At 50.3% G+C, this 57,671-nt stretch carries 48 protein-coding genes (2 of these 48 cut by a window edge); 16 read left to right on the forward strand and 32 right to left on the reverse strand.

The features are described 5' to 3' along the window. Together hemH and QCB44_RS00510 are read right to left on the reverse strand one after the other, a co-directional pair. On the reverse strand, window positions 1-201 hold the 5' end (the start) of the coding sequence (gene hemH, locus QCB44_RS00505) for a ferrochelatase (protein WP_279407257.1). 918 nt of this gene lie to the left of the window's left edge; only the first 201 of its 1,119 coding nucleotides appear in the window; it begins with the start codon at window positions 199-201; its stop codon lies off the left edge, out of view. A 196-nt stretch (window positions 202-397) separates the two neighbouring features. Continuing rightward, complete coding sequence (locus QCB44_RS00510) at window positions 398-1,756, reverse strand: Y-family DNA polymerase (RefSeq protein WP_279407258.1); 1,359 nt, start codon at window positions 1,754-1,756, stop codon at window positions 398-400. A 95-nt stretch (window positions 1,757-1,851) separates the two neighbouring features. Here QCB44_RS00510 and umuD point away from each other — a divergent pair, with 95 nt between their 5' ends. After that, window positions 1,852-2,508, forward strand: a complete 657-nt coding sequence (umuD, locus tag QCB44_RS00515) for a translesion error-prone DNA polymerase V autoproteolytic subunit (protein WP_279407259.1) — start codon at window positions 1,852-1,854, stop codon at window positions 2,506-2,508. A 139-nt stretch (window positions 2,509-2,647) separates the two neighbouring features. Next, a complete protein-coding gene (locus tag QCB44_RS00520; protein ID WP_279407260.1) occupies window positions 2,648-4,489 on the forward strand; it encodes a diguanylate cyclase in 1,842 nt (613 codons plus the stop codon). Between the two features lie 104 nt (window positions 4,490-4,593). On the opposite strand, the gene QCB44_RS00525 is transcribed toward QCB44_RS00520, so the two are convergent. Beyond that, window positions 4,594-6,972, reverse strand: a complete 2,379-nt coding sequence (locus QCB44_RS00525; RefSeq protein WP_279407261.1) for an EAL domain-containing protein — start codon at window positions 6,970-6,972, stop codon at window positions 4,594-4,596. Window positions 6,973-7,210: 238 nt separating this feature from the next. Between QCB44_RS00525 and gcvH the strand changes: the two genes are divergently transcribed. The 5 genes from gcvH (at window position 7,211) to QCB44_RS00550 (ending at window position 13,456) form a co-directional block, all read left to right on the forward strand. Then, window positions 7,211-7,600: a glycine cleavage system protein GcvH gene (gene gcvH / locus QCB44_RS00530; protein WP_279407262.1), complete on the forward strand. Its 390-nt coding sequence runs from the start codon at window positions 7,211-7,213 to the stop codon at window positions 7,598-7,600. A 106-nt stretch (window positions 7,601-7,706) separates the two neighbouring features. Beyond that, on the forward strand, window positions 7,707-8,900 hold the full coding sequence (locus QCB44_RS00535) for a class I SAM-dependent rRNA methyltransferase (protein WP_279407263.1): 1,194 nt from the start codon (window positions 7,707-7,709) through the stop codon (window positions 8,898-8,900). A 15-nt stretch (window positions 8,901-8,915) separates the two neighbouring features. Next, window positions 8,916-11,207, forward strand: coding sequence for a PAS domain-containing hybrid sensor histidine kinase/response regulator (locus QCB44_RS00540; protein ID WP_279407264.1), 2,292 nt, complete (start codon window positions 8,916-8,918; stop codon window positions 11,205-11,207). A 10-nt stretch (window positions 11,208-11,217) separates the two neighbouring features. Further along, window positions 11,218-12,285, forward strand: coding sequence for an HD domain-containing phosphohydrolase (locus QCB44_RS00545; RefSeq protein ID WP_279407265.1), 1,068 nt, complete (start codon window positions 11,218-11,220; stop codon window positions 12,283-12,285). Continuing rightward, window positions 12,275-13,456 (forward strand): hypothetical protein, encoded by a 1,182-nt coding sequence (locus QCB44_RS00550; protein ID WP_279407266.1) that lies wholly within the window; start codon window positions 12,275-12,277, stop codon window positions 13,454-13,456. Before QCB44_RS00545 ends, QCB44_RS00550 begins: the two co-directional genes overlap by 11 nt. Window positions 13,457-13,899: 443 nt before the next feature. Here the strand turns inward: QCB44_RS00550 and lysA are convergent, their stop codons facing one another. Both lysA and QCB44_RS00560 read right to left on the reverse strand, forming a co-directional pair. Continuing rightward, a complete protein-coding gene (gene lysA / locus QCB44_RS00555; protein WP_279407267.1) occupies window positions 13,900-15,162 on the reverse strand; it encodes a diaminopimelate decarboxylase in 1,263 nt (420 codons plus the stop codon). Next, window positions 15,159-15,386 (reverse strand): lipoprotein, encoded by a 228-nt coding sequence (locus QCB44_RS00560; protein WP_279407268.1) that lies wholly within the window; start codon window positions 15,384-15,386, stop codon window positions 15,159-15,161. The genes lysA and QCB44_RS00560 overlap by 4 nt, the downstream gene beginning before the upstream one ends. Before the next feature lie 158 nt (window positions 15,387-15,544). On the opposite strand from QCB44_RS00560, the gene QCB44_RS00565 reads away from it, so the two are divergent. Beyond that, window positions 15,545-16,216, forward strand: a complete 672-nt coding sequence (locus QCB44_RS00565) for an alpha/beta hydrolase fold domain-containing protein (RefSeq protein ID WP_279407269.1) — start codon at window positions 15,545-15,547, stop codon at window positions 16,214-16,216. 30 nt (window positions 16,217-16,246) lie between these two features. Continuing rightward, window positions 16,247-16,753 carry a pyridoxamine 5'-phosphate oxidase family protein gene (locus QCB44_RS00570; RefSeq protein ID WP_279407270.1) on the forward strand — a complete coding sequence of 169 codons (507 nt, stop codon included), beginning with the start codon at window positions 16,247-16,249 and terminating at the stop codon, window positions 16,751-16,753. A 17-nt stretch (window positions 16,754-16,770) separates the two neighbouring features. On the opposite strand, the gene QCB44_RS00575 is transcribed toward QCB44_RS00570, so the two are convergent. The 9 genes from QCB44_RS00575 to QCB44_RS00615 all read right to left on the reverse strand — a co-directional run bounded on the left by QCB44_RS00575 (window position 16,771) and on the right by QCB44_RS00615 (window position 26,804). Then, window positions 16,771-17,187, reverse strand: a complete 417-nt coding sequence (locus QCB44_RS00575) for a hypothetical protein (RefSeq protein WP_279407271.1) — start codon at window positions 17,185-17,187, stop codon at window positions 16,771-16,773. A gap of 65 nt (window positions 17,188-17,252) precedes the next feature. Continuing rightward, the gene (locus QCB44_RS00580) at window positions 17,253-18,143 is read right to left on the reverse strand and encodes a PilZ domain-containing protein (RefSeq protein ID WP_279407272.1); all 891 of its coding nucleotides are present in this window, start codon (window positions 18,141-18,143) and stop codon (window positions 17,253-17,255) included. A gap of 218 nt (window positions 18,144-18,361) precedes the next feature. Beyond that, window positions 18,362-20,704, reverse strand: a complete 2,343-nt coding sequence (feoB, locus tag QCB44_RS00585; protein ID WP_279407273.1) for a Fe(2+) transporter permease subunit FeoB — start codon at window positions 20,702-20,704, stop codon at window positions 18,362-18,364. Continuing rightward, window positions 20,701-20,940 carry a FeoA family protein gene (locus QCB44_RS00590; protein ID WP_279407274.1) on the reverse strand — a complete coding sequence of 80 codons (240 nt, stop codon included), beginning with the start codon at window positions 20,938-20,940 and terminating at the stop codon, window positions 20,701-20,703. Before QCB44_RS00590 ends, feoB begins: the two co-directional genes overlap by 4 nt. Window positions 20,941-21,157: 217 nt before the next feature. Continuing rightward, entirely contained in the window at window positions 21,158-21,760 is a 603-nt protein-coding gene (gene metW, locus QCB44_RS00595) for a methionine biosynthesis protein MetW (protein WP_347710089.1), read from the reverse strand. 23 nt (window positions 21,761-21,783) lie between these two features. Beyond that, complete coding sequence (locus QCB44_RS00600; protein WP_279407277.1) at window positions 21,784-22,956, reverse strand: homoserine O-acetyltransferase; 1,173 nt, start codon at window positions 22,954-22,956, stop codon at window positions 21,784-21,786. 15 nt (window positions 22,957-22,971) lie between these two features. Continuing rightward, window positions 22,972-23,559 (reverse strand): YggT family protein, encoded by a 588-nt coding sequence (locus QCB44_RS00605; RefSeq protein ID WP_279407279.1) that lies wholly within the window; start codon window positions 23,557-23,559, stop codon window positions 22,972-22,974. Continuing rightward, a complete protein-coding gene (gene proC, locus QCB44_RS00610) occupies window positions 23,559-24,398 on the reverse strand; it encodes a pyrroline-5-carboxylate reductase (RefSeq protein ID WP_279407280.1) in 840 nt (279 codons plus the stop codon). Before proC ends, QCB44_RS00605 begins: the two co-directional genes overlap by 1 nt. 195 nt (window positions 24,399-24,593) lie before the next feature. Further along, window positions 24,594-26,804, reverse strand: a complete 2,211-nt coding sequence (locus QCB44_RS00615) for a Calx-beta domain-containing protein (RefSeq protein ID WP_279407281.1) — start codon at window positions 26,802-26,804, stop codon at window positions 24,594-24,596. A 263-nt stretch (window positions 26,805-27,067) separates the two neighbouring features. Here QCB44_RS00615 and QCB44_RS00620 point away from each other — a divergent pair, with 263 nt between their 5' ends. Beyond that, window positions 27,068-27,991, forward strand: coding sequence for a hypothetical protein (locus QCB44_RS00620; protein ID WP_279407282.1), 924 nt, complete (start codon window positions 27,068-27,070; stop codon window positions 27,989-27,991). A 222-nt stretch (window positions 27,992-28,213) separates the two neighbouring features. Here QCB44_RS00620 and QCB44_RS00625 read toward each other — a convergent pair whose 3' ends face one another. Both QCB44_RS00625 and QCB44_RS00630 read right to left on the reverse strand, forming a co-directional pair. Further along, window positions 28,214-30,511, reverse strand: coding sequence for an EAL domain-containing protein (locus QCB44_RS00625; RefSeq protein WP_279407284.1), 2,298 nt, complete (start codon window positions 30,509-30,511; stop codon window positions 28,214-28,216). Further along, window positions 30,508-31,200: a YggS family pyridoxal phosphate-dependent enzyme gene (locus QCB44_RS00630; RefSeq protein ID WP_279407286.1), complete on the reverse strand. Its 693-nt coding sequence runs from the start codon at window positions 31,198-31,200 to the stop codon at window positions 30,508-30,510. Before QCB44_RS00630 ends, QCB44_RS00625 begins: the two co-directional genes overlap by 4 nt. A gap of 260 nt (window positions 31,201-31,460) precedes the next feature. Between QCB44_RS00630 and ppk2 the strand changes: the two genes are divergently transcribed. After that, window positions 31,461-32,255, forward strand: coding sequence for a polyphosphate kinase 2 (ppk2, locus tag QCB44_RS00635; protein ID WP_279407288.1), 795 nt, complete (start codon window positions 31,461-31,463; stop codon window positions 32,253-32,255). 34 nt (window positions 32,256-32,289) lie between these two features. Next, complete coding sequence (locus tag QCB44_RS00640; protein WP_279407290.1) at window positions 32,290-32,526, forward strand: hypothetical protein; 237 nt, start codon at window positions 32,290-32,292, stop codon at window positions 32,524-32,526. Window positions 32,527-32,538: 12 nt separating this feature from the next. Here the strand turns inward: QCB44_RS00640 and QCB44_RS00645 are convergent, their stop codons facing one another. From QCB44_RS00645 to QCB44_RS00675, 7 genes are all read right to left on the reverse strand, one after another. Then, a complete protein-coding gene (locus QCB44_RS00645; protein ID WP_279407292.1) occupies window positions 32,539-33,198 on the reverse strand; it encodes a hypothetical protein in 660 nt (219 codons plus the stop codon). A 40-nt stretch (window positions 33,199-33,238) separates the two neighbouring features. Continuing rightward, window positions 33,239-34,528, reverse strand: coding sequence for a dihydroorotase (locus QCB44_RS00650; RefSeq protein ID WP_279407294.1), 1,290 nt, complete (start codon window positions 34,526-34,528; stop codon window positions 33,239-33,241). Further along, window positions 34,525-35,580, reverse strand: a complete 1,056-nt coding sequence (locus QCB44_RS00655) for an aspartate carbamoyltransferase catalytic subunit (RefSeq protein WP_279407296.1) — start codon at window positions 35,578-35,580, stop codon at window positions 34,525-34,527. The genes QCB44_RS00650 and QCB44_RS00655 overlap by 4 nt, the downstream gene beginning before the upstream one ends. After that, complete coding sequence (gene pyrR, locus QCB44_RS00660) at window positions 35,577-36,089, reverse strand: bifunctional pyr operon transcriptional regulator/uracil phosphoribosyltransferase PyrR (RefSeq protein WP_279407298.1); 513 nt, start codon at window positions 36,087-36,089, stop codon at window positions 35,577-35,579. The genes QCB44_RS00655 and pyrR overlap by 4 nt, the downstream gene beginning before the upstream one ends. Window positions 36,090-36,193: 104 nt before the next feature. Then, on the reverse strand, window positions 36,194-36,604 hold the full coding sequence (gene ruvX / locus QCB44_RS00665) for a Holliday junction resolvase RuvX (protein WP_279407300.1): 411 nt from the start codon (window positions 36,602-36,604) through the stop codon (window positions 36,194-36,196). Next, window positions 36,597-37,154: a YqgE/AlgH family protein gene (locus tag QCB44_RS00670; protein WP_279407302.1), complete on the reverse strand. Its 558-nt coding sequence runs from the start codon at window positions 37,152-37,154 to the stop codon at window positions 36,597-36,599. The genes ruvX and QCB44_RS00670 overlap by 8 nt, the downstream gene beginning before the upstream one ends. An 18-nt stretch (window positions 37,155-37,172) precedes the next feature. Then, complete coding sequence (locus tag QCB44_RS00675) at window positions 37,173-38,228, reverse strand: FAD:protein FMN transferase (protein WP_279407304.1); 1,056 nt, start codon at window positions 38,226-38,228, stop codon at window positions 37,173-37,175. A 249-nt stretch (window positions 38,229-38,477) separates the two neighbouring features. On the opposite strand from QCB44_RS00675, the gene QCB44_RS00680 reads away from it, so the two are divergent. Then, a complete protein-coding gene (locus tag QCB44_RS00680; RefSeq protein ID WP_279407305.1) occupies window positions 38,478-41,090 on the forward strand; it encodes a methyl-accepting chemotaxis protein in 2,613 nt (870 codons plus the stop codon). A gap of 86 nt (window positions 41,091-41,176) precedes the next feature. On the opposite strand, the gene gshB is transcribed toward QCB44_RS00680, so the two are convergent. The 6 genes from gshB to metK all read right to left on the reverse strand — a co-directional run bounded on the left by gshB (window position 41,177) and on the right by metK (window position 49,005). Further along, a complete protein-coding gene (gshB, locus tag QCB44_RS00685; RefSeq protein WP_279407306.1) occupies window positions 41,177-42,127 on the reverse strand; it encodes a glutathione synthase in 951 nt (316 codons plus the stop codon). Between the two features lie 11 nt (window positions 42,128-42,138). Continuing rightward, window positions 42,139-43,431: a glutamate--cysteine ligase gene (gene gshA, locus QCB44_RS00690; RefSeq protein WP_279407308.1), complete on the reverse strand. Its 1,293-nt coding sequence runs from the start codon at window positions 43,429-43,431 to the stop codon at window positions 42,139-42,141. 135 nt (window positions 43,432-43,566) lie between these two features. Further along, on the reverse strand, window positions 43,567-45,981 hold the full coding sequence (locus QCB44_RS00695) for a diguanylate cyclase (protein WP_279407310.1): 2,415 nt from the start codon (window positions 45,979-45,981) through the stop codon (window positions 43,567-43,569). 157 nt (window positions 45,982-46,138) lie between these two features. Then, window positions 46,139-46,879, reverse strand: coding sequence for a 16S rRNA (uracil(1498)-N(3))-methyltransferase (locus tag QCB44_RS00700; RefSeq protein WP_279407312.1), 741 nt, complete (start codon window positions 46,877-46,879; stop codon window positions 46,139-46,141). Between the two features lie 29 nt (window positions 46,880-46,908). Further along, the gene (gene metF / locus QCB44_RS00705; RefSeq protein WP_279407314.1) at window positions 46,909-47,763 is read right to left on the reverse strand and encodes a methylenetetrahydrofolate reductase [NAD(P)H]; all 855 of its coding nucleotides are present in this window, start codon (window positions 47,761-47,763) and stop codon (window positions 46,909-46,911) included. A gap of 81 nt (window positions 47,764-47,844) precedes the next feature. Next, a complete protein-coding gene (gene metK / locus QCB44_RS00710) occupies window positions 47,845-49,005 on the reverse strand; it encodes a methionine adenosyltransferase (protein WP_279407316.1) in 1,161 nt (386 codons plus the stop codon). Between the two features lie 351 nt (window positions 49,006-49,356). Between metK and QCB44_RS00715 the strand changes: the two genes are divergently transcribed. Continuing rightward, window positions 49,357-51,162: a GGDEF domain-containing protein gene (locus QCB44_RS00715; RefSeq protein ID WP_279407318.1), complete on the forward strand. Its 1,806-nt coding sequence runs from the start codon at window positions 49,357-49,359 to the stop codon at window positions 51,160-51,162. A 44-nt stretch (window positions 51,163-51,206) separates the two neighbouring features. Here the strand turns inward: QCB44_RS00715 and QCB44_RS00720 are convergent, their stop codons facing one another. Together QCB44_RS00720 and QCB44_RS00725 are read right to left on the reverse strand one after the other, a co-directional pair. Further along, entirely contained in the window at window positions 51,207-53,624 is a 2,418-nt protein-coding gene (locus QCB44_RS00720; protein ID WP_279407320.1) for an EAL domain-containing protein, read from the reverse strand. A gap of 69 nt (window positions 53,625-53,693) precedes the next feature. Further along, window positions 53,694-54,608 (reverse strand): phosphate/phosphite/phosphonate ABC transporter substrate-binding protein, encoded by a 915-nt coding sequence (locus tag QCB44_RS00725; protein ID WP_279407322.1) that lies wholly within the window; start codon window positions 54,606-54,608, stop codon window positions 53,694-53,696. Between the two features lie 259 nt (window positions 54,609-54,867). Here QCB44_RS00725 and purE point away from each other — a divergent pair, with 259 nt between their 5' ends. Together purE and QCB44_RS00735 are read left to right on the forward strand one after the other, a co-directional pair. Continuing rightward, window positions 54,868-55,380, forward strand: coding sequence for a 5-(carboxyamino)imidazole ribonucleotide mutase (purE, locus tag QCB44_RS00730; RefSeq protein WP_279407324.1), 513 nt, complete (start codon window positions 54,868-54,870; stop codon window positions 55,378-55,380). 112 nt (window positions 55,381-55,492) lie between these two features. Beyond that, window positions 55,493-56,599, forward strand: coding sequence for a 5-(carboxyamino)imidazole ribonucleotide synthase (locus QCB44_RS00735; RefSeq protein ID WP_279407326.1), 1,107 nt, complete (start codon window positions 55,493-55,495; stop codon window positions 56,597-56,599). 21 nt (window positions 56,600-56,620) lie between these two features. Here the strand turns inward: QCB44_RS00735 and QCB44_RS00740 are convergent, their stop codons facing one another. Further along, on the reverse strand, window positions 56,621-57,671 hold the 3' portion of the coding sequence (locus tag QCB44_RS00740; protein ID WP_279407328.1) for an NAD(P)H-hydrate dehydratase. Its footprint extends 440 nt past the window's final position; only the last 1,051 of its 1,491 coding nucleotides appear in the window; the start codon falls outside the window, past its right edge — the gene reads right to left on this strand; its stop codon occupies window positions 56,621-56,623.

Raw genomic sequence — 57,671 nt, forward strand, 5'->3', positions numbered from 1 at the left:
GAGAATGATGCCGTTGAGGATCAGTTTCCAGATCCAGCGTGCCGGCGGGGGCTCTACCACGCGTGGGTCTTCCAAAAACTCTTTCAGGTAGGGTTTGAGCGCCTCTTTGGTGGGCGCGTCCGGCGTGCCCAGGTTGGTAATTAAAATACCGGTTGCACTTTCGGAACCGTGTTGGTAGTTGCTGATGCCTTGATAAAGCAAAGTCGTACTCCCGTTTCAAAACTATAGAGGCCTTGATGGCGCTGGGTCTGCATAATCATACTTAATCTTGTACAAGAAGTGTATAAAAATAGTGGCCAGTGGAGAAGGGGTGTCCCAAGTTTGCGCCCACACTTCCATCCAGCGGCCTGCTGTCGGACGGCGGCCAAATTATCCAAGCATAGCAGGATTTATCCGATTAGTGAACTGCACGCACGCTTAAAAGCTCATTCCAGCGCGTGGTGCAACGCGGTGACATGTGATCGCGTTTCATTTTCCAGTTGGCTTGTCTTTGCAGGCCGCAATTAGCGAGTCGCAATGTATTTTTTCCCATGCGGTGATTGAGTTGATCCATGACCTGGATAAGTGCGTCGCTCTTGATGGAGGCGTTTGCTTGAGGGGTAAAGAGATCTTCCTGAACGACCCCTTTAGGTCGAATGGTCGAGAGGATTACTGCGGCCTTCTGGTAGCGAAATTCCGGACGCCAAATCTGTTGCAGAGCCTGAATGGCGACTTTGCTCAGTAAAGCGCTGTTATCGCTGGGCGTAATCAGGGGGATTTGGTAAACATTGCGGTATTGCAGCTCCTGGGTTTGGAAGCGTGGAGTGGTGATCATGACACTGACGCGCCCACAGACGCACTGTTGCTGGCGCAGCTTTTCCGCTGCGGTGGCGGTGTAGGTTGCGACCGCCTGTTTTAAGCTGTCCAAGTCGCTGACCAGTCGGCCAAAAGAGCGTGATGAGACAATGTTCTGTTTATCGGCGTGCGTTTCGTTCAATGCCAGGCAGGCCTGTCCATTGAGCTCGGCGACGATGCGTTCCACTTGTACGGAAAAGGTCCGGCGAATCGATTTGGGAGAGGCCTGGTGCAGGTCGTAAGCGGTGCGGATGTTTTGCGCTTCGAGTTTCTGGCTTAATTTTTTGCCGATTCCCCAGACTTTACCGACCTTGACCTGTTTTAACAGCAGTATACGCGTTGATTCAGAGAGTGAGGTCCAATCCAGCACGCCCTCCATTTTGGCGTGCTGTTTGGCGAGGTGGTTGGCCAGTTTGGCCAAGGTTTTGGTGGGAGCGATACCGACGGCCACCGGAATGCCGATCCATTTCCAGACACGCCGTTTCAATTCGCGTGCATAATGGGTGAAATCCTCGATCGGCAGGGTGCTTAATTCCAAAAAACTCTCGTCAATCGAGTAGATCTCCTGATGGGGGGAGAACTGGCCGATAATCCGGTGCATGCGCTGGCTCATGTCGGCATAGAGTTCGTAGTTGGAGCTGAACACGGCGGTATTGTGCTGTTGCAAGAGGTTGGCTACTTTGAAATAGGGTTGATACATCATGCTTTGCGGGGTGGCGGCATAATAGCCTCCCGAACCCAAAGAACGTCCCTGGGCGCCGATCAGTTGCTGATCCAGTGCTTTTGCCTTGGCGTTGGCGGCGACAATGCAGCCGTCGTTGTTGGAGAGGACGACGACAGGCCGCTCCCTTACTGAGGGGTTAAAGGCCATCTCGCAGGAGGCGTAAAATGAGTTGCCGTCAATCAGTGCGAAAACCGCCATAATGGTTACCTGTTAAATGTGAAATACATGGAGCCGATGCGGCTTTTTTGTTATATTATGAAAAATGTAACAAAAATCAAGTTGGGTGAGGGGTGATGCCAGATAATTCGACAGACCAACGATCCGAACACAAACAGCATGGCGGTGCCCGCACGGGGGCTGGACGTAAAAAAGGCAGCGGACGTTTTGGAGAGCCGACTAAGGTTATGCGAATACCGGCGTCGAAAGTGGCGCAGGTTAAACAGTGGTTGGCTCAGGATCAGGCGGCCAATTGCGCGCCGGAGGTGAACGCTCAAAAATGGACAGGCCTGCTGAAAACCCAGGGAGTCTCCCTTTTCCAGTCGGTGGCGCCTGCGAATGAAGCGCCGGTGTCCTTGCCACTGTTTTCGCATAAGGTGGTGGCGGGGTTCCCGAGTCCGGCGGATGACTACATTGAAAACCGCTTGGATCTTAACGAGCACTTGATCCGTAATCAGGAGGCGACTTTCTTATTGGTGGTAGAAGGCGATTCGATGCAGAAGGCCGGGATCAAGGACGGCGATATTCTGGTGGTGGATCGCAGTATCGAGCCGAGCGACGGTAAGATCGTGATTGCCGCTCTGGACGGTGAGCTGACGGTAAAGAGGCTGTCGATCAAATCCACCGGAACCTGGTTGGTGCCGGAAAATGATGACTATCCTCCGATTCCGGTCAGGGAAGAGGCCGACATGGTCATCTGGGGCGTGGTGACGGCGACCATTTCGCGTTTTTGACGGTTGTTATACCTGGGAACCTCTGATTTAATCAGACAGAGGTTCCCAGGTATTTGGGGTCATTTTCTGTAGCAGACTTGCAAGCCTGGATGGAACAGCGCAGAATATTCCTTGATGACTATATGGAATTCAGAGTGTTGTGAAGGTTAAAAAGCTTGCTGCCTTTTTGTTGATGATTTTAGTCGTGACACTGGGCGTTGTTTGGACTCTTTATGATTATGCCGCGCAGAAGCTGGAGCACGAATCTATCTTGGTGCAGCAGCAACAGACCGGAGAGAAAATCCAATCGCTAATGGAGCGTCAGAAGCACGCCTCCATGACCTTGGCCTTGAGTTTGGGTAATAATCCGATGATTGAAACCCTATTGCAGGGCTCGGATGTGAGGTTGGAGCAAGATCTTTCAAAGTTAATCCGGCGCATCAACCTTCAGGACGGGTTTCAGGGAGCGTGGGTGCAATTGATTGATCGTCAAGGCGTCAGCCGATACCGCAGCTGGACTCAGAAAGTGGGCGATAACCTTGCTAATATTCGTTCGGAAGTGGCCGAGTTGTTGGCGCAGCCGCAAACCCGGCAAACGATCAGTGTTGGACGTTTTACCCTCTCATTCAAGTCGATTATTCCTGTCATGGATCAGCAACATCAGCTGTTAGGGCTGGTAGAAGTCATTTCCCAGTTCACGCCTTTGACCATGGATTTGCTGTCCGAGTCAGGTATCGATTCTTTGTTGTTAACCGATAAGCGCTTTCGTAATCAGCTTACCCGTTCGGTGACCAAACAATTTATGGATGGTTACTATGTGACCAATGAGGATGTGAAGCCAGGCATTCTTCAATTGGTGAAACGGCTGGGTGTTGAGAATTTAATCGCAGCCAAAGATTATGTCAGTGCGCCGCCCTACATTGTCAGCCATTTCGACGTTTATGATGAGCAGGGTCAGGTATTGGCGCATTGGTTGACGTTTACACATCGCAAAAACATTGATTTTGCGGCCGCCACTTGGGTGTTGCAGAAATACTTGATCATCAGTGTCGGTGCGATGTTACTGGTGCTGCTGCTGTTTACGATTCTTGCCGGCAAAATTGATTCTGACCGTAAAAAACGTTATTACCGACAGATTATCGATTCGGTTTCCGACATTATCTATATTTCCAACCGAGATCGTATTGTGGATGTCAATGTCCACTTTTTTAGGTTTTTCGACGAGTTCAGTAATCTTAAAGGCTTTTTGCAGAAATACAGCTGTGTGTGCGATACCTTTGTCGAAGAGGAGGGGTATTTAGCTCCGCGCATGGATGGGGTGTTTTGGTTGGATTATGTCTTGCAACACCCTGAAAAACGTCATAAAGCGAAAATTGTGCGTCATAGCAAAACGCATGTGTTTCTGTTTAAGGTGCGCAGCATGCAAGGGTTAAGAGAGACGTTGTATAACGTGACCATGCAAGATATTACCCAGCTTGAGACCTATGAAGAAGAGTTGAAAAAGCTCTCGGTGACCGATGAATTGACCGGCGCGGGCAATCGTCTGGCCTGTAAGCAGTCGCTGGAGCGCGAAATTGTTCGAGGAAGACGTTATCGGCAGGCGTTTTCGGTGATTTTGTATGACATCGACCACTTTAAGCATATTAATGACGAGTATGGTCATGATGTCGGCGATAAGGTGCTGGTGACCTTGACGGAAACGGTGCAGGGCATGTTGCGTGAAGCGGACTTGCTCTGCCGTTACGGTGGCGAGGAATTTTTGGTGTTGTTGCCAGAAACCGGTTTACATGAGGCGCAGCAGATTGCCGAACGTTTGCGCGAGCGCATTGAGACCCTGGAGTCGATCGAGGTGCCGGTCAAGGTCACCGTCAGCTTTGGGGTGGCGCAGTTGACGAAGTGGGATACCGAATTTACTTTGTTGAAACGGGTCGATATTGCCCTTTACCGTGCCAAAGAAAATGGCCGCAACCGGGTTGAGGTCGCGGAAGAACAGCTTCAATAACAAGGGGGAGAACTGACTTGGTTTTGCCAGGCCTGTTCCGTTTTTCACTGGGTTCGCAAACTGGAGGTGTAAGCAAGCGTTTATTGTCTTTTAGGCTGGTGCGCTTAACTTTCTATCACCGGTGGCTCAAACGGAAAATCCTTGGCTGATACCGGCTTGCTGAGCAGGTAGCCTTGCCCTTCATCGCAGCCAAGCGCACGCAGTATTTCAAGTTGCTGAGGGGTTTCGATGCCTTCGGCCAGCACTTTAATCCCCAAACTATGTCCCATGGTAATAATGGCTGAGACAATGGAGTAGGATTCGGAGTTACTGTCAATGTCCTGGATGAAGCTGCGATCAATCTTGATGCGATCTGCATCGAGGTGCTTGATGTAAGACAGTGAGGAATAGCCGGTTCCAAAATCATCGATGGAAATTTCCAAGCCGCGTTTTTGCAGTTCGGAAAGGGCGTCTCGGTTATTGTGAAGGTTCTCCATCAGAATCGATTCAGTGATTTCAATATCGAGTTGTGCCGGCTCGAGTCGGTGCATCTGCAAGGCCTGCTCGGTAATATGCGAGAAGTTGCCCAGGTTGAGCTGCGCAGAGGAGGCGTTAATCGCTACTTTCTGGATGGGGCGGTTTTGTTTTTGCCACGCTTTCAATTGCCCCAGGGCTTCATGCAGGACAAACTCGCCGATTTGATGGATCAGCCCGAACTGTTCAGCCAGCGGGATAAACTCCGCCGGAGAGATGAATTCCCCTTGGTGCTGCCAGCGAACCAAGGCCTCGGCTCCGGTAATGCTGAGGTCGTTCAGGCTGTATTGAGGCTGGAAATGCACGCTGAGTTGTTTGTGATGCAGGGCTCTTTGCAGGTTGCGCTCCATTTCATAGAGGTAGTGAATGCGGCGATTCATCTCTTCAGAGAAGAAGTGGTACTGGTTTTTGCCCTGCTCTTTGGATTTGTACATGGCGAAATCGGCGTGTTTCATTAAGGACTGAACCGTGTCGCCATCCTTAGGGTAGGAGGCGACGCCAATACTGCAGCCGAGTGCTTTGGAAAAGAGACTTTTGTCATTGAACTGTTCGATGACCCCTAAAATCCGATCCGCTGCATGGGTTAAGCGGGTTTCATTGCATTCATCGCTTAAAATGGCAAATTCGTCGCCACCCAAGCGTGCCACCAAACATTGGTTGCCGAGTTTGAGATTTTTTTCAAAAGATTGTCCGACCTCGCGTAACAATTCATCTCCGGCCGAATGGCCGTGGGTGTCATTGATCCATTTGAAATTGTCCAGATCGACATAGAAGAGACTGAATTGTTTGATGTTGCGGTCTTCAATCCATTCTTGAAGGCGGCGTTGGAACAGATAGCGGTTTGGGAGCTGGGTGATGGAGTCGTAATTGGCCAGATGTTCCAAATGCGTTTGGGTGTGTTTGAGTTCGGTCACATCGGTCATCATCAAAGAGTAATAGTGCTCGCTGAGGACTTCCGGGGTAACCTTAATCATGGTAATGCGATAGTACTTCGACCTATCCGATTCGGCCGAGGTTAAGTGGCCGATATCACGCCAATGTCCTTGAACAATCAGGTGATACTGGATGTCGTCGATGTCAAATTCGGGAAACAGTTTGTGGAGTAATTGCCAAACGGTCCCTTTGGTGGCATTTTCAATACCGACGGTCGTCATGATGCCATCCAGCACCTGGTTGGTTTTTATGATTTTGCCGTCGGCATTAATGAGTGCTAAGGCTTCGTGAGTATTCTGCAACACGCAGCTATCGAGAATAATCTCTTCGGAACTGGCTTGAACTTTTTGCGCCAACTCCTGGTTGAGCGCGATTTGACGTTGTTGAAACGCCTCGAGGCGCCTTAAAGTGGTGATCCCGATGATGAGTAACCCCAAAATGAACAGCAAGGTACTCCATAGCCAGAACTGTTTGGCGCGTTTAAGCTCACCGTTAAATTTTTGTTTGGCTTGCTCACTTTGAGCGGAAATCAAAGAATCCAGTTGGGTCAATAGCCCTTTGACCTGCTCCTGGATGGGGAGGGTTTCATAAATAAGCTGGTGCTGTGCTTCTGCCTGCTGGTCGGCCAGAACCATATCGTAGATGCGGTCTTGCTTGATACGGTTTTTTGAGGCCAGTTCTAACCAGTGTTTCAATAGCTGGGATTCGCGTGGGGTTACTCCCAGATCAATCAGTTTTTGACGAGCCTGTATGATCTGGTTCGCTTCTTTATCCAGTTGAGTTCGCAGGGAATCCAGTCTGAATGGGTCGAGCTCACTGAGCAATTGGGTGAGGATCAGCGTTCGGTTGCGATGCCCCTGGATCATGATCTTGAGTTGATTTTCTTTCTTTTGCAGTAGCTCCTGTTCATTGTGGCTGTTTTGGTAGCCTTCTTCCAGTTTAAAGAAGATACTGGTGGAAACGATAGCTAAAATCAATAACAATACATAGCCTAAGCCGACGACGTAGAGAGAGTAGTATGAGGAGTCGCGTTTCATCAGGGGTGATTACTCGTTATTCAATGGCTATGTTGTTTGAAATTCCGCCGCTTTTCGGCGCTATTGAGCGCATTTTAGCGCTGAGATTTTACCCTTGTACAATAAGAGCCTTTTAATGGCCTATTAGGAATGTTTGAATTGACGTGGTGTAAGGTCCGTGGATGGCTTGAAATACTCAGTCTTATGAGTGAATTAATGCTATGATATTGTTAAATTTTTGGTTTTGGAGAGAGAGTCAATGAGCGTGTTGCCTAGCCATTTGAAATATGCACAAACCCACGAGTGGGTTTATATCGATGAACAAGGTAATGCAGTCGTCGGGATTACCGATTTTGCCCAGGAATCCCTGGGCGATCTGATGAGTGTGACGTTTCCTGAGCTGGGCGCGGATGTCGCGGCCGAAGATGAAGTGATGTCGGTAGAATCGGTCAAAACCGCTTCCGAGATTTATGCGCCGATCAGTGGCGAAATCGTCGAGATCAATGAGGCGCTGGAAGATGAACCGGAGCTGATCAATGATGAACCTTATGATGGCGGCTGGCTATTTAAAATTGCTCCGCACGATCTGAGCGAGTTGGAGGACCTGCTCTCTGACAGCGAATATCAGGAACTGCTTGACCAGGCCTGATCATTTTTGTTGAACGTCTTTACGGCGTTTTCTCGAAACAGGCGCTTTTCCGTCTTGCTTTGAAAGCGCCTATAGCCTCTTGTTACTACCCTAATTGAATTTCACTATGTTACCGAGCTTACGATTAAAGAAAAATGAAGAACGCCGTCTGAAACAAGGGCATCTTTGGATTTTTAGCAACGAAATAGACAACCAGGTCTCACCATTAAAGGGATTTTCAGCCGGACAAACCGTGGTGATTGAAGCGGCGAATGGCAAGCCCATCGGTATGGGCTATGTGAATCCGAACACGCTGATTTGTGCACGACTTCTGAGCCGCAACCCCAAAACACGCCTTAACGCCCAGTTTTTGCAACGTCGCATTCAAGCGGCGCAGTCATTGCGTGAATTGAGTTTTAACGAGCCTTACTATCGCCTGGTATTTGGCGAAAGTGACGGTCTGCCCGGTTTGGTGATTGACCGCTTCGGTGACGTGTTTGCCGTGCAGATCACCACCGCAGGGATGGAAGCGGTAAAAGACACGATTGTCGAGGTGCTGGAGAGCCTGTATCAGCCTCAGGCGGTGGTTCTGCGTAACGATAGCAAAAGTCGTGAAGTCGAGGGGCTGCCCCTGTATGAAGAGGTGGTATCCGGCACATTACCAGAAGAACTGGTTATCCGCGAAAACGGCGCACAGTTTGTTATTCCGGTAGAAGGCGGGCAAAAAACCGGTTGGTTTTATGATCACCGTATGGCGCGTCAACGTCTGCAGTCTATGGTGGAAGGCAAACGCGTCTTGGATGTGTTCAGTTACCTGGGGGGGTGGGGGATTCAAGCGGCGATGGCCGGAGCCGAATCGGTGACCTGTGTGGATGCCTCGGAACTGGCCATTGATGGCGTAGAACGCAATGCGGAACTGAATGGCGTCTCCGACAAGATGACGTTGATTCAGGGCAATGCGTTTGATGTTATGAATGCGCTGCGTTTGGAAGCGGAAAAGTATGATGTGATCATTGTCGATCCGCCAGCCTTTGTGAAGCGCAAAAAGGACCTGAAACAGGGCGCGGAAGGGTATCGACGCATTAATGAGCTGGCGATGCGCTTGCTGAATCCGGAAGGCATTTTGGTGTCCGCGTCTTGCTCCCATCATATGGGCCGAGATCATCTGCTCACTCAAGTGCAATCCGCGGCACGCCATATCGACCGCTCTTTGCAGTTGTTTGAGCAAGCGCATCAGGCGCCGGATCACCCTGTTCATCCGGCTATTCCGGAAACCGAATACCTTAAAACCTTTTTCTTTAGAGTTTCTCAAAGCTGGTAGCTTTAGGAGAGTGTTATGCCAAAGTCCGGTGCCGTCAGTTTTATCACTAATGAGGTGTTGTCGCTTGAAATTCTGGCGGATAAGACCGTTAGGAATGAGCGTGTTTCCAAGCGATTATTGCAGGCATTGGAATTGCAGCGCCGCAGTGTGCAAAAGTTGTTTGAAATTGTTCCGGAGTCTCAGAAAGAGCACTTTGGCGACTTTATTGAGTTACTGAATGCCTTTGCGTCTGAAGTGTCCGACTCTGCAAACGAGCTCACGTTGCTCAAACGGTTTCAGCAATGTATTAAGGCTACAGTGCAGGACTTGATTGCTCCCGGAGGACTGCTGGAAAAGTATGGGGATGATTTTCTCTCCACCACATGGGGCGACCTCTATGCCGTGCATAACCATGCGATTATTTCAAAAACCGATCGTTATGGCACCATTGTCTCCGCTAATCCCAAGTTTGTTGAAATTTCGGGGTATTCGCTTTGCGATCTGATTGGTGAAGATCATGCCATTTTGAATTCCGGCGTCCATCCCAAAGGGTTTTTTAAAGAGGTCTGGAATACCTTGCAGGATGGCCATGTATGGCACGGCACCATCTGTAACCGCAATAAACGCGGCGATTATTATTGGGTGGAGTCGAGTATTCAGCCGGTATTGGATAAGAGTGGTGAGGTCGATCACTTTATCTCCATCCGCACGGATGTCACCGCCTTGAAAAAAACCGAACAGCAACTGGTAACCAAGTTGAACCAGCTCGAAGAAGTGGAAAAACGTCTCCACCAAAGCCAGGTGTTTGCCAACATCGGTTCATGGGATTGGAATATAGAAACCAATGAACTTTGGTGGTCGGAGATGGTCGCGCCCATTTTTGGCGGGCCAAACCAGGCTATGGAAACCAGTTATGAGAATTTTATCGGGGCCATTCACCCTGATGATGTGGGACTGGTTTCATCCGCAATCAGTGCTTGTGTGGAGAAGGGCGAAGACTATGATATCGAGCACCGCATTGTCTGGAAGGACGGCACCGTGCGCTGGGTCTCCGAAAAAGGGGATGTGATTCGCGACCACACCGGCAAGCCTGTACGTATGCTCGGCGTTGTGCAGGATATTACGAGCAGTAAACGGATTTCTGAAGAGTTAAAAGAGGCCAAACAGCAGGCGGAGCAAGCCAACTTGGCTAAATCCGATTTTTTGTCGAGCATGAGTCATGAATTGCGCACGCCGCTCAACTCGATTATCGGCTTTTCAGATTTGCTGGCCAATACGGATTTAACCTCCAAGCAGTTACGGCAGTTGCAGAATATCAGCCAATCGGGGCGTCACTTACTGGAACTGATCAACCAGGTGCTTGAGCTGGCCAAGATTGAATCGGGCGCTTTGGATGTCGAATTGAGTTCGGTGGCGATGCAGGATGTGATTAGAAACTGCGTCTCCACCATTCAACCCATGGCGGACCGTAAAGGGATTACCTTACGCTATTTGAACAAGGATGATTGCCGCGTCTGCGTACTCGGTGATTTCACTCGCCTTAAACAGGTTTTGCTGAACTTCTTGTCGAATGCGATCAAATACAACCGTCCGAATGGGATTGTTGAAATTGAGTGTGGGCAGCGTGAGACAGAGAATGGTCCCCGTTTACGGGTCAGCGTTCATGATACCGGGGTAGGCATTGCGGAAAAACATCAAGCAAGCGTGTTTGAACCGTTTAACCGTTTGGGGCATGAGGGCAAGTCGATTGAAGGCACCGGGATCGGGTTAAACATTACCAAACGGATCATCGAACTGTTATCAGGGGAAATCGGTTTTAGCAGTGTCGAGGGCCAAGGATCGGTGTTCTGGTTTGAATTACCGATCGAACAGCAAGGGGCGTGTTCGATTCAGAGTGATTTCGCTTTACCGCAGCCAAAATCGGAAGAGGCGTTAAGTGAGCAAATCGCCATTCTACCTCGACTTAAACAGGTGCTGTATGTTGAAGACAATCCGATGAATATGCAATTGATGTCGGAAATTTTTGAAACCCTGGACGGTTTTGAGCTCACGATTGCGCCGACCGCAGAAATTGGCATTGAAAAGGCTGTAGAACTGAAGCCGGATTGCATTTTATTGGATTTGGATCTCCCGGATATGAGCGGTGAAGAAGCCCTTGAGGTTTTAAAGTCGCATGCCGCTCTGCAACAAAGAATGCCTAAAATCTTTGCCGTCACGGCTAAAGCCATGCCTGAGGATATTGAACGGGGGATGCAATTGGGGTTTGATGATTATTTAACGAAGCCTTTGGTGATCAGTTATCTCGTTAAGTTGTTGAAGGAATTGTGAGGGAGCGTGCATGCCAAAGATTAAACAGAGGCTAAAGCAAGCGCAAATCCTGGTCGTGGATGATCAGGAGGTGAATCTGGAGTTGATCCGCGATGTGTTTGAGCAAGAAAATTATCGCCATGTGGAAACCTGTGCCAACTCGTTGGAGGTGGCCGGTAAGTTGATCGAGTTATCCCCCGACTTGATTCTATTGGATATTAATATGCCGATTCTGGATGGCTTTGGTGTGCTCTCGGTGATTAGCCGGCACTATGGCCAAGAAGACAAGCCCCCGGTGATCATGCTGACCGCGCAAAACGACCAATTGAACCGTAATAAAGCGCTGCACTCCGGCGCGAATGATTATGTCACTAAACCGTTTGATCAGCAGGAGCTGCTCAGACGGGTTGAGTTGCAGCTGGAAAACTGGTTCTTGCGTAAAGCACTGCAGCAGCAGAATGAGATTTTGGATCAGAAGGTCCGTGAACGCACCGCCGAGTTAAACAAGGCGAATATTGAAATCGTCGAACGGTTGGGGCGTGCGGGGGAGTACCGTGACAATGAAACGGGTAATCATGTGAAACGCGTAAGCCTGTTCTCCTATCTGATCGCCAAACAGGCGGGCTTGGGAGAGAAGCGGGCCCGTTTGATCGAACTGGCCTCGCCGATGCATGATATTGGCAAAATCGGGGTCTCCGATACCATTCTGATGAAACCCGGCAAGCTTACCGATGAAGAGTTTAGTGCGATGCAAAACCATGTGTTGATCGGCGCGAATATCTTGAAAGACTCGGAGTCTGAGATTCTCAAGGTCGCCTATCAGATCGCACTGACTCACCATGAAAAATACGATGGTAAAGGCTATCCGCACGGTTTGGCAGGAAAGGACATTCCGATTGAAGGGCGTATTGTTGCCATCGCGGACGTATTTGATGCCTTGACGTCGGAACGGCCGTATAAACAAGCGTGGCCGGTCGACAAAGCGGTGGGCTTGTTGCAAAAAGAGAAGGGCAAACATTTTGACCCCGAGCTCGTAGACTGTTTTGTCGCGGTGTTGCCGGAGGTGCTTAAGATCCGGGAAGCGTATTTTGAAGCCTAGACTGATTGCACATTCGGCGGCGTTTAAACGTCAGCAGAAACTGGCAAAACAGTGTTACTGGGATGAGGTCGAGCAGACCTTATGGATTGATGCGCGTACCCTCTATCCCGAAGCCGGTGTGGTGCAGGTGATGGGCTGGGATCGGATGATGCTCGACTCAGAACCGATTCCCAGCTATCCTGAGGAGTGGATGATCTTTCAATGGTCTAGTTACTCACAACTGGCTTATTGGCGCAAGCAGATTCCCAAATGGGTGCAGGACAGTTGCGCGCTGTTTCCCTCTCATCAGCTGACGCTGGTGCATTATTGCGGTAAATATCCCCAGCTTTTAGAGTTACTGGATCATGCGCCTTTGCTGGCCTGGCGTCTGGTTGCTTCCGAATTGGAAGAGCCGGAGATCGTCGCCTTACTTTCCGGAAAAAGGGTGGATATGGTGACTCAGGTCGGATGGCCGGGGAAAGACGAAACGGTCAAGTTTCTGCGCAATTTGCGCTTGCGTTGGGTCAATCAGGAGATTGCCGAACAGGTTGAAGTCTGCCTGTTGGATGACAAACGCCTGCAGGCGCTACAGAATTTGCCGCGGATTAATTCGATGGCCCTTTCTTTGGCCGCGCGTTTCCCTGAATTGATCGGCTGTCGCTTGCATCGAGCGTTGGCGCAACTGCCGTGCCGACCGATGCAGTGCCAATCCATGGTCGCCTTGTTAGAGGATGCCTACCGTTTGGCGGAGCATCTTGGCTTGCCGGAGCAGGAAGTGGCGCGTATTGGAGACAGCCGTTATCTGGTCGAGGTAGAGCAACTCTATCAAAGCTGGCTGAATACCGAACTGGAAGAAGCCTTGCAGGGTGATGAAGAGAGCATGCCTGGGCTGATGGAACAGCTGCAGCGATCGCACAAGGCGTTTATGAGGTTGACTCAATTCGAACAGTGGGTTCAGTTGAGCATGCATCAGCAGCATGCCTGGCTGACTGACTTCACAACGGACACCGACACGGAAGGCGCGCCGATGTTGATTGCCTGGATAAAAGAGAACGAGGTCTGGGCAGCCTTGATCGAGCGCGGTGGAGGCGAAGCCAAGATTGCGCGTGTGCGCGGTGAGGAAAACCGTTTGCCCGACGCGGCGGTGCTGGCCGATCTGCATCTCTGGCAGGCACACGGTCTGTTTCACTAAAACGGCTTTAGGTTTCTCTTTCGGTTACAGAAAGTTTTGAACAGGCCTGTTCAGATTTATTGTAAATGTTTCGATAAACATAAGGAGTGTTTTGATCTTATGAGTGAAACAGTCACTTTATTGGGTAGTCTTTTTAATTGATTGCTTCACTATTACAAGTGTACAAAGCCTTACCGTTACCTATTTTGGTTCGCCCAAAACGAGTAACCACAAAAAAGCGTCCCATTTCATGAATTCGCAAGTTCTAAATTTGTTTACTGAAAACGCTGAATTCGCTACGCTCAAACAACAGCGTTTTTTGATCGTTCATTGCATTAAGAACCTGACTGAATTTATTCCAAGGGATGAAAGGTCTGATCCGTGGTGCACCAGCTCGATTCTTGAGAACGGCAAAAATAAAAAGGGGGCGATGTGCCCCCCTTTGTAAAAAAAAATTAACGGATTTATTCTACATTGTTGCCGATAAGGCGTTCGCTGCCCATCAAATCGTCATAGGTTTCACGCGGACGGATCAACCAGGCCTGATCATTCTGTACCATCACTTCTGCGGCGCGCGGACGGGTATTGTAGTTTGAACTCATGGTAAAGCCGTAAGCGCCTGAGGAAAGCACGGCTAACAGGTCCCCCGCTTTCAGGTTCAACTCGCGGTCTTTGCCCAAAAAGTCGCCGGTTTCGCACACCGGGCCCACAATATCCCATTTGGCATTTAAGCCATCATTGCGAGGCGTAACCGGCACGATCTGCTGATAAGCCTGGTAGAGTGCCGGGCGAATCAGGTCGTTCATGGCCGCATCGATGATGGCAAAGTTTTTGTGCGCCGTCGGTTTCAAATATTCCACTTCGGTGAGCAGCGCGCCGGCGTTCCCCGCAATGGCTCGGCCCGGTTCGATAATGATCTCCACGGATTCGTCATTCAACTTGCTCACCAGCGCTTGAATATAGTCGTCAATCGCTGGCGGGGTTTCATCCGTGTATTGAATCCCCAAGCCGCCGCCGAGATCTAGGTGGTGAATCTCAATGCCCATTTCCGAGAGTTTGGTTTTTAGGGAGAGGACGCGCTCCAGAGCGTCCACAAACGGCGTGATATCGGTCAGCTGAGAACCGATGTGACAGTCGATGCCAACCGGGCGGATGTGCGAACAAGCCTGCGCTTTAGCATACAGTTCCGGAGCCGTATTGATGTCGACGCCAAACTTATTGTCTTTGAGCCCGGTTGAAATATAAGGGTGGGTTTTCGCATCCACATCCGGATTGACGCGGATGGAGATGTTTGCCACTTTATCCACGCGCTCGGCAACCGTTTGGATGCGATCCAGTTCAGCATGGGATTCGATATTGAAACAGCGAATGCCCACTTCTAGCGCGCGCTCGATCTCCTTGGATTGTTTGGCTACGCCGGAAAACACCACTTTAGCAGGGTCGCCACCGGCACGCAGTACGCGTTCCAGCTCCCCTTGAGAAACAATATCAAACCCGGCGCCCAACTTAGCCAATACGTTGAGGACCGCGAGATTGGAGTTGGTTTTTACCGCATAGCATACCAGGTGCGGTTGTTCGCCAAATGCGCTGTCAAACGCCAGCCAGCGGTTTTCCAATTCGCTGCGTGAATAGACATAGAGCGGCGTACCAAACTCTTTGGCCAACTGTGCCAGGTTGACGTCTTCGGCATAAAGCGTGTTGTTTTTGAGAACAAAAGGCTGTGTCATGGTGTTTCCTGTGTTGCAGTTGAGGCGGCGGGCGTATTTTCCGTTTTTTCCGAACCGGTTTGCGTGGCAGACTCCTCCGCCTGCGGGATATACAGCGGTCCTTTTTTACCGCAGCCAGTGAGCAGAGTGATGCTGAGCAGGCCTGTCGCCAATAACAAGAAAGGGGGAACTCGTCTGGTTGGGACAGAGTGCGTTAAGACCGATTGAGTGTGTGCTTCAGACATGATGTTGGTTCGTTTGGTGAAAGTTTTGCCAAGCCGTTAAAATAAGCGCTATTCTATCAGAACCGATGTAAAGCTTATATAAGAAACCCGCAGGGATAATGTTGAGGGTCTCTAAAATATGAGCCAATCATTTGCAACCTAACCTCAGAAGGAATCTCATGGATCCGACATCAACTGCTCCGATTATTCTCGAACCGCAAGGTCAGGTTCAATCTGCCGTCATTTGGCTACATGGCTTAGGCGCGGACGGTGAAGACTTTGTGGGGGTGGTTCCGCAATTGGATTTGCCTGAAGAGCATGGCATTCGTTTTGTGTTTCCGCACGCACCCTATCAGGAAGTGACGATTAACGGTGGGGCGACGATGCGTGCTTGGTATGACATCCGTTCCATGGACTTGATGGGCGAGGTGGATGCTGCCGGGATTCGTGTGGCCTGCTATCAAGTGTATGATCTGGTGCAGCAACAAATCCGTGCCGGCATTGCTCCGCAAAGAATCGTGCTGGCCGGATTTTCGCAAGGCGGCTTGATTGCTTTGCATGCGGGCTTGAGTTATCAGCAAGCGCTTGGCGGGATTCTGGCGCTGTCGACCTACTGCCCGATGTATGAACAGTTCTATATGCATCGCCATATGCCGATTATGATGACGCACGGCCTGTCTGATCCGGTGATTCCGCTGCCGATTGCCGACCAGTCCCGCAAAGCTTTGGAGCACAAAGGCTATCACGTCGAATGGCATACGTATCCGATGCAACATCAAGTATGTGCCGAAGAGTTGGATGACATTTCACATTGGCTGCGGCGCGTGCTTCAGTTGGATGGCAAAAGATAGCGTGTTCTTATTAAGCGTGGTAGAGAATGGATGAGCTCAAAAACTGAACAGGCCTGTCGGGATTTTTTACAGAGGCGCCGCACTCTGGTATTAAGCACGCTGTCGCAAGACGGTACGGTTGACAACGGGGCCGTGCCGTTTGTATGGGCAAGCGAAAGTGAGCTGGTCATTCTGGTCAGTGAATTGGCGGCGCATACTAGCAATCTTCTGAACTTGTTAGCGCAACCGAATAGCAAAGCAACCGTCAGTGGGTTGTTGTTGGCGGATGAAAGTGAAACAGAAGAACTGTTTGCGCGTGAGCGTTTGTCTTTAAGTTTGTCGGTTGCCGAGGTGGCGCGGCCAGGCGAAGAGGCTGACAGACTGTTTACGCTTTTTTCAAAGCAGTTTGGCGAGGTAATTAAGGTGTTGCAGACTCTGCCGGATTTCCATTTGTTTAAGCTTAAAGTGGAAAAGGGCCGTTATGTCCACGGCTTCGGTGCGGCTTATGAGTTTTCCGAATCACCTTGCTGTGAATTAAGTCGCGTTAAAGGTGCGTAAAGTGCGGGGTAAACCGATCAAGCCCTTTTTTGGCCGCGCGCTTTCTGCTGTTTGACGATCAGGCAGCGTTTGATCCAATCGGCGAACATAGGATGATCGTTGACCATGGCTTTATACAGTCCGGCGGCATCTTGTCCCGGCAGCCCGGCGGCAAAGGCGGCGATTTCTAGCAGCTTGTCAATATACGCATTCGGGAAGTCCATCGTAATCTGAAAGTAACTGATTTTGGTCAAAAGCACCGCATTCAACACCAGAGTCCACTGTTCTTCACTCAGCGAATAGCGTTCCCGGTAATAAGATGTCGGTCCGTTGATGCGCATCAACAACATCTCTTTGAGGGTGGCATAGCGGATCATATCCAATGCCGGATCTCTGACCGACAACGGCAGTTCATCCATGAATGTTGGATCGACTTCGTGGCTGCTACCTGGCATAAACCTCTGTTACTCCCTAATCGAATTAAAGCCTGTAAGGGCCGATGAATGTCGTCGAGTGACCGTTAAAAAAGAATGCTCATACATTCTTTCACTTCCTGTTTCTGAATTTGCGTTTGCAGATAGTCCTGAAGTGCCCCGTCCGGAAATTCAAAGTTGATGGCGATCCGTTCTGTCTGAGTTTTTTCATCACTGCGAATATCGACGATGCTGCCCTCAAACTGCAGGACCTGTTCGTCTTCCGGAAAGTAAAGCAATACATCAACATTCGAGTAATTGGGAAAGCGCTTCTCCAGATTAACGGCAATGCCGCTGGCGCTGACATTAGCGGTTCTCACCGGCCACTCTTCAGGATGTTGCCTTAAGGAGTTGTCATCATGAATTTGGCGGAACACTTCCAGATAGGCGTTCATATAATTGTAGACGCTTGACAGTGTTTGGATCAGTGGAATTTTGGCAAACTTGGGGGCCTCAAACAGCGGCATGACTTCATCCACTTTAAAGCCCTGCGGCAAGCGTTTTTCTACGGTAAATTGGGTGGGGGATGAGTGTTCCAGACTCCATAACATGCTGCGTAGGAAAGCCAGATACTTTTCTTCAATCATGGTCAGATATTGATAGGTCTTCGGGGAAGAGGCATGTATTTGTTTGATCCGCTTGAAGCCTTGCAGATGGCTTTGCAAACGCAGTTTGCTTTGTGAATTTTTGAGCGGGTTTCGCCCCTGGGCGATCATTTTGGTGCTGTCGCCAAAAAATTCCATGTACTCCACCATTTCATTAAAAATGGGAACGAGAATCTCCGCATGCTCTTGAATTCGATGCGCCCAGTGGTGAACGGTAAATTTATAGGCGTTAATTTTATTTTGTACGGTCTCCGGAAAATAATCGACGCCGGTTGCGTAAATCTCGCAGTCTTCAAGCGGTGATGCGGGGACAATAAAATAACGTACCGGCATGTCAATCCGGTAAAAACGTCTAGAATTTCCTTTTCTGAACCACTTGTTCATATGGCCGAACCGAACTCCTTGGCAAAATTCCCCATTACACCCAGCTGATTATAGGGGCGGCTTCCAAAACTTGAATAACTGATTTTCAATCTTAGCATGGATCGCGCCAAAATGTAGATAGCGAATTTTGGCGCAGGAACGGTGAAAATGGGAACCGCTACGAACGGTTATGGCAAGGTGCGGGGTGATTTTTGCCGGTAAGCACGTCCGGTACGATGCAGTAACAGGGCGATGGTGATGAAGCCGAGCGCGATCGCACTTAGCCACAGGCTGGAGCTTTGCGGATGTGAGCTGAAGGTCGATATCTGATAAAAAGCAACGGCCGTGCTGTAACCTAAAAACAGGCTCCACCCCCCGCTGTAAAGGGCCCAACGCCAACCCAACTCTTGTTTTATGGCACCAAAGGTGGCGACACAAGGGAAATAGAGCAGCACCAGAAGCAGGTAGGCATAAGCCCCGACTTTGCCGTCAAAATAGTTGACCATTTTGTCTAGCGTTGAGAGAGTAAAGCCTTGCTCTTCAGCGATGGCTTTCTTGTCAGCGATGTTCTCAATCGACTGCAAGCCCAGTGGGTCATCAACATCGGTGACAATCCCGGGGAGGTTGGCCGGAATGGTCATTACGGCCTCTTGTAAGGCGCCGATAAAATCGTAAGGTTCCTCTTTGTTGATCGGGGCGGTATTGTCCATATTCTGGTAAAGCGCATCCAATGAACCAACGACGACCTCTTTCGCCAAGAGTCCGGTAATCAGCCCCACCGTGGCCGGCCAGTTTTCTTCATTGACGCCTAGGGGCTCGAAGATGGGGGTGGCTGTTTTCGCGACGGTACTCAATACGGAGTCGTTTTGGTTTTCATGTCCAAAAGAACCGTCCGTTCCCAAGCTGCTCAATAAATTGAGGCCAAGCACGACGAGAACAATGACTTTACCGGCATCGAGAATAAAGCTCTTAAGGCGGTTGCGCGTGTTCAGCAGCACATTGATGATGGCGGGCTTGTGATAGATAGGCAGTTCCATCAACAGTGCCGGGGCGGTGCCGGGTAATAAGGTGTATTTCAACAGCAGAGCCGTCAGCACGGCGGCCAGAATCCCCACCACATAAAGCGAGAATACCAGCAGGGCGCCATAGTCGGCAAAAAACGCCGTGGCGAACATCACGTACACGGTCAATCGCGCGCTACACGACATGAAAGGGGTCATCATAATCGTCATGATTCGATCGCGTTGATCGGGGAGCGTCCGAGAAGCGAGTACCGCAGGGATATTGCAACCAAAGCCGACGACCAAGGGAATAAAGGCCTGGCCGGAGAGGCCGAGTTTGCGCATCAGTCCGTCCATAATAAAGGCCGCACGTTGCATATAACCGCTTTCTTCCAAGATAGAAAGGAGCAAGAAAAGTGCGCCGATAACGGGAATAAAAGTGGCGACCACTTGAATCCCGCTGCCGATGCCTTGTGCCAAAATGGCAATCAGCCAGTCAGGGGCGTTAATCGCCTGCAGGAGTTCGGTCGGGCCATCGACAAACAGGGCTTGGGCGCCGAGATCAAAAAAGTCGAGGAACGTGTTGCCGATGGTGATGGAGAGCGCAAACACCATGTACATGACGAGCAGGAAAATAGGCAGTCCCCAGATTGGGTGAAGTGCCCAGCGATCCAAGGTGTCGGTCGTGTTTCTCGTAAAACGATCGGTATGAATCAGGCTGCTGTGTGCGGCTTCATGGGCAAACTGAAAATAGAGATCGGCAGAAATCAGCGCCAGATCTTCTTGATAATGCGCTTCAAGCTTAGTTTTTTCAGCCGCACAAAAACTTCTTAACTCCAATGGTGCCAGTTCCGGTTTGATCAGCATCTGCAGGGTTTTCCAGCAGGAGTCAGAATCCGCTTGCGCTTGAAGATCACGCACCGCATGCACCGATGCGTGCAGCGTTTCCGGCAGATCAAAATGCAGATCCGATTTGCGGTTCACCAGGTTGGGAAGTTGTTGTTTTAATTCGTCAATTCCCTGGTTGAAATAGGCGGATACCGGAATGACGGGACAGCCCAGCGATTTGGATAGTGCCTCAATGTCGATTTGCAGATGACGCTCTTTAAGCAGATCCATGCGGTTAAGCACGACGACGACAGGGAGCCCCATATGCAGAAGCTGAGCGGTCAAGAAAAGCTGGCGCTCCAGGCTGGTGGCATCGACGATATTCAGGATCAGATCGGTCGGCTGGCACTGCAGGTAATCCAGGGCTACTTTCTCATCCAGGCCGGTATGGCTCGAACTTTCCAAACTGTAAACACCGGGCAGATCCATTAAGTGGTAATGCATGTCGGCGATGTCGATATAGCCCGACTTCTGTTCGACCGTGACCCCCGGCCAGTTTCCGGTGGTTTGTTGCGAACCGGTCAAGCGGTTGAACAGTGTGGTTTTTCCACAGTTCGGACTGCCGATCAGGGCAACCTGATAAGCGTGTTTGGACGGGAAACCGTGTTTTTTGAATTTGATTTTGGGTTTAACCACTGTCATGACAGCACTTCTACCTGAATGTTTTGTGCGATTTGCTTATCAATGGCAAAGCGAGTGCCATCCACGCACACCACCATATTGTGGCCGCGAACCAGGATCAGCTTCACAATGCTGTGGGTGTGAAAGCCTAAGTTGACCAGACGTTTTTTGGTTTCTAAGTCACCGGTCAGTGCCGTGATTTCGCTGGTCTGTCCAGCGTGGCAGAGATCGAGGGTGATGTCGGAACGATGAGGCATAGGCGATCAAGAATTACTATTGAAACGAATTTTCAGTAAGGGCGAACAATAGCACGAATGGTTATGGATAGCAAGGTTAATGATAGTTATTATCATTTTTGATAAGTCTGTATTGAACCTTGCTAAGTAATTGTAATCTATGTGTATCGAACAGGAGTTCGACAAAGAGCGTCAAGCTGAACAGGCCTGGTTGGTATTAGCCTGTTTGCGCCGTTGATTAAGCTTTCTTTTGCACCTTGTAGAGGGCGATTTCGCCAAGTAGATTCGGAGCGATTTTCATGCCCAAGGTGCTGCGGTGCTCGGCGTTGACTACGGCGCGTTCCACGACTTCAATCCCTTTTGCTTCACACAGGTCTTCAAAATCATTAAAGGTGCACAAGTGAATATTAGGGGTATCGTACCAGTGGTAAGGCAGGGTTTTGGTTTCCGGCATGCGGCCTTTAAACAGCAGCTGGGCACGCATTTTCCAGTGACCGAAATTCGGGAACGTAATGATGCTCTGTTTACCAATCGCCAACATATCGTCCAGCAATTCGTCGGGACGTTTTACGACCTGCAAAGCCTGGGTCATGATGACATAATCAAACGAGTCTTCATCAAAGTAGTGACAGATGTCGTGGTTATTCAAATTGCTCTGAATCACATTGATATTGGCATCAATCGCCTGAATGATTTTGTCCGGGTCCAATTCCATGCCATAACCGCTGATCTGATGAGTATTGATCAGATGGGTCAGTAATCGACCGTCACCGCAACCTAAATCGAGCACGCGGCTATTGGGGGTGATCCAGTCTGAAATCAATTTAAATTCTGGTGAAATATGCATGTTAGCTTGACTCACTCTTAAGAGGGCTTTGCGTTCGTCTGGGCTGATTCCAACTCAGTCAAAATGCGATTCATATAGCTTTTAAAGACGCCTTCGTAATGTGGGTTAGGCAGTAAGAAGGCATCGTGTCCATGTTCCGAAGTGATTTCAGCGTAGCTGACATCTGCATCGTTATCGAGCAGAGCTTTGACGATTTCATGCGAACGTTCCGGCGAGAATCGCCAATCTGAGGTAAACGAGATGACCAGGAATTTGGCCGTGGCGTTGGCCAGGGCTCGGGTTAAATCATGATCATATTCGGCCGCCGGATCAAAATAGTCCAATGCCTTGGTCATCAGCAGATAGGTGTTGGCATCAAAATTCTGTTTGGTGGCAAACTTTTCACCTTGGTAACGCAAATAACTTTCAACCTGAAATTCTACGTCAAAGTTATACTGCAGCTTGCCTTCACGCAGTTCGCGACCGAATTTCGTTCCCATCATGTCATCGGAGAGGTACGTTAGGTGTCCCAGCATGCGTGCCAGCGCAAGCCCGCGCTTTGGTGTGGTGCCGTGTTCGATAAAACGGCCATCGTGAAAATCCGGATCCGACATGATCGCTTGGCGGGCCACTTCGTTAAAGGCAATGTTTTGCGCAGATAATTTCGGTGCAGCCGCGATGACAACGGCATGCTCAAGCTTATCCGGATAGTCGATCGCCCACTGTAAAACCTGCATGCCGCCCATAGAACCGCCGACTAGTGCGGCCCATTTTTCAATGCCTAAATGTTTACGCAGTTCGTTTTGGCTGTTGACCCAATCGCGGCAGGTCATAATTGGAAAGTCTGGGCCATACACCTTGCCGGTGTTGGGATTGATGGTGGTCGGCCCAGTACTGCCGCGGCACCCTCCGAGGTTGTTGGAACAAACCACAAAAAAACGATTGGTATCGATGGTTTTTCCCGGGCCGATATAACCATCCCACCACCCCGGCTTGCCGTCTGCATCTATACCGGCAACGTGATGATCTCCGCTCAATGCATGGCAGATCAGGATGGCGTTAGAGGCATCCTCATTGAGTTCGCCGTAAGTTTCATACACCAGTTCATACCCGGGAAGAACGGCTCCGCTCTCTGTTTCCAAAGGGGTGTCTACCTTAAGTATTTGCGGTGTTGTGATCGCGCTGTTTTCTTGCTGTGTGGCTGAGCTCATGCGTCTATTCCGTTTTTACAGTAAGCCTTGTGCGACTTGCACAATGGAACCGATCACAACAATCTGAAACAGTTTGATCGCTAAAATGGCAATTAACGGCGAAAGGTCAATGCCGCTAATGGGCGGAACTAGACGTTGAAACGGCGCCAGAATCGGACGGGTGATCTGGTTGAAAATCTCCGTATTCGGGTTGTAGCCAGGGGAAACCCAGCTCAAAACGGCCTGGATAATGATCAGCCAGAACATCATATCCAGCAACTGATTCAGAATTTCAGTAGTGGAAGCCAGAACGATCGCTATGGCACCAAAATCACGGTTGGTCAGCCAGCCGATGACCCAGACAAAAATGGCCTGAATGACTAAGGCGGTGATAATTGAAGCCCAGTCCCAGCGACCTTTAATCGGAATGATTTTGTTGGCCGGTGCGCACAGCGGATTAGTCACCTTTGCGACAAAGTGCACAATCGGATTGCGCCAGTCTACATGGGTTGCACGCATTAAAAAACGCAGCATCAATGCAAAAATGACCAAGCCGACGATAAATTGCAACAAGAACAAGCCGCCTTGTCCCACCGGGGAGCCTAAGGTGTTCATTGTATCCATTAAACTTCTCCTCCCAATTCGTTGGCCAGTTCCTGGGCTCGGGTTTGTGCGGCGCGCATCGCGTTTTCAACGATTTCTCGCAGCCCCTGATCTTCAAAGGTTTGAATGGCTTTTTCGGTCGTGCCGTTGGGAGAGGTGACGTTATGCCTCAGGGTGGTACAGTCGTCCGCACTTTCCATGACCATTTTGGCGGCGCCTAACGCGGTCTGCATGGTGAGTAAATGCGCTGTTTTGGCGTCCAACCCCAGTTTCTCGGCCGCCTGTTCCATCGCCTCCATAAAGAGGAAATAGTACGCCGGACCACTGCCTGAGAGGGCGGTCACCGCATCCAGCTTGTCTTCTTGGTCGACCCAGACGGTGAGACCGGTTGCGCGCATGATGTGTTCGGCTTGGTTCTTTTGTTCGTTATCGACCTGTGCCGTGGCGTAAAGACCGGTGGCTCCGCTTTGAATCAACGCCGGCGTATTGGGCATGGTGCGTACAATGGCCAGATCACCACCCAGCCAGCGATTGATGTCGGCAGAACGAATGCCCGCAGCGACGGAAACGATCAGCGGCTTGTTGTTTTGTACGCTGTTTTGAATGCTTTTACACACGCTTTGCAGAATTTGCGGTTTGACCGCCAAAATAACGATGTCGGCGCCTTCCATGGCTTCCTGGTTATCGGCAAAGCAGTGAATGCCAAATGTTGTGGTCAAATTTTGACGTTGCGCTTCGCCGGGATCCGCGACCCGAATCTTCTCTTTGGCATAACCACTGGCAATCAGGCCGCCAATCAAACTTTTGGCCATGTTGCCGCCACCAATAAAACAGAGCGTTGAATTCATAATTGAGTTCATTCCGTTAATCATTTGAATGCGCTTATTATAAAGGATAACCCGTTAAAAAATACCCTAAGCGGTGTATAGAAAAACAGAGAAACGGGTTTTCTAAAGGTTTAGATAAAAAACCTAGGCTTAAGGCACGGAACCCAGCAGGCCTGTCGGGTTTAGAACGTATAAAAAACGCCGCGTGTGTATGCGGCGTTTTTCAGTTTAATTGACGGAGGTGGATACCGCGTCAATTTGTTCTGGAATAGGTGGGGTATTTTCATACATGTATTTGAAGCGACGCACATAACTGTCGCCTTCAATGCCGTGCTCCGGATCGTCAGCATGCATGCCGTAGACGAAACTTGGACGGATGCTTTGATAGAGCAGTTCAGCTTCAACTGTAAATGGCCCGGTTGCACCGCTGGTATCGACTTCATAAGTGACCGTGTCTTTACCGTCGGATCCCGCTCCTTCTTTGCCGGCAGCAAAGTTGGTGTCCGAGGTTGCTAAGCCGTTGATATCGTCATCGTACATGCCTGGTGTTACCGGATTGGGGTGGCGGTTTTCCAAAGTCCAGCCAATAGGTGGCAGGCGGTTGTCTTTCAGATACTGGTTGGCGTGCAGCAATACGTGGGTGATGCCGCCGTTTACGTCGCCCAATACTGGTTCGTAAATTTGAACCTGGTTGGCATCATCTATGGTGTCGTGATGCGGTTCATAACAGGTTGAGTAGTCGAATTCAGGATCGTCTTTTTCGATTTTCAGACATTTATAATTGTTGAATTGTTCATCTTTGGCTAAGCGCCCGTTGGCATCCGCTGCGCCAGACTCAAAGACGACCGACCCGTTGACGTCGGTGACCTTTAGATGAACCCACATGCGGCGCGATGGGAAACTGGTCGGTAAGCGGTGACCGGTCAGGTTGGTGATGGTCACGGGAATCGTCAGGGTGCCAGCGTTATTCGTGGGGTTCGTCTCAATCGTTGCAGCTTGTGACAGCATAGCCCGTGTTTGGGTGATTTTTTCATCAAAGCCGCTTTCCGTGGTTTTATCGGCAATCCCCAATTCTTCCATGTAGGTTTTCAGCAGTCCGAGCAGATAGCTGTTGCCGCCGACGAATTCATGCACCGAAAACACACTGTCCGCATCGTCAACTCCGGAAGGTCTTGCTGTTGCATCAGCCGGTCTGGTGGTAATCGGAGTAGTATAGCCATCCGCCGGTGATGCCATATGGCAGGCCTGGCAGGTTTTTCCGGTGGCAGGATCCGAGTATTGGCTATTCAACCAATCCCAATAAGGGGTCTGCTCCGGGAATTGAGCAATGTTGCCGTCGACCAGGTGCGGATCACCCTCCAAATTCAACGTTGGAGTATACAGGTTATGGCAGGTGGCGCACATCGCTGATTCCCGAATGTGCGCGGCATATTCCGGTGTGTAGATGGTATTGTTTTGCATGGCATTTCCAACCGGGCTTTTGAATGGCCCGAAAATACTTGGGCTGACGCCATTGTTTTCTTCTTCCGATTTAATCGTGTAATGCCCGCTCATGCTGGCAACCTGCCCCAGGTCTTGGTTCTGCATCTGGTGACAGGCGGTACAGGAAATCCCTTCGCGTGCGTGCGGCTCAGAGATGGCGGTGGCAAACGGGTAGCCGCCGTCGGTGCTCAAACCGGTAGGGTCTTCGGTCAACAGCTCGATGTTTTGATGGGCGTGCGTGCTCGCCATCGGTGCATGGCAGCGCAGACAGGTGTCTTCAATAAAGACTTGCTTGTCCGGGAAGATGTGCACTTCTTCTTCCACCACGGCATTGAAATAAGGGTCGTTTAAGGAGTGTGCCATTACGCTGTGTTTCCATTGGGTGGCCGGGCTAACATCAGTGCCGCTGTAATTCATCACCGTGGTGGTGCCTGTATGGCAGGACGCACAGGTCGTGGCATTGGTAAAGATGCCCTTGATTCCCCAGTTGGCCAAGTAGCTCGGGTTGTTGAACATAGCACTGTGTTCAGCATCCAGAAGAGAAATGGTTGCTTGGCTATCCGCTAAAGTGGCGTGTGCCGGTTCGGATAAAGTAACGGTAAAGGCCTTAAGCGTGCTGGCATCACGGCCGTCAACCAAGGTGATCGTGATGGTTTTGCTGGTTTCCCCTGCGGCAAAGGTCAGGGTGCCGCTGGCGGATTCATAATCGGTGCCGGCAATGGCCGTACCATCCGCCGTGGCATAGTTTACGGTGACAGTTTGGCCACTCGCTTGGGACAAAGTGACGGCCACTTCCACCGAGGTAGCGCTATCTATGGCTTGAGTATCGGCGATGGAAATTTCCGGGTCGGTGCTGCTTGAGCTTCCTCCGCCACCGCCACCACAGGCAGTGATGAGAAACGTAGATAGCGACAGTATCAACAGACGTAGCCAAGCGGATGAAGTGAATGTATCCATGATGAATCCTTTAGCCGATAGTGCTGGCATGGCGAAATAGATGAAGGGATAGACTGATTTAATCACTGGCTGAGAAGGGGTGTCAAAAGTATCACTCCTGAAATTGACGCATATCAATAAAAAAATTATGGCTAGGTTCAAGTTTTGCGCTCACGGGTCGATATAAGTTTATGAAAAGCAACGCGATCCCGTAAAAACAGACAAATAGAGGGTCGTTAAATCACAAGGGAACTTTTTTAACGTTTTAATCAGGGTAGGCCAAGATGTTAACCTCAGCAATTTCTAACGGACTGTTAACCGGAGCGATAGAATCCCGCCTAAAGGGAGAGAATGCTCTTTTGCAGGGGCGAAACGATCCAGCTGAGCCGCTTGGCTTGTCTAAAACGCCGCAGAATAGCGGTCAAGATGTGGTTTCTACCAGCGAGCAGGGCATGTTCGCTGCGGCACGTATGCAAAATTATGAGCATGCCCTGTCGTTTAGTCAAACCATGAACCTACAGTTGAAAACACAAGAAGGTGACCTGGTTACGGTGGACTTTAGGCAGTTGTACGCCGAGTACCGATCTTATAAAGAACAACAGGCCGGACAAGTCGGGCCTGAAGGTGTGCGCTATTTTGAAAGTCGTGAAGCGATGGAAATGACCGCCTTTGAAGAGCGCTTTGCCTTCAGTGTTGACGGTGAGCTTAATGAGGACGAATTAAATGCGGTGTTTGATGTTTTTGAGCAAGTCGGTCGTTTGGCTGATCGCTTTTATAGTGGTGATGTCGAAGCGGCCTTTGAACAGGCCGTGCAGATGGACTTGGATTATGGGCAGTTGCAAAGTATGCAGTTGAACCTTTCTCAGCAACGTACTGAGGTGAGTCGCTATCAGCAGGCTGCAGTCGCTCAATATCAGTCGCTTCAGCCCGATAGCGCAAATGAGACTGTGCCGTCTTCTGTCCGCCTTCCGGATTATTTTGATCAATGGGAACAAACCGTCGCTAAACTCGATGAACTGTTTGCAAACAGCCGCGCGTTTGTTGATGAACTAATGGCCAAATTGATGCCAAATACAGAGAATGTGCCAGAAGTTGAGCAGAACGCTCAAGCACCATTAGAACGTATTCAAGATTTTCATAACCGTTTACGCGACTGGGTGACCAATCCATTTGTTGCTTCAGAAAATGAGCTGGCTGAAGTGGCGTAATGATTCATTTAAAAAAATGAGTTGAAAAAGCATTTAAGCTTCTAAAAAACCGGCCGATAACTATTTTAGAGGCGGTAAAGGCGCGATTAGCAAGCGTTGGAAAAACTGCCCTTTAACGTGAAGAAGTGCGTCTTTTTCATGTTGCAAAAAGGAGAGACAGCCGGAAGCCCCAAGGTTTCCGGCTTTTTTATGCGTTAAAAACTCAGCAGGCCTGTTGGGTTGTTAAGCGTTTGAATTGGCTTGTTTGTCGAGAATGAATTGTTCCAGCTCTGCTTTGGTCAGCGGTTTGGCAAACAGATAGCCCTGATATAAATCGCAGCCGTAGGTTTCCAGTGCCTTGGCTTGATATGCATGTTCAACGCCTTCGGCCACCGTATGAATTCCCATTTTTTGGGCGATGTCGATAATGTTTTCGATCAGGCCGCCGTCATCACCACCTTCCTGAATGTCATCGACAAACATCTTATCGATTTTCAGTTCATTGATAGGCAATTTCCTCAACAAACTTAAAGAGGAAAATCCCGTGCCGAAATCGTCCAATGACAAACTAATGTGCTGCGCTTTAAAGCGTTTGAGAATCGGCAGAATGCGGTCGAGAGACTCAATAAACAGGGACTCGGTCACCTCAATGGTAATCTGCTTGGATTGCAATTGACTGTCGAGGATCGATTGAGTCAACTCCTCACACAATCCGGCTTCCATAAACTGAGCCACGGAAACATTAATCGAAAGTTTAAAGTGGCTGTTTAAGCGCTGTTGCAATTCGCCTATTTCGACCAGTGCCGTTTGGGCAATGAAACGCCCGAGTTGAGGCATGATGCCGATTTCTTCTGCAACCGAGATAAATTCGATAGGCGAGACCTGGCCTAACTTAGGGTTATTCCAGCGTACTAGCGCTTCAACGCCATAGAGCTCTTGCTGGGGCGTGAGTTGGGGTTGGTAGGTCAGGTAAATTTCTCGGTTACGCACCGCGCTGCGCAGGTGGTGTTCAAGTGCGGTTTTGCGCGTCAATTGATTTTGCAGTTCATCCGAGAAAATTTCGATGCTGTTCTTGCGTTTTTTTGCCTGATACATGGCGATGTCGGCATGGCTGAGAGCGGTTTCCAGAGAGTATTGATGCGGAACGGCATAAGCGATCCCAACACTGGCGCCGATGTTGAAGCGCATACCTTCAATCAGATAGGTTTCCGACAGGGTTTGGATAATGGAAGCGGCGATCTGTTGCTCATTTTGACCATCAAACAGCAGCACCACAAATTCGTCACCGCCAAACCGGACCACCTGTTCCTGTTCGCTGACAAAACGTCTCAGACGGTTGGCTACCTGAATCAGCAGTTTATCGCCGACGGCGTGACCAAAGGTGTCGTTGATGTTTTTAAAGTTGTCGAGATCGACAAACAAAACCTTAATGCGCTGTTTGAGTTCGTCGTGGTTTTGGAATTTATGATTGAGATAGTTGCGGTTATACAGCCCGGTTAACGGGTCATGATTGGCTTGAAACAGCAACTTTTTGCGCGTAGAGGCTTCGTAGCGTGAAAAGGTGCGCACAAGACCATAAATCATGAAATTCGAGAGCACAAAAATCAGCAAGTACTGACTGAAGGTATCCCATAATCGGTTATAGAAGACACTAACGGGTTCAGAAATGACGGTCCAAACTCCATATACGGGTTCATAGATGGCACTTTCGATAATGGTGCCCTTGAAGAAGTCGGAATGGCGTTCCATAAATAAAGGCACATTGGGGTTGAATTGCTGCGCTTGCTGCAGAGTCACCCCGTAATCCTTTTGCAGGCTGCTGCTGATGCTGGCAATTGATTGGGGAGTTAGCGGCCGGGAATAGACGCTGCGGTATTGGTCGGCATTCAAACCGCTGAAATAGATATGAAAGTAATTGTGTGCATTGATTAGCATCGCTCGCCGACTTTGTTTAAAATCGCTATCGTCAAACAAAGAATTGTTGTCGACCCTTAAACCCGTGGTCATGACGGCCACTACTTTACCAGAAGCGTTACGTAACGCTTTGCGTAATGGTAAAGCCCATTGACTGCCAGCTTTAAAGTTGTAGGTTCGGCCAAGCACAAGCTGGTCCCTGTTCAGGGCCTGTTTGAAACTATCACGCGTGATTTCCTGCTCGAGTAAATTATTTAATTGGCTGGGATCGATGTTGTCACTGACCGCAATGAAATCGCCTTGCGGGTTGACCAGGCCAAAACCACCCAGAGAACGGTTGCTTTCAAGCATCCCCTTTAAAAGAGCTTGAGTCTTATCACGGTCTTGATAGCGGTTATCCTCTAAAAGCTGCTTGCCAAGCAGATCCAGCAGCAGTTCATTCTCGACCAGCTTGGAATGCATGCTGTGAGAGAGAAGTTTGGTTAAGGCACCGAGTTCAGCGTATTTATCCTGTTTGAGGTCTTGATATTTACCGTAGGTCAGCAATAGCAGAACCAGGGTGTTGGTCAGGAGTATCAGGTAGAACACCGACCAGCTGTTTTTCCATTTACCGACTAGAAATTTCATCGTTTTTCTCTTTGGCCAAAGATGTCGGTACCGATGCGCACCATCGTTGCGCCTTCCATAATCGCGGCTTCTAAATCTCCTGACATCCCCATGGAAAGGGTGTCGATTTGGCAATCAGGGAGTTGATTTTGCAGTTGGCTAAGCAAGCGGCGCATTTGTGCAAAAGGCTTGCGTTGTTCCTCAAACTGAGTGGCTATTTGCGGTATGGCCATTAATCCGCGCAGTTTTAAGTTGGGCAGATGAGCAATTTCATGGGCCGCTGCAAACAATTCCTCTTCGGTAAACCCGGACTTGCTGGGTTCGTTGCTGACGTTGACTTCCAGCAAGATATTCAACGGCCCTAAGCTTTCTGGCCGTTGAGCACTCAAACGTTGTGCAATTTTCAAACGATCGACACTGTGTACCCATTGGAAGTGTTCGGCAATAGGTTTGGTTTTGTTGGATTGAATGGGGCCGATGAAGTGCCATTCCAGGTCAGGATGTTGTGCAATTTTTTGTAATGCTTCCTGCACATAGTTTTCACCAAAAGCCGTTTGTCCCTGTTGTGCAATCTGTTCAATGGCCTCAATCGGCTTAGTTTTACTGACGGCCAGTAATTGTACCGAATGGGCGTGGCGTCCTGCCTGCTCGGTCGCCCGTTTAATGCGGTCCAGTACTGTCTGATAGCGTTCAGTCAAAGATCCAGTCATGTTGTTCACGTTTTTTGAGAGTGAATACGGCCCATCCTTGGGCGATTAATTGCGCTTATTGTAACCAAATATTCTTCTTATGAATACGGTGCGGTTAATCATTATGCAGTATTGGCTAATCTTTAACAGGTATGTTTTGCGCTCATCGAATGATGGCTTGCTTTGAATCAATTTTCCGGAGCTTTTTTCTTGTTCACGAACAGCTTAGCCGTATACTGAATTTAAATCATTACGTTATTGTGAAGAAAACGGAGCGTTGCATGAAAAAAGTCAAATCCAGTGAAAGCAATTACCCCTATCAGGAAAAAATGCCACGATCCGAGTATGAAGCGACCAAGCGGTTACTGCAGATTGAACTGCTTAAGTTACAGAGATGGGTAAAAGATAATAATGAGCGGGTGGTGATGCTTTTCGAGGGACGCGATGCGGCTGGAAAAGGGGGGACGATTAAACGTTTTATGGAGCATTTGAACCCGCGTGGCGCCAGAGTGGTGGCTTTGGACAAGCCGAATGAAAGGGAGAAAGGGCAGTGGTATTTTCAGCGCTATGTTGAGCATCTGCCGACCAGTGGAGAGATGGTGCTGTTTGACCGTTCCTGGTACAACCGTGCCGGGGTGGAACGTGTCATGGGCTTTTGTACGCCGACCGAATACACCCAGTTTATGCATCAGGCACCGGATTTTGAACGCATGATCACGGCCGATGGGGTTCGTCTGATGAAGTTCTGGTTTTCGGTTGGACGCAAAGAACAGTTACGGCGTTTTAATGAACGGAAACACGATCCCCTCAAACAGTGGAAATTAAGCCCGATGGATTTGGCCTCACTGGACCGGTGGGAGGATTACACCAAAGCCAAAGAAGACATGTTTTTCTACACCAATACCACGCATGCGCCTTGGACGGTGATTAAATCAAATGATAAAAAGCGCGCGCGTATTGAGGCCATGCGTTACGTTCTTAATAAAATTCCTTATGAAGGTAAAGATCAAGAAGTCATTGGTAAACCGGATCCGTTGATTGTCAGTACGGGTGAAGATGTCTTTCAGGAGGACTAACGGTGGATTTAAACGGAATGAGAGGGATCAAACAATGAGTATGAAAATCGAAGAGCATGCGACGGCTGTCGTGAAACGCTTTAAGGAGATGTTATCCGACGAGCAGGTTGCACTGATTGGTGATGAGCATTTTGAAGAACTTGAGGTGTTAATTGAGGCCGCGATTGGTTCGTCGGAAGCCAAAGCGCTCTCGGAAGCGGTAAAACAAGTAGAAGACTTGGCGAAGTCTTTAGCGAACCATGTTGCTACGATTAAAAATTTAGAGATGTAAGCAACGGGGTGTTTATTTTAGGTCGATGACTTGCCAGCTGTCCTGCCCGCTTTGCTGTTCCCGCCAATAATTGACTAACTCTTCAAGCGAACCTTGATAGCAGCCGGGCAAGAGTGCTTGACAAGCGAGACGATTGGCGATATTCCAATCTTCTAACAAGGGACAGGCGCCGATGGCTTCGGGAGGTGACTCCGGGAGCATAAAGCGCGCGGGTTTCACTGCAAAGGGGAACGCCTCGCTGGCATAAAGAAATGCCAGTGTCGGCGCCTTAATCGATTGGCGCATTCGCGCCAGAAATAATAGCGCAGCGATATTGAGATCTTTTGCTAACAGAAGCGTAGGTTGCTGAAGGGTAATCTGGCTCAAGGCTTGTTGCAAAGAGTCTGTTTGGTGCGGAATGAGTGTGTAATTTGAACAGGCCTGTTCACTTTGCTCCTCGATGCGGCTAGATGCCAGCGACCGTTTGCTAAGCAGTTGCAAGCGTTTTCCCGACGTTTGAAATAACGCCCCTTCAATCGGTGTGTCAGAGTGGTTGTCACAGTGTAATTCATAGCGGTGACTTAAACCGTTCGCTTGAATCGGGGCGTCATTTTCCAAGGTCAGGTTGAGCAGCCAGAATCCGCCCGGCTGTTCATGTTGTTGAATGTGTTTGACCTTAATTGGCGTGCTCATGCATTTCCCGCGATTGTTAAACTGACCAGGCCTGTTGAGTTTAAATGGGATTGTTGCGGAAGACCGGGCGCCCTTGGAAGAAGGTTTGTTCTACTTGGCCTGTGAACTCCCAGCCGATAAACGGCGAGTTTTTCCCTTCGCTTAACATGCGTTCCTCTTCCAGTGTCCAGGTGGCTTGCGGATCCACAATACACAGATCGGCGGAGTTGCCAATCTCCAGAGAGCCGATGACATTGCGGCCTAGAATTGCAGCCGGAGTCTGAGTGACGCTCCGCACGGCGGTCATCAGATCAAGACCGTTTTCATTGACCAATTTCAATAGCAGCGGCAACAGCGTTTCCAAACCGCTGATGCCCGGGCGGCTTTCACCGAATGGCAACAGCTTGTCATCCCGTTCCAACGGCGTATGGTCGCTGACGACTGCATCGATAATGCCGTGTTTAAGCCCCATTTGCAGTGCGCTTTTGTCCTCTAGGCTGCGCAGCGGGGGGCTGGTATGGAATAGGCTGTTAAAGCCCATGACATCCATTTCCGACAGGTGCAGCTGATGGATGGCGACATCGCAGGTCACGGGTAGTCCGCGTTTTTTGGCTTCCGCGATCAGTTCCACAGAGCGCGCGCAGGAGATTTGGGAAAAGTGGGCGCGAATCCCGGCTTCTTCCACCAGAATCAGATCACGAGCCAAAGCGGCCGTTTCCGCCGAGGGGGGAATCGGCGGTAGGCCTAAACGAGAACTGACCGGTCCGCTGTGAGCGACGCCGTTATTTTTGAGTTTTTGATCTTCGCAGCGCAGCATCACCACCATATCGTGGGATACGGCGTACTCGAGTGCGTTTTTCAGGGTCAAAGAGTTCTGAATAGGTCGGTCGGCCTGGCTGAGCGCGACGCACCCCGCCTGCTGCAGGGAGTAGATGCCGCTGAGCAATTCACCTTCGAGTCCCTGGGTCAGGGCGCCGACGGGCATAACAAATGCCGTGGCTGCCTGACGGGCACGGCGTTGAATCAGTTCGGTGACCGCTTGCGAGTCGTTGACCGGAGAGGTATCCGGTGGACAGCATAGGCTGGTAATGCCGCCGGCTACCGCCGCTTTGGTTTCGGAGGCAATATTGCCGGCAAAATTACTTCCAGGGTCTCCTAAACGCGCTTTGAGATCGACCAGGCCGGGTAGAAGCCACTTTCCTGTCGCATCGATCTCCTGGTCGGCGCTGAACCCTTCCGGTGCTTCATCGCCAATCCCGGCAATGCGTCCACGGGCAATGTATAAGTGAGTGACTCGGTCTAAGTTCTGGCTCGGATCGATGATACGAGCGTTTTTGATCATCAGTCTCATGCGTTTTCCTTACCGTCTGTATCGTCGGCTGAGGCCATTTCCAATTCCAGGGAGGCCTGTTCTGCTTTGTGTTGTGCCAGTTGCGCGGCGTTACTCATGATAATCGACATCACCGCCATGCGCACCGCGATGCCATAAGTCACCTGCTGCAAGATCACCGATTGCGGGCCGTCGGCGACTTCGGAGTCAATTTCCACTCCGCGGTTAATCGGGCCCGGATGCATCACGATCGCATCCGGTTTGGCCAATGCCAAACGCTCCTTCGTCAGTCCGTAGAGTTTAAAGAATTCTTTTTCGCTAGGAATTAAGGCGCTTTTCATGCGCTCATTCTGCAGGCGAACCATAATAATCACGTCCACGTCCTGCAGCCCCTCTTCAATGTTGTCGTAATGGTGCACCCCCATTGCTTCCGGGTGGGTCGGCATCAGGGTTTTGGGGCCGATGACGCGAATTTCCCGAGCTTCCAGAATGCTCAGCGCCTGAATTTGCGAGCGCACTACGCGGGAGTGGAGAACGTCACCGACAATGGCCACTTTCAGGTCGTAGATGTCGCCCTTGTGGCGACGGATGGTGAACATATCCAGCATCGCCTGGGTAGGGTGGGCATGCTGGCCGTCACCGGCATTGAGCACGTGGACATGCGGTGCGACATGTTGCGCAAAAAAGTGTGCCGCGCCGCTTTCCGCATGGCGAATGACGAACATGTCTGCCTGCATTGCTTGCAAATTCCACAATGTATCGAGCAAGGATTCGCCTTTTTTGGTCGCCGAGGTGGCAATGTCTAAACTGGCCACATCCGCAGAAAGACGTTTTTCGGCAATTTCGAAAGTGGTGCGGGTGCGGGTGCTCGGTTCAAAAAACAGGTTCATGATGGTTTTGCCGCGCAACACCGGTACTTTCTTGATTTCATCGGTGTTGGGATTGATAAATGACTCGGCCGTATCGAGAATTTCTAGCAGGTGGTGCTGCTTAAGACCTTCAAGAGTCAAAAAGTGGCGAATTTTTCCGAGTTCATTCAATTGCAGGTTGGGGGCAGTCAAACGAGCACTCATGCGGATTCCTCTGTTTGATCAAGAATAGAGACGGTTAAAGGGTCAGGGCCGGATACTTTGAGTGTTTGGCTACACTCAAGTTGCATGCCGACGGCATCGGCCTGAATTGGCAGTTCACGGCAGCCGCGACGATCCAGCAGGGTGACCAGAGTCACGGAGGCCGGGCGGCCGAAGTCGAAAATTTCATTCAGGGCCGCGCGAATAGTGCGCCCGGTAAATAGCACATCGTCCACCAGAATAATGTGTTGATCGTCTATCTCCCAGGGAATATCGGAAGGCTTTACCGCGGGGTTAAGGCCAATTTTGGAAAAGTCGTCGCGGTAAAAGCTGATGTCAATGACGCCCAAAGGATCGGTGAGCTGCAATTGCTGATGAAGCGCTTGCGCGACCCATTCGCCGCCGGTGCGAATGCCGATCATTTTGGGGGATTTTGCCAAAATGTCCTGGCTTTGTAGTTGTTCGCATATGCGGGTAATCAGAGCATTGACATCAATATCGAGTTCCTTCATGGGGCCTCTCTTTCATTTGCTGAGCTTAAAGCTAGTGCTGTGAGGCCTTTCAACAGAGTCTCACAGGCGGCTTTTTAAATTAAGACAACGGCTTCACCGATCGGTTAACTGTCTTGCTGTAGCCAGTTTTCTAAAATAATTTGTGCGGCATGGTCGTCAATATGGGTGCGACCGGTCATGCGGTTTTCCGCTTCGATGGAACTGAGTTGTTCTTCTATATAAAACACCGGCCGCTGATAGCGCCCACTAAGGCGTTGTCCAAATTTGCGGGCCGGCTGCGTCAATGGCTGTTCACTGCCGTCTAATCGCATGGGAAGGCCGACGACAATGGCGACCGGTTGCCACTGATCAAAGAGACGACTGATATGCTCCCAATCAGGCACGCCATCTCGACTGTTGACAATGGCCTCCGGCGAAGCGGTTTGGGTGACGGTTTGGCCGACCGCGACGCCAATGCGGCGCAAGCCGAAGTCGAATCCTATCACCACCCCCTCAAGAGCCGCTTTATCAGGCATGACCGGCCTCGGCCGTCAAAAATTCAGGGGAGATGCCAAGCGTTCCCAAAGCGACTTCCCATTTCGATTCATGGGGGGTGTCGAACAGCAGATTGTGGTTGTAGGGAATGGTCAGCCAGCTGTTATCTTGAATCTCTTGTGCCAGTTGGCCGGGCTTCCAACCGGCAAACCCCAAGCAGACCATGAAGTGTTCCGGGCCTTGGTTATGCGCCAGAGCCTGCAACAGATCGTCGGAAACCGTCATTGCCAAATGGTCGTCGAGAATCATGCTGCTCTTCCAGTTGCCTATCGGATTGTGCAGGATAAAACCGCGTTCCATATCTACGGGACCGCCAATCATGACTTCCTGAGTTAAAAAGGGGTAATCCCCTTCCGGCGTGTAGTCAAAGTGGGTTAACAGCTCTTCAATAGAGAGTTTATGGGGTTGGTTTATGACCAATCCCATGGCTCCGTGTTCATTGTCTTCCACCAGATAAATCACCGTTTTTTCAAACCAGCTGTCATCCAGGCTGGGCATGGCGATCAGAAATTGGTGTTCAAGCGATTGCATCTCTTTCATATTCGCGAATTATAACAGTTTGCAATGGTTTGCCATGGCTTTTGTTTGTTCTATATGGCCATTATGGTCGATCACCAGTACCGCGTCGATTCCCATCTTTTTCGCCACTTCTTTCCAATGTTCCGGGCCGGCGATCAGCAGCGCGGTGGCTGCGGCATCGGCCGTGGTGGCATCAGGGTGCATGACGGTGACCGAGGCCAAGGACTCCGCCGGATAGCCGCTGTTTGGATTCAGAATGTGACTGTAGCGTCTGCCTTTCCACTCAAAAAAGCGTTGATAGGTTCCTGAGGTGACAATGCTCATGTCACCGCGCAAGTCGATTTCAGCAATTGCTTGCTGAGGGTGTGCGGGGTTTTGAACGCCTATTGACCAGGCCTGTCCGTTTTTGGAACCGATCACGCGCATGTCGCCACCAATGTTGACAATGGCGTTTTGAATGCCGGCTTGGCGGAGTTGCTGGATGGCGATATCCAAAGCCAAGCCTTTGGCATTGCCGCCAAAATCGAGTTTGACCGCTGGATTACGGCTGTAGAGTTGATTGCCTGTGAAATAGAGGTCGGCAATCGATGGACGGACCCTTAGCCAGTGTGAAATTTTATCCGCGGTCGGCGGCGGACCGCTCCATTGTTCGCTGTGAAAGCCCCAAAGATCAATCAGTTGGCCAATGCCGGGATCGAACAGGTAGTCGCTTTGTTTGGCAAGCTGTTGCGACTTGAGGATAAAGTCTTTGACCGAGTTTGCCACCTCAATGGGTTGGTTATTGGCGATCGATTGGTTGATTTTGCTGACAATTCCCCCTTTTTCCCAAGCATGCCATTCGTGGTGAAACGTCTGAAAACGCTGTTCTACCGCCTGAATGGCTTTTTGTGCTCTTTGCTGATCACTTGAATAAATGGTGATTTGAACTAAGGTGCCAAACACCAGCAATTCCGCTTTGGTCGCATTGGGTTTAGGGGTACAGGCGGATAACAGAAACAGGATGAGAGTTAAGCAATAGAGTCGAAGCGACAAGGGTTTATGAGGATGGGGGTAGGCGGCGGTTAAGCTGGCAGCGTGTTGTGGCATTTTGAATTGATTGCTTGGATTGTGAATGACTTTCTGGCACACGGTTTGAATGCAGTATACCGCATAATCAAGGTCTTCTTGAGGTTCGCTCTTCCAAAATTAACCCTTAAATATGGTTGAGCGTGATGAGAAGGACTAGAATAGGGATGAATTATTTTTGGCTCGCGACGTATTCCGAACATTGTAAGTGGCGTTTGTGTATGCTTTTTGCTTCGGAAAATCGATTGTTAACACAAAGAGGTAATGCCAATGAATCCGCAGCTGACTGGACATGAAAGAGAGGTGGCTGAAGGGGTGACGATTGTTTCCCAAACCGATCTGCACGGTACGATCACCGATGTCAATGATGCCTTTGTTCAGATCAGCGGTTATTCCAAAGAAGAGTTGATTGGCCAACCTCATAATATCTTGCGTCACCCCGATGTGCCCAAGGCGGTGTTTGCCGATCTTTGGCGTACGCTTAAACAAGGCAAACCTTGGGTGCAGTTGGTTAAAAACCGTTGTAAAAATGGCGATCACTACTGGGTGGAAGCGAATGTCAGTCCGGTCGTTCAGAAGGGCGAAATTATCGGCTATATGTCGGTTCGCCGCCGTATCAGTGATGAGCAAAAACACGCTGCGGAGCAGCTCTATCAGGCGGTGGAAAAAGGCCAGGTTGAGATTAAAAACGGTTATGTCAATACTTGGGCTAAGCGGTTCAGTTTAGTCAATCGCATCAATCCGTTGTTTATTTTGATGTTGATGATCGCCTTAGTGAGTGTCTTTGGAATTTTGGATGCACTGGACATTATCTCGATCCATTGGGCGATTCAGGTCGCGGTGCTGTCCGTGGTGCAGATTTATGCACTGACCATTAACCGCTTTGTCGAGAAGCAGGCACAAAGTTTTGATCGCCTGCTCAAAGCGGCTTCGGAAGCGGATTTTACCGCTCAGGTAGATACGTATAGCCGCACCTGGTTAGGTGGGTTGGCCAGCGATCTCAAAAGAATGCAAATTCAGATGGGCGCGAGTTTTGAGCAGAATCGACTGCAACTCAACCAGAATACGCGTTTGAAAACGGCGCTGGATAATGCGTCGACCTGTACTCTGGTGGCCGATACCAATCACCATATCATCTATTTCAATCAGGCAATGGAAACGCTGTTGCACAAATACCAGTCTGAGATCGGAAAAACAGTGGCTGGTTTTGATGTGGAGCGGATGTGCGAAGCGCCTATCGAAACCTTACATACCGACCCGCAACGTTTTAGCCAGGTTCTCGATACCTTAAAAGGCGTTTGGGAAGAAGAGCTTCATTTTGGAAACTGTGTGATTAAATCCACCGTACAGCCGGTTATCAATGGGCACGGAGAGCGTTTAGGGAGCGTGGTCGAGTGGACCGATTTGACGCAGCGGCGTCAGGTAGAAGCAAGGCTGGACGGGGTTTTGAGCTTGGCTGCTAAAGGCCATACCGATTTGAAAGTGGATCAGCATGACCTGGAAGGTTTTTACCTTTATATGGCAAACAACATCAATGGATTAATGAAAAGCCTGAATGTGGCCATTGAGGAAATTGTTAAGGTGATGGCGGGATTAGCGCAGGGGGATATTGCGCAACGTGTTGAGAAAGAGTTCAGCGGTTCGTTGGCAGCGATGAAAGGCGCAACCAATGTGTCTCTGGATAATTTGGGAAGCATTATTATGCAGATTCGCAATGTGGCTGAGGCGGTCAGTCTGGCGGCGGCTGAGTCAGCCCAGGCCTCTGACGATCTTTCCAATCGCACTCAGCAGGCTGCGGCGGCTTTGGAAGAGGTCAATGCCAATATGCAGAGCATTAATCATTCGCAGCAAGCCAATACGCAAACCCTTAATGAAGTCTCTCAGCTGGCTCAAGGTTCAGTTAAATTGAATCTCCAAGCTCGGGAGTCCATGGACGAAACCATTGCTGCGATGGAGAGCATAAAGCAGACATCGGAACGCATCAGCGACATTATCGGTTTGATTGACGGTATCGCGTTTCAGACCAATCTGCTGGCCCTGAATGCCGCAGTTGAGGCGGCTCGTGCCGGTGAGCACGGTCGCGGGTTTGCCGTAGTGGCCGGTGAAGTGCGTAACTTGGCGCAGAAATCGGCGGAAGCGGCCGGCGAGATCAAGGCCCTCATTGAAGAGGCGGGCCATCGAGTCAACGAAGGGGCGGAAAAGGTGCAGTTAACGCACGATGTCTTTATACAGGTGGATCAGGAAGTCTCTAAAATCGGCAATGAGTTGGCCGGCGTGGTTTCTTCGATTGAAGAGCAGCAACACAGTGTGAACGAGGTGAGTTCGACGATCAACCGGCTCGATTCCAACATTCAGCAGAATGCCGCACTGGTTGAAGAAACCTCCTCTTCCGCAGAGGCTTTACGTCATCAAGCCGATCAACTTCACGTGGAAATCGGCAAGTTTAAAGTGGATGAAAGGGCGTTAAAACAGCAGGATCGTTACCAGGGGGAAATCAACGGCGTGCGAATGGGGGAGGTGCGTCGGAATATGCGTATTTGGCGAACCACCACACAAGCTTATCTCAACGGCATTCGCGTGCCTTTTGATTCTGAAACGGCTGTGGATGCAACGGCCTGTGCGGTGGGGAAGGCCCTGAACACCTTGCAGCAGGCAAATCCGCAAATGCAGGCCTGGCCGGTTTGGGAAGAGGTGAATCGATTGCACAAGCGTCAGCATGACATGGTGCATGAGGCACTTGAGTTGCGCCAGCAGCTTAATGAACACTCTGAGGTGGCAGATTATGAACGTCTGGACGATTTAATGGATGAATTCTCTACCGTGACTCACGCTTTGGATCTGAAGCTGGCCGACCTTGAAGATAAACTGCTGGAAACTCTGTAGACCGTATCGTTTTAAGAGCGGTTTTAAATGTCTGTTCTCATAGACCAGAACCTGTTTCTAATCGTGAACAACGCTTGGTAACGGTTTCAGAGAGGCTTGTGTGTTTCCAGACTGTCGAACAGGGTGCCGGCAATATTGAGATGAAACTGGGCGTCGAGTTCGCGAATGCAGGTCGGGCTGGTAACGTTAATTTCGGTAATGTAATCACCAATCACATCCAAGCCGACAAACCACAACCCTTTGGCTTTTAGAGTCGGTGCGATCTGCTGACAGAGCCAACGTTCTCGTTCCGTAATCGGCATGCCGACTCCCGTTCCACCCGCGGCGATATTGCCGCGCGTTTCGCCTTCGGCGGGAATGCGCGCCAGGGCATAAGGAACAGGTTCGCCGTCAATCAGCAAAATGCGTTTGTCGCCGTCTTTAATTTCCGGCAGGTAAATTTGCGCCATAATATGATGGCGCCCCATGCCCGTCATTGTTTCCAGAATGACATTGATGTTCGGATCGTCATGACGCACCCTGAAAATAGAGCTGCCTCCCATGGCGTCGAGCGGTTTGAGAATGGTGTCTCGGTGTTCTTGGACGAAGGTTTTGAGTTGTTCCATATTGGCTGAAACCAAAGTCGGTGGAATGCACTCAGGAAACCAGCTCGCAAACAGCTTTTCATTAGCATCACGCAGACTCTGCGGCTTGTTCACCACCAGAACGCCGTCGGCTTCCGCCAGTTCCAGCATATGGGTGCTGTAGAGGTAGTCGTTGTTAAATGGCGGATCTTGACGGATCAGAATGATGTCCAAGGTGTTTAACGGCAGTTCATGGCCGGCGCCGAAGCCGTAATACTGTTCGTCGCGATCCCACACTTTCAGTTCGCTGCACACCGACCAGGCCTGCCCATTTTTTAAAAACAGATCTTCCGGCTGCATGTAGAAAATTTCATAGCCACGCCTTTGTGCTTCCAGCAGCATGGCAAAGGAGCTGTCTTTGTAGGGTTTGATCTGCTCGATTGGATCCATGACTATGCCCAGTTTGTAGGCCATGAGACTCTCCCTTAATTCTTCTGCTTGGCTTCCGCCAGCTCTCTTGCGGCGGCTAAAAGAGCCAGACGTGCGATGACACCGTATGCGTAAAAGCGGTTTGGTGAGGCATCTGGGGATTGCTGTTCGTCCGGAACGACGCAAGAACCTTCAAAAGAGAGTGGTTTGAAGTGCATGCCGGGTGAGTTTAGATTGTCAGTGGCGGTCTTACCGGTATGAACGCGATAGAAGCCACCGATAACATGGCTGCCCAACATATAAACGACGGGTTCGGCCACGGCCTCTTCAATGGTTTCAAACGTATAAACCCCTTCCTGTACCAGCATGTGTTCGACTTGTAAGCCTTCTTTAACCGAGGCCATTTTATTGCGTTGTTTGCGGTTCAGGTTGAGCACGTCTTCTGGTGTGCTGACCGACATAATCGCCATGCCGTAGGTGCCGCTGTCGGATTTGACGATGGCAAACGGTTTGCAATCGATGTCATGGGTGTCGTAATACTGCTGTGTGTTTTCCAAAACTTTGTTGACCGACTCGGCCAGGTTTTCCAGACCGGTGCGTTCTTTGAAATTAATTGGACCACATTGCAAGGAGGTTGGGGTGATCAGCCAGGGATCGATATCGATCAGTTCGGCAAACGCCTTGGTGACATCGGCGTAATGCTTGAAATGTTGTGTTTTATAACGATTGGCCCAACCCAGTTCCAAGGGGGGCAGGAGGGTTTGATCAATGTCTTCCAAGATCTTGGGACGGCCGCTGGAGAGGTCGTTGTTGAGCAATACGGCACAAGGGAAGAAATCGTCCACCCCGACCTTATTATCCTGGCGGCGTAAAGGTTTTAAGGTGAGCGCGTTTCCGGAAGGAAGTTCAATGGTCAGCGGCTCTTCCAGATCCGGAAGCAGTGAGCCAATATGCACTTCATAGCCTGCGGTTTCTAAAATCGTTTTGAGCGCATGGACGTTTTCCAGGTAAAACAGATTGCGAGTATGGTTTTCCGGGATGATCAGAATGCCGTCGGCAATGGGACAGATTTGCGTGACTGCGGTTTGTGCGGCATGAACCGCTAGAGGTCTCAGATCGGGATGCAGATTGTTGAAACCGGCCGGAAACAGATTGGTATCTACCGGAGCCAGTTTATAGCCGGCGTTACGCAAATCCACCGAGGCATAAAAAGGGGCGGGGGTTTGCATAAACTGTTTTCTAAACCAGGCTTCAATTTCATTGCGATGGTCCAATAGGTGTTTTTCCAACTCCAGTAGCGGGCCAGTCAAAGCGGTTTGCAAATGCGGAACTTGGTTGGTAGAAGGCATCAGTATTTCTCTTTAGGTAAGTTAGGGCACTAGCCCTTGCTTACCGAGTTACAGTTAGATTAGATTGCCTTATTATAGCGAACTCGCGCAGCTATAACAGCGATGAATCGGCCTGTTAAGAGAGTGGTTAGTGATTTATTGAACCGTATCCATGTGAGTGGAGGGGGCTTTCATCACCTCTTCGAGCGTAAGCTGTTTGCAGTTTACGACTTGGTTTTTACCGTTGTGTTTAGCCGTGTAGAGTGATTGGTCGGTTCGATATATCCACTGATCGGTACTTTCGTTAAAGCGATATTGGGCGACGCCAATGCTCAGGGTTTGTTTCAGTTTTTCAGGGAAACGCTGTTGTTCAATGCCGCTGCGAATCTTTTCGGCGAGCATGACCGCTTGGGCCAGGTCGGTTTCAGGGCAGATAATGACAAATTCTTCCCCGCCCCAGCGCCCGAAAGTGTCTGTGCTGCGGATAACGGATTCAATCCATTTTGAGGTCTGAATCAGAACGGCATCGCCGGTCAAATGACCGTATTTGTCGTTCACTTGCTTGAAGTTGTCCAAGTCAATCAAAATTAAACTCAGATTAAGGTGATAGCGGGAGGCGCGTTCGCTTTCTTGTTTTAATACCTGATCTGTATGTCCGCGGTTAAATGCGCCTGTTAGCGGGTCGGTGATCGACAAGGTTTCTAATTTCTGATTGGTTTTGGTGAGCTCGCCTTGAGTGGTGACCAAGTCATTGTTCAGTTGACGCAAACGGCGGTTATAAATTAGGATGATGAATAAAATGGCCAGAACGGGCGTCATAATGTAGGCCAGAGTACGCCACTGCAGCTCTTTTTTGTAGGTCACCTGTAGCCAGGGGTTGGTTAGCCGGTTTTGGGTTTGTTCACTCATCGAGTTGAGTACTTTCTGAATGATGCTGTGGAGCTCGGGCCAGTCTTTGCGGATGGCCATGGCAATGTCGGCGCGGAAGGGGGTTTCTCCGGAGATTTGCATATTGGAAAGGTTTTCTTGGTTGATGATATGGCTGATGACGGCCAAGTTGTCGATATAGGCATAGGCCTTTCCATTAGAAACCGCTTCCAACCCTTCTTGAGGGGTATTGACAAGATAAAGTGGAATTTCCGGGTAGTATTTTTGCATCTTTTCGTGTGAGGCGTAGTTTGCGACGACGGAGACGGTGTGGCCGTTTAGCTGATCCATGTCGCTGATAAAAGGTTCTTGCCTCCGTGTAGCAATGACCATTGGGAATTTCAGATAGGGGTCGGTGTAATTCATGTATCGGCGACGTTCTTGCGTGCTGATCACCGCAGAAAACATGTCCAGTTCGCGTTTTTGGGCGCGTTGAACCGCCTCGGACCAGCCGAGTTCGGTAGCGGGTTGGAAATGAATCCCGGTGGCCTGGCTCAAGAAGTCCAGGTAGCCTTTGGCGATTCCGGAAAGCTGTCCTTTGTCATTGACGTATTCAATCGGTTCCCAGCTGGTATCGATGGCAACCCTAACGACCGGGTGTTGTTTAATCCAGCGGGCTTCTTTTGCGGAAAAAATAATCTGGTCGGAATTGGATCTATAGATTCCTTTGTTTAGGGAAAATGGCTTGTCAATCAGGCCGTGTTTCACGAACAATTCGGACATGAACTTGAATCGCCCTTCGTCCATCGAACCGATTGGGATGGTTTTAGGGGCAATTAACTCTTCAATCGCATCCGCTTCATAAAGCAGGTGTTCTAGCGTTTTGGCACTGCCTAATTCGCGTTGAATGTATTTGGCTATTTCGACTTTGTGGCTGAGGGCGTATTTCCAGCCCTTAAGCGTGGCGCGTTTGAAGCGTTCGACACGATCCGGGTGTTGTTCAGCTTCCTGGCGAGAGGTGAACAGCATGTCGCCATAAAAGTCGATGCCGTAATTCATGGGTTGGATGATACGGGTTTTGATCCCTTGTTGTTGAAGGGTATAAGGTTCATTGGAAATGTAACAGGCATAGGCATCGACTTCTCCCCGCACCAGCATTTCGGGCTCGGTTTTGGACGCAATGCGTTTGAGTTTGGGAGAAATGTGAATGTTTTCAAACATGGCCAGCAAAGGAAAGCCATCGGTATCTTTCTGATAAAACGCCACTTCCTTGTCTTGCAGGTCGTAGGCGCTGTAGATGTCACTGGACTCCAGCGTCATCAATACATTGGGGGAGTGTTGAAAGATAGGGGCGACGATGACGACAGGTTCGTTACGTGCATGATAAAGGAGGAGTACCGTATCGGCAACGCCGTATTCCGCCTCCCCCTCAATGACCTGAAGGATATTGTTTTTCATTAAGTCTCGAGGCCGAATGTCGACTTCGAGACCTTCGTCAGCGTAAAATCCTTTTTGTTGAGCGGCGTAGTAGCCCGCGAATTGGAACTGATGAAGCCACTTTAGCTGTAAAGTGACTTTTTCCAGTGGTTGGCTGGTCGGTGAACGATCAGGTTCGGTTGGCTGTGATGCGAATGCCGGCGTTACGACTAGGAGCGCCAGGCTTATGAGTGCCAGAAATAATTTGGAATGCACCGATCGCATCATTAGATTTCCTCGACATGGAAAGCGGTAAGTTGGATTATAACGCTGTTAATGAAGGCTGAGTATGAAATAACCTGATACGTTTTAAGGGAAAGGCCTTATATGCAGATGGAATGTTCGATAACACGCTTAATCTCCTGTGGCCATTAAGTCAAGGGGATTACCAGTCTCCCCAGCGTAATTGCAGGCCGGCTAACACTGCCGGTCCGGCGGTTTCGGTGCGTAAGACGCGTGGCCCAAGACGAATTGCGGTTAAGCCTTTTTGAGTGGCTTGCAACACTTCCTCTTCGGTCAATCCGCCTTCAGGACCAATCAACAGGTGAATCGGCGTGGTTAGCGCCGGTTGCTGGATGCTGTTCAAGGTTTCAGACGCGTAAGGATCCAAAGTAAGGCCAAATACCTCGGTGTTGTCTAAGCTTTCTAACCAGGCCTGCCAGGTTTGAATGGCACGGACTTCTGGCACAAAGCAGCGGCCGCTCTGCTCGCAGGCGCTGATGACAATGTTTTGCCACTGATCACGACGCTTTTCAAGTTTATCGCCACTGAGTTTGACTTCACAACGCTCACTGAAGATGGGCTGAATGGTGGTGACGCCCAGTTCCACCGCTTTCTGCAGAGTGTAATCCATGCGGTCACCGCGCGAGATACTTTGTACCAATACGGTGTTGAGCGGCGATTCAACCCGGGGCTCGGATAGGGTTTCGATGCACAGGTCGGCACTGCGTTTTCCGGTTACTACCAAAGTGGCACGGGCTTCAATGCCTTGGCCATTAAACGCTTCAACCGGATGGTGGTTTTTGAGGCGCAAGACGTTAAGCGCATAGTGAGCCTGCTCTTTGCTCAGGCTGATGACGTGTTTGGGGGCGTAATCACCTGGCAGGTAAAGTCTGGGAATGCGCATGCCTAATCCTTGTTCGAGCTCTTCGGAGCTTAGCCTTTCAAAGTCAGTGACTGTGCAATGCTGAGCGTCGGTTCAATCTGGTTCATGCTGTAGAAATGGATGCCCGGAGCACCAGCGTCCAGTAGGCGTTGCGACAGTTCGGTGACCACGTCCTGACCAAAGGCCATCAGGCTCTCTTTATCGTCTTCAAAACTTTCCAGGCGGCATTTCAGCCAGCGCGGCACTTCGGCTCCACACCCTTCGGAGAAACGGATCAGGTTCTCGTAGTTGGTAATCGGCATGACCCCCGGCACAATCGGAAGGTCGATGCCGTTGCGTTCACAATTATCGATAAAGTAGAGGTAGCTGTCTACGTTGTAAAAATATTGTGTGATCGCCGAATCCGCACCCTGTTCCACCTTATGTTTGAACCACTTGATACCGATGTCGCAATTACGCGCTTGAGGGTGGGTTTCCGGGTAGGCGGCTACTTCAAGGTGAAAGGTGTCCCCTTTTTCGGCACGAATAAAGGCGATCAAATCACTCGCATATTTGAATTCGCCCGGATCCATCATTCCGGAAGGCAAGTCACCACGCAGAGCCACAATGCGTTTGACGCCCATCTTTTCATAAGCCTCAAGGAGCTCACGCACACTTTCTTGGGTAGCACCGATGCAGGTCAGGTGAGGGGCGGCATCGAATGGGGTCTGCTCCTGAATATAGCGGACGGTTTCCACGGTTTTTTCTTGAGTGGTACCGCCGGCACCATAGGTGACCGACATGTATTCCGGTTGAAGCGCGCCAAGCCCTTCAATCACGGTTTTCAGCTTTTCTGTACCTTGTTCGGTTCTCGGCGGAAAGAATTCCAAACTCAGTTTTTGCGGGTATTTCTGTTGCGACTGCATGCTTTGAACCTAATTGTTTGTTGAACGTATTCTGTAGGTGAAAACGGCCGGCCTGTTGCGTTGGCCTTGCCGTTTTTTTGATTAAAGCCCGGCTTCCGTTCTTAGAACCTCGGCTTTATCGGTTTTTTCCCAGGTAAACTCATCCAGCTCACGGCCAAAATGTCCGTAAGCGGCGGTTTTCTGGTAAATCGGGCGGTACAAGTCTAACATGCTGATTAAGCCTTTTGGGCGCAGATCAAAATGTTCGCGTACCAGGTTTTCAATCATGTCAATCGCGACTTTTTCGGTTCCGAAGGTTTCAATGCTGATCGAGGTCGGTTCCGCGACGCCAATCGCATAGGACACCTGAATTTCGCATTTGTCGGCGAGACCCGCGGCGACAATGTTCTTGGCAACATATCGGCCGGCATAGGCGGCTGAACGGTCTACTTTCGAAGGGTCTTTGCCGGAGAAAGCTCCGCCGCCGTGACGCGCCATACCGCCATAGGTATCGACAATGATTTTACGTCCCGTCAATCCGGCGTCACCGACCGGACCACCGATGACAAAACGGCCGGTTGGATTGATATGGTACAAGGTCTCTTTGTGTAACCATTCTGCAGGCAGAACCGGTTTGATGATCTCTTCCATGACCGCTTCTTGCAGGTCTTTTTGGGCAATTTCCGGGTTGTGCTGAGTAGACAGAACTACGGCATCAATGGCGACGGGCTTACCGTCTTCGTAACGCAGGGTGATCTGGCTCTTGGCGTCAGGACGCAACCAGCCCAGTTGACCCGATTTGCGCACATAAGCCTGACGCTCCATCAAACGGTGCGCGTAATAGATAGGGGCTGGCATCAGCACATCGGTTTCGTTGGTGGCGTAACCGAACATCAAGCCTTGGTCACCGGCGCCTTGTTCGTGTTCCTTGGTTTCGTCAACCCCCATGGCGATTTCAGGGGACTGTTTACCAATGGAAGAGAGTACGGCGCAGGTTTCGCCGTCAAAACCAAGGTCGTGACGGTCGTAGCCGATTTCTTTGACCACACGGCGCACCAGCTCTTCCTGGTCTACCCAAGCGCTGGTGGTGATTTCGCCGCCGATAAGGACCATACCGGTTTTTACAAAGGTTTCGCAGGCAACGCGGGCTCTTGGATCCTGTTCCAAAATGGCATCAAGCATGGCGTCGGAAATTTGGTCGGCAATTTTATCCGGATGGCCTTCAGAAACGGATTCAGATGTGAATACAGTGGTTTTTGTCATGTTTGTTCCTCGAAAAAGTTATGTCGTGCAAGACAAATTAAATAGAACGAGGTACGGAAAAATCGGCGGGAAGGGTGGATTTCCTCGCTTTAGCCGTACTTATTAAGGCGCCCGCAAGCTGAAAATCAAATCGGCGCTAACTAACTTTTTATTATCTCAATTTTTTATTTGGTAGTCAAAGAGTTTTGTGGGGACAGATTCAGGGCGTATTTTTCCACCATACGGGGAGACACGATTGTATCCGGGGACTCTGTTGCGGAGTGTCATAAAAAAGTCATCTGTGTGTAAGATGGGTGACATTCGACTGAGGTAAGCTACGCCGTCTTCTACTAGCAGAGTACAGGCTATCCAATGGTTGATTGCATTCAATTTGATACTTCTTCGGTTCATGAACAGCTTAAATTTCAATTATCGGGTTCGGCGCTGGGACGAGAGCTGCTGTCGATTTTTTCGTTGAAAAATCTGACGACCGTCTATCAGCCCATTATTGACTTGAATAAGCAGAAGGTATTTGGATTTGAAGCCTTAACGCGTGGTCCGGAAAACTCTCCCTTGTATCGACCGTTGCATCTTTTTCATGTGGCCGAAGAACACGATTGTCTGTTTGAAATGGACTGGCTGGCGCGACAGATAGCCATAGAAAAATATCACGATTTTGGCAACAAAGAACTGCTGTTTGTCAATGTCACGGTGAACGCTTTGATGCAGAGCTCGCATCGCCGCAGTATGACATTAGAGTGTTTGAAAAGCCTGGGCATTGATGTCTCTCAGGTGGTGATAGAAATTACGGAATTGCAGCCGGTTGAAGATTTTGAATTGTTTGTTAAATCAATCAGCTACTATCGCGAGATGGGGTTTAAGGTAGCCATAGACGATTTGGGAGGAGGGTATAACGGCCTGCGCATCTGGTCGGAGGTGAAGCCGGATTTCGTCAAAATCGATAAGCATTTTATTTCTAACCTGGCGAGCGATCGCGACAAGCAACGTTTTATCGAAACGATCTGTGCGTTGGCCAAAGGCCTGAAGACCAAAATCATCGCCGAGGGGGTCGAGGATGAAGCCACCCTGAAGGTTCTGGAAAAATTCGGTGTGGATTATGTTCAGGGCTATTTGTTTAAGCGGCCGCAGTCGGTTCCTGATATCAATTTGGAGTATAAATGGAGTAAGAGCCGCTTTGAGGCCTTGAGCCGAGAGGAGACGGCAGCTTGTTTGTTGAAAGAATCTCCTTGCGTGCTTCCGGATGTCGCTGTAAGCGATGTGACCGAACTGTTTTTAAAAGAGTCGTGCATGGATTACCTTCCCGTGGTCAACGAAGATAATGAGGTGGTCGGAATGATCTGGCGCCGTGAGTTGATGGATTTGTTGGCGCACCGCTATGGTCGGGACCTTCATCAGCGAAAACCGGTCAATAAGGTGATGGATACGGCCCCGATTGTGATTGATGTCTATACCCCGCTGGTTGAGCTGAGCCGGATTGTCACCGACTACGAAGGTGGTCATCGCGGGGATGTCTTTATTATTACCGAGAACGCTCACTATCGTGGTTGTGGGCGTTTTGTGGATCTGCTGCGTGTCATGACGGATCTCAAGGTACAGAGTGCCCAGTACGCTAACCCGCTTTCCGGCTTGCCGGGGAATGTGCCGATTCAGAACAGCTTGAAAGCCTTTATGCAGTCTGATGCGGAATTTATGGTGATCTATGCAGATTTGGATCATTTTAAGCCATTTAACGATCATTACAGCTTTGAAAAAGGGGATGATGTGATTCGACTGCTTTCCGAAATTCTGCAAAAGCATGTTAAAAACGGCAAAGACTTTGTCGGTCACATCGGGGGGGATGACTTTATGATCATCTCGTCGCGAGTCAAAAAATATCAGCAGCTATGCGAGGCCGTGCTGCAAGAGTTTCGCGATGGTGTATTGCCGTTTTACGATGAGCGAGATCGTCAGAGAGGGGGAATCGTGTCAAAAGATCGGGATGACCAAGAGAGTTTTTTTCCGATCATGAGCCTTTCTTTGGGGGTGCTTATCGTCGCCCCTGGAGCCTTCAGTCACCAGCAGATGCTCACCTCTTATGCGACTAAGGCGAAAAAGCTGGCTAAATCCCAGGGCGGAAATACGTTTGCCGTCATTCATTCCGATACGATAAGCGCGTAACCTTCAAAAGTGGCCAGGCCTGGTCACAGCCTGCGATGTTTATTTTAGGTCGGGAAAATGGCGTCGATCGGCTTAGGCTGGTCGTAGTGGTATCCCTGAGCGTAATCGATACCGACTTGTTTGAGCCATTGACTGACATTTTCCGTTTCCACAAATTCAGCAATGGACTGAATGTTCATCTCCTGACTGATCTGATGGATCGCACGTACCATGGCGGCGTCTATTGGATCGCTCAACACATCCAAGATAAAGGCGCCGTCTATTTTGACAAAGTCAACCGGCAGATTCTTCAGCCAGTTAAAAGAGGAGAAGCCGGAGCCAAAGTCGTCCAGTGCCAGTTGACAGCCAGAATTCTTAACGCTGTTTAAAAAGCTGATACTGGCTGACATATGGGTGATGGCGGCCGTTTCCGTAATTTCAAAACAGAGTTGGTGATTGATGGGGGAATAGGCCTTTAAAAGCTCTAACAGTCGGTCGTTAAATTTCTCACTGTCCAGTGACTGTCCTGAAATATTGAGGTTAAGACGTTCAATGGCATGGCGGTGTTCGCTAAGCCATTGAATGGCGTGCTCAATGATGTAGGCGTCCAGCATCCCCATTAAATTGAAACGTTCGGCTGCAGGCAGGAATTGGTTGGGGGTGATCAGTTTGCCGTCCTCAGAACGCAGGCGAACCAAAATTTCATAACACCTTTTATCTGTTGTCTTTTGCAGCGGCACAATTTCCTGCGCATACAGAATGAAGCGTTCCTCTTCAATCGCCTGTTTGATTCGGCTGACCCAGTCGAGCTGGCTGATCTCTTGAGTCGAGCTCTGATCGTCTTCGCTGAAAACATGGATGCGGTTGCGCCCTTGATCCTTGGCAAGGTAGCAAGCCATATCCGCCTGACTCATCACCGTGGCTTTATTCACACCGTTGCGGATGGAAGCAATGCCGACACTGGCACCAATATCAAAAGCCCGGTTTTCCCAGGTAAACCGGTACTCTTCCAGCTGCTTGAGAATTTGAGTGGCGACGCGCAGGGCGTTTTCCGTGTTGCAGTTGGCCAGCAGTATGGCGAATTCGTCGCCACCTAAGCGTGCCAGCAGGTCGCTGTCGCGGACTTGCTCGGAAAACAGTGTGGCCACTTGTTTGAGCAGCTCGTCTCCCGCGGAGTGTCCGACGGTATCGTTGACGATTTTGAACTGATCCAGGTCGAGGTAGATGAGCACATGCTGTTTGCCTGGATTTTCCAGCGTGTTTTGGATCAGGTCTTCGATCCGGGTTTCAAAGGCTTGGCGATTGTACAGGTTGGTTAAGCTGTCATGCAGCGCTTGCCAGGTCAGGCGATCGCGCAGTTGGCGGGCTTCGGTGGCATCGTGGAAGACCAGTACCGCACCGATGGTCTGGCCGTCCTTATCAATGATCGGGGCGCCGGAATCCTCGATGGAGATTTTTTCGCCGGCGCGGTTGATCAAAACCGTGTGATTGGCCAGTGCGATGATTTTTTGAAACTCCATGCTTTGCAGCGCCGGGTTGGCTGCCGGTTCCATGGTGAGTTCATTGTAGATTTTGAAAACGTCTTCAATCGGTTGTTTTTGCGCCGCATGGTTGCTCCAGCCGGTTAAGTGTTCGGCCACCGGGTTGAGATAGGTGATGCGGCCCTCGCGGTCGGTGGTGATGACGCCGTCGCCGATCGATTTCAGGGTGATTTCCGCACGTTCTTTTTCGGCAAAAAGGGCCTGTTCTTTTTCTTGCAGGGTGGCAAGCATCGACTGAAAATTCTCGGAGAGACTCTGCAGTTCATCATGCCGATTGAGGGTAACGGTGAGGTTGCGTTCCCCGGCACGTACTCTTTGTGAGGTGTGAATCAGTTGGTAGATGCCGTTGGTGAGGTTGCGCCCCATAATCCAGGCAAACAGGGTGCCGACAATAATAGCGAGCAAGGTGTAGAGTAGCCCTTCCTTGGTGAGAATTTGGATGCTGTCATAGATCTGTTGGCGGCTCATCTGTACGCGTGCCCAGCCGATCAAGGTGTTGTTAACCAAAATCGGGGTGGCGACATCAATCGCTTGGTCGTTGTCGAAGAAGGTCACCACTTCGTTTGCTGATGGGGTGGCTGGTAAAAGGTCGGTCGGAATATACTCGCCGCCCCGACGCTCTTCAGGGGTCTTAATGTTGTGATAGGCGAGTACTTTGCCCTGCGGGGTGACCACCATGCCAAACCTGAAGTTGGATTGCTGGGATTGGGCGCGAATGATTTCGTCCAAGCCGGCTAAGTCGTTGGATAACACCCAGGGAATGCTGTTGGTCGCCAGGGTTTTTGAGATGCCGATTGCGCTGTCGTGCGATTCTTTGATTAAGAAGGCTTGCTGGCGGCTCACGAGATCGACGATAAAGATCGTCATCAGTACGGCATGCACGGCGGCAATGGCATAAATCAGTTTGTATTTGATTGAGTGGGCGTAAAAATGTTTTAACATGCCAGCTCCACTTGTGGCGTTTCACTACGTTTATTGTTCTTATTTTTCATAAATGGATCTTTTTATCTTTTAATTCAGAGGGCGCACACGTTCGGAAAACTGGGTGACAAATTCTTTGACTGGTTGATACGTTGAGTTGTCGGCCGGTTCGTAGCGTGATAGATACATGCCTTTCAAAATGGTTTGACCTTCCGGGGTCGTATGCAGCTGGGTTAATAGTGTGGAGACCTTGTCTGCAACGGAAGCGGGAATGTCGTCGCGAACCACCACGCTGTTGTTGGGCAGGCTCTCTGTTTGCCAGATGACTTTCAGCTGCTCTTTGAGCTCCGGACGCTCGTTGCTCAATGCTCTCCATGGTGGCGGCCAAGTGGCGCCTGCGGCGGTCGCGCCAATAAATACGTTCATAATCGACGACTCTTGGGAACCGACATACCGGTTTTGGATGTCGCGGTTAATGTCGATGCCGTGTCTTTGCAAGTAGTCCTGCGGCAGCATGGTCGCGGCCAGTGCCGTCGGCGCCGGATAGCTGACGGCTTTACCTTTCAGGTCGGCAGGCGTGTGGATGCCACTGTCCTTTCTGACTAAGATGATCCCTTTGAAATTTTCATCATCTCCCATTTTGGCGATCACATGGTAATGATGATCAATCGCCATTAAGGTTTGGTAAGGGTTGGGCAGCGCAAAGGCGACGGACCTGTTTTTCAATTTTTGGTTAAACGTTGCGTAATCGCGTGAAGCTTCTACTCTGAAATGTGCCTCGGGAATGTGTTGGTTGAGATACTCAACTAAAGGATTAAACACTTCAAACAGGCGAGTTGGGTTGTGCAGCGGGTGAACGGCAAAGGCGTATTCTGGTGTCGAGATGGTTTTGCTGATGAAAACCGGTTCGGTTGATGAGGAGGCCTCTTCGGAACAACCGCTGAGCAACGTCAAAGGCGTCAGAAACAGGACTAAAATCAATTTGTAAGATAGAGTGTGCATCATTGTCGATTAGCCTGTGCCGCGGGTTTAATAAGCTACAACGTTGTTAAGCCTGAATTAAGTATGGGATTTATTCTAGCAGAACCGCTTTAAATAACTACCTATGCATTGCGTAAAAATCACAAAGGCGCGTTAAAATCCCATTATATGGCTAGGAATGTTCCGAACCAGCCCTCGTGCTTTGTGCATGTAGATTTAAGTTGTTGAATAATATTGAAAATGCAGTATAATTTGCCGCTTTTCTGTAAAACCAGGTTTAATTATGACACAGACAGTTCAGCCGGTTCAGCCTTTGGTAGGCGTCATTATGGGGTCAAAATCCGACTGGCCGACCATGCAGCATGCGGTCGATATGTTGGAGCAATTCAAGGTGCCTTACGAAGTCAAGGTGGTCTCCGCACATCGCACTCCGGATCTGATGTTTGAGTATGCTGAGCAGGCGGAAGCGCGCGGTTTGCAAGTGATTATTGCCGGCGCGGGCGGTGCGGCCCATCTTCCGGGCATGGTGGCGGCGAAAACCGTGGTGCCGGTGTTGGGCGTGCCGGTTAAGTCGCGCGCTTTAAATGGTCAGGACTCGCTGCTGTCGATCGTGCAGATGCCGGGCGGCGTGCCGGTGGGCACTTTGGCGATCGGTGATGCCGGTGCCAAAAATGCCGGTATTCTGGCTGCGCAAATCGTCGGCAACCAAAATGCCGCAATCCGTCAGGCTGTACACCGCTTCCGCAAACAGCAAACTCAGACGGTGCTGGAAAACCCGGATCCGCGCGAAGAATAATCGATCTTTGGCTGATGTTCCCATTGGCCTGAACACGAAATGAAACAGACCGTAGCCATGCGTTTTTGCTAAACTAACGCCGCTACGGTTTTTTTGTTTGGAGAGCTAATAAATGACCCCGTTTACAAAGCGAATTGGAGTATTGGGAGCCGGTCAGCTAGGCCGCATGTTGGCGATTGCCGGCTATCCACTAGGACAGAAGTTTGGATTTTATGGCAGCAGCGATGACGAACCTTCGGCGATGCTGGGCCATATGTATAAACAGTCCGATGATGTCGACAGCCTTGGCAAGTTAGTCGAATTCGCTGATGTGATCACTTATGAAAGTGAAAATACCGACGTTGAACAGGTTCGTCAAATTGCGCAAACCACGCCGGTCTATCCGGGCGAGAAGTCGCTTTATGTCTCCCAGCACCGTGGGCGCGAAAAAGGCCTGTTCGACCAGTTGAATATTCCGTGTGCACCGTACCAGATCGTCGATTCACTAGACAGTCTGCGTGTCGCAGTGGCTGAAATCGGCCTGCCGGCGGTATTGAAAACCACCACCGAGGGTTATGACGGCAAGGGCCAGTTTGTGATTAAAGAAGCATCGCAAATTGAACAGGCCTGGTCGGAAATCGGTAATCGCGAGTTGATTCTGGAAGGCTTCGTTGATTTCAAACGCGAGCTTTCCATTGTGGCGGTGCGCAACGCCAATAACCAACACGTCTATTATCCGCTGGTGCAGAATGTGCATCATGAAGGCATTCTGCGTTACACGATTGCGCCGGCGCGCGATATTACCGATGACATCCAGCAGCAGGCCGAGCAGTACATGCTGGCGCTGTTGGACGAACTGGATCATGTCGGCGTCTTGACGTTGGAGCTGTTTGAAACCGAACAGGGGTTGGTCGCCAACGAGATGGCACCGCGCGTGCACAACTCCGGTCACTGGACCATTGAAGGTGCGCTGACCAGCCAGTTTGAAAACCACGTGCGTGCCATCAGCGGACTGCCGTTAGGCGATACCTCACCGCGCCAGCCGTTGGCGGCGATGATCAACATCATTGGTGAAACCGGGCCGGTGGAGCAGGTATTGAGTATGCCCAACGCCTTCTTGCACCTTTACGACAAGGCGGAGCGCGCTGGACGTAAGCTGGGGCATATCAACCTGATCGCCGAAACCGAAGACGAGCTGTTTTCCCAAATCAAGCAGCTTGAGGCGTTTTTGCCGAAATAAACAGCCGGTCAGCAGAATTGTTCAGCCTTTAACCTGCGGCTCTGCATAGGTTAGGAGTTGGCTTAAGGTTGCCGCCAGTTCGGTGGGCAGCAAGCCGGGTTGACCATGCTGGCGGGCGAGCAAATCTCCCGCATGCGCATGCAGCGAAACACCTAAACAAGCCGCATTAAAAAGCGCCATGCCCTGAGCCAGCAGTCCGCTGATGGTCCCGGTCAATACATCCCCCATGCCGCCGACCGCCATGCCGGGGTTGCCTGCGGTACACAGTTCCATTTTCTCACCGTCATAAATCAGTGTGCCGTTGCCCTTTAAGACAATCACGCCGCCATAACGTGCGTGCAATGCTTTTACGGCCGCGACGCGATCCTGTTGAATGTCTGCCGTGGTGCAATCAAGCAGGGCAGCCGCTTCTCCCGGATGCGGGGTGAGTATCCAACGGTCATATTTTTGCGGCGTTTTCGCCAGCAGTTTCAAGGCATCCGCATCCATCACCAGCGGCGTTTGCTGCGCCATGCAAACCGAACAGGCCTGGTCAAACAGGGTTTTTCCCCATTCATTCAAGCCTAATCCGGGACCTAAGCCAACCGCCTGGGTGTTCACCAGAATCGGTTTCAGTTCTTCCGGTGTATAGCACATCAGTTCCGGCAAGGTTTGGGTGAGCGCAATGCCGTGTTCCGCATGGGTAATGACTTTGACCAGGCCGACTCCGACTTTAAGGCTCGCCAATCCAGCCATTTGGATGGCGCCCATCATCGAGCGATCTCCGCCGACCAAGGCAACGCTGCCGCATCGGCCTTTATGGCTGGTTTGCGGCCGCAGTGGTAACAGGTTCAGCCAGTGTTTTAGGGAATGGTTGGTGGCTATACTGGTTTGGGATTGCAGAATTTCCTGAGCAAGAAACAGTGGGCTGTAGTGGATCTGGCCGCAATGGTCCGGGCCTTGAAACTGGTAGAGTCCGAGTTTACGCGTGATAAAAGTACAGGTTCTATCAGCACGAATGGCCTGTCCCATCACTTGTCCGCTGTCGGCATGCAGGCCGCTGGGGATGTCGATTGCCAGCACGGGTTTGTTG

It is taken from the genome of Thiomicrorhabdus sp. zzn3 (assembly GCF_029767755.1).
In the GTDB taxonomy this organism is placed as follows: Bacteria; Pseudomonadota; Gammaproteobacteria; order Thiomicrospirales; family Thiomicrospiraceae; genus Thiomicrorhabdus.

Coding starts and splice junctions, on each gene's coding strand:
- purE (WP_279407324.1), top strand. CDS start 54,868: ATGACACAGACAGTTCAGCCGGTTCAGCCTTTGGTAGGCGTCATTATG.
- pyrR (WP_279407298.1), bottom strand. CDS start 36,089: ATGAAGGAACTCGATATTGATGTCAATGCTCTGATTACCCGCATATGC.
- QCB44_RS00620 (WP_279407282.1), top strand. CDS start 27,068: ATGTTAACCTCAGCAATTTCTAACGGACTGTTAACCGGAGCGATAGAA.
- QCB44_RS00565 (WP_279407269.1), top strand. CDS start 15,545: ATGGATCCGACATCAACTGCTCCGATTATTCTCGAACCGCAAGGTCAG.
- QCB44_RS00590 (WP_279407274.1), bottom strand. CDS start 20,940: ATGCCTCATCGTTCCGACATCACCCTCGATCTCTGCCACGCTGGACAG.
- QCB44_RS00630 (WP_279407286.1), bottom strand. CDS start 31,200: ATGACTGGATCTTTGACTGAACGCTATCAGACAGTACTGGACCGCATT.
- ruvX (WP_279407300.1), bottom strand. CDS start 36,604: ATGCCTGATAAAGCGGCTCTTGAGGGGGTGGTGATAGGATTCGACTTC.
- QCB44_RS00535 (WP_279407263.1), top strand. CDS start 7,707: ATGTTACCGAGCTTACGATTAAAGAAAAATGAAGAACGCCGTCTGAAA.
- metF (WP_279407314.1), bottom strand. CDS start 47,763: ATGCAGTCGCAACAGAAATACCCGCAAAAACTGAGTTTGGAATTCTTT.
- QCB44_RS00675 (WP_279407304.1), bottom strand. CDS start 38,228: ATGCCACAACACGCTGCCAGCTTAACCGCCGCCTACCCCCATCCTCAT.
- proC (WP_279407280.1), bottom strand. CDS start 24,398: ATGAACTCAATTATGAATTCAACGCTCTGTTTTATTGGTGGCGGCAAC.
- QCB44_RS00715 (WP_279407318.1), top strand. CDS start 49,357: ATGGTTGATTGCATTCAATTTGATACTTCTTCGGTTCATGAACAGCTT.
- QCB44_RS00670 (WP_279407302.1), bottom strand. CDS start 37,154: ATGCAATCGCTTGAACACCAATTTCTGATCGCCATGCCCAGCCTGGAT.
- QCB44_RS00735 (WP_279407326.1), top strand. CDS start 55,493: ATGACCCCGTTTACAAAGCGAATTGGAGTATTGGGAGCCGGTCAGCTA.
- QCB44_RS00510 (WP_279407258.1), bottom strand. CDS start 1,756: ATGGCGGTTTTCGCACTGATTGACGGCAACTCATTTTACGCCTCCTGC.
- feoB (WP_279407273.1), bottom strand. CDS start 20,704: ATGACAGTGGTTAAACCCAAAATCAAATTCAAAAAACACGGTTTCCCG.
- QCB44_RS00605 (WP_279407279.1), bottom strand. CDS start 23,559: ATGGATACAATGAACACCTTAGGCTCCCCGGTGGGACAAGGCGGCTTG.
- QCB44_RS00580 (WP_279407272.1), bottom strand. CDS start 18,143: ATGCCGGTACGTTATTTTATTGTCCCCGCATCACCGCTTGAAGACTGC.
- ppk2 (WP_279407288.1), top strand. CDS start 31,461: ATGAAAAAAGTCAAATCCAGTGAAAGCAATTACCCCTATCAGGAAAAA.
- gshB (WP_279407306.1), bottom strand. CDS start 42,127: ATGGCCTACAAACTGGGCATAGTCATGGATCCAATCGAGCAGATCAAA.
- QCB44_RS00570 (WP_279407270.1), top strand. CDS start 16,247: ATGAGCTCAAAAACTGAACAGGCCTGTCGGGATTTTTTACAGAGGCGC.
- metK (WP_279407316.1), bottom strand. CDS start 49,005: ATGACAAAAACCACTGTATTCACATCTGAATCCGTTTCTGAAGGCCAT.
- QCB44_RS00600 (WP_279407277.1), bottom strand. CDS start 22,956: ATGAGCTCAGCCACACAGCAAGAAAACAGCGCGATCACAACACCGCAA.
- QCB44_RS00545 (WP_279407265.1), top strand. CDS start 11,218: ATGCCAAAGATTAAACAGAGGCTAAAGCAAGCGCAAATCCTGGTCGTG.
- QCB44_RS00615 (WP_279407281.1), bottom strand. CDS start 26,804: ATGGATACATTCACTTCATCCGCTTGGCTACGTCTGTTGATACTGTCG.
- QCB44_RS00575 (WP_279407271.1), bottom strand. CDS start 17,187: ATGCCAGGTAGCAGCCACGAAGTCGATCCAACATTCATGGATGAACTG.
- QCB44_RS00525 (WP_279407261.1), bottom strand. CDS start 6,972: ATGAAACGCGACTCCTCATACTACTCTCTCTACGTCGTCGGCTTAGGC.
- QCB44_RS00625 (WP_279407284.1), bottom strand. CDS start 30,511: ATGAAATTTCTAGTCGGTAAATGGAAAAACAGCTGGTCGGTGTTCTAC.
- QCB44_RS00655 (WP_279407296.1), bottom strand. CDS start 35,580: ATGAGTGCTCGTTTGACTGCCCCCAACCTGCAATTGAATGAACTCGGA.
- QCB44_RS00695 (WP_279407310.1), bottom strand. CDS start 45,981: ATGATGCGATCGGTGCATTCCAAATTATTTCTGGCACTCATAAGCCTG.
- QCB44_RS00560 (WP_279407268.1), bottom strand. CDS start 15,386: ATGTCTGAAGCACACACTCAATCGGTCTTAACGCACTCTGTCCCAACC.
- QCB44_RS00680 (WP_279407305.1), top strand. CDS start 38,478: ATGAATCCGCAGCTGACTGGACATGAAAGAGAGGTGGCTGAAGGGGTG.
- QCB44_RS00540 (WP_279407264.1), top strand. CDS start 8,916: ATGCCAAAGTCCGGTGCCGTCAGTTTTATCACTAATGAGGTGTTGTCG.
- QCB44_RS00645 (WP_279407292.1), bottom strand. CDS start 33,198: ATGAGCACGCCAATTAAGGTCAAACACATTCAACAACATGAACAGCCG.
- QCB44_RS00725 (WP_279407322.1), bottom strand. CDS start 54,608: ATGATGCACACTCTATCTTACAAATTGATTTTAGTCCTGTTTCTGACG.
- lysA (WP_279407267.1), bottom strand. CDS start 15,162: ATGACACAGCCTTTTGTTCTCAAAAACAACACGCTTTATGCCGAAGAC.
- gcvH (WP_279407262.1), top strand. CDS start 7,211: ATGAGCGTGTTGCCTAGCCATTTGAAATATGCACAAACCCACGAGTGG.
- umuD (WP_279407259.1), top strand. CDS start 1,852: ATGCCAGATAATTCGACAGACCAACGATCCGAACACAAACAGCATGGC.
- QCB44_RS00650 (WP_279407294.1), bottom strand. CDS start 34,528: ATGAGACTGATGATCAAAAACGCTCGTATCATCGATCCGAGCCAGAAC.
- QCB44_RS00640 (WP_279407290.1), top strand. CDS start 32,290: ATGAGTATGAAAATCGAAGAGCATGCGACGGCTGTCGTGAAACGCTTT.
- QCB44_RS00700 (WP_279407312.1), bottom strand. CDS start 46,879: ATGCGCATTCCCAGACTTTACCTGCCAGGTGATTACGCCCCCAAACAC.
- gshA (WP_279407308.1), bottom strand. CDS start 43,431: ATGCCTTCTACCAACCAAGTTCCGCATTTGCAAACCGCTTTGACTGGC.
- QCB44_RS00720 (WP_279407320.1), bottom strand. CDS start 53,624: ATGTTAAAACATTTTTACGCCCACTCAATCAAATACAAACTGATTTAT.